The following is a 57,671-nucleotide window of genomic DNA, read 5'->3' on the forward strand; positions in this document are numbered from 1 at the left end:
AAGTTGTACATCGTTTAATAAATGCATCTACCCCATTATGTTCGAATTGTTTCACCCATTTAAGGATTGCTTTATTATCAGTTCCCAAAGATTTAGCTATATCATGGGAACTTCCATTTCCACTTAAGTAACGCTCAACAGCTTGTAATTTATTTTCGGCAGTATATTTGACCATAGAAAAACTGCACCTCCAATTGTTAGATTGTGTCTAACAATTGGGGCGCAGTTCAAACCTTTTACAATGTAAGAGGTTTTTTTATTTGTTATAATTCAGTTTTTTAATAATTACATAAAGGCTTCACATACAGTTATCCTGGTAAAGTGAAAGTTGGGGGGAAAACCAAGAAGATTTGGCGGGTCAATGTATTACTATATTTTCTTTTTGTTACTATTACTCAGAGATTTCTTTTTAACATGAGGCCTGTTCAGTGTAGCTTTCAATTCTCTATAAAGCATTTAAAAAACTAATCCCCAAAAAAATTTTGTCAAATGAATGTAACATTCTTGTTTTAAGATACAAGAAATTAAATCATTTGAAACGAGGTTCAACAATGAAAATAATTAAATTTAAAAAAGCTTCACTAATTCTACTAGCAGTCGTGTTAGGTATACTATCTGTTTTTTGTATGATGAGACTTTTATTAAAAGATAGTAGAGAGGAAATCCATTTTATAGATGACATTGGACCAATAGCTGTGGAAATAAACCAACAAACAGGTGGCATATTTCCTAGTGTAACGATAGCACAGGCTATTTTAGAATCGAATTTTGGCAAAAGTGAATTGGCTGTAAACGCAAATAACCTTTTTGGCATAAAAGGACGGTATCAAGGAAAGTCTGTAAAAATGCCTACGATTGAATATAAGAATAATAAAAGTTATACAATAGAAGCTGAATTTAGAGCTTATCCAGATTGGAAAAATGCGTTAATTGACCATAGTAAATTAATTTTAGAGGGAACGAGTTGGAATGAACAACAATATTATGAGGTACTTGCTGCAACAAATTATCAAGAGGCAGCCTATGCATTGAAAAAAAGCCACTATTCCACAGATCCTTTGTATCCCGAAAAATTAATTGCTATTATCGAACAGTATAATTTAGGGAAATATGACAAGTAGGAGTTAGATAAAATGAATATCCTTATTGCAGATGATGAACTAGACATGTTAAAGATTTTGCAGAGCTATTTTCAAAGGGAAGGATTTACGGTATTTACTGCTACAAATGGAGCAGAGGCCCTTGATATTTTCTATCATGAAAAAATTGATTTGGCCATTTTGGATTGGATGATGCCAGAAAAAGATGGCATTACAGTTTGTCGCGAGATGAAGGAGACACAAAAAATTAAAGTATTAATTCTAACGGCTAGAGACACAGGAGAAGATGAATACCTTGCTCTATCTGATGGTGCAGATGATTATGTAAATAAACCATTTTATCCACAGGTGTTAATTATGAGAGTGAAAAAATTACTGCAAATGGAATCCGTTCAACGACTAAATGATGTTTCATTCGATATCTCAAGCCAACGCGTTTGGCGAGAGGGAAAAGAATTAGATTTAACAAAAACTGAATTCCAACTTTTACGTGTATTTAGTCAAAATAGAAGACAAATATTAACTAGAGATCAACTGCTAGATTTGGTCTGGGGTATGGATTATATGGGTGATCCACGAACGGTAGACACACATATTCGGCGCCTGCGGGAAAAAATTGGAGAGGATATTATCCAAACGCATCGAGGTGTTGGATATAGTACAAGCGAATGAAACATAAAATTGGAACAAAATTGACTATTTATATCACGCTTGTTGTAATCATCACTTTTAGCATTTCTCTTGTGGTGAGCCAGTTTTTTCTACCAAAATTTTATCTCTATCAATTGAACCAAAAAGTAACGAATGCTTTGGTCGCTTATCAGAATTATGATGATGAAAGCTTGGTGGAGCGTCAATTTGATGTAACGATACTTTCAGTATCGCTTGATGATAATATAAATGACCTTAATGAAAACTTAAAACAACAACTGTCAAGAGAACATATTGCCCTTAATAAATTTTGGGTTTCTCATGAAGTATTACAAAAAGTGGCTGAAGATAAAATTGTGGGCAAGCTTTATGATCAAGGGAAACAAAAGTCTAGTTTTATTGTGCATTATGCAAAAGAAGGTAACCAGCTAATGATGATTGGGTCCTCTATGGCTAAATTTACTGACATTGCTTATTTTATTAATCGATTTAACCTAATTCTTTTAGCCATTAGTATATTCGTGATTATGGTAGTTACAGCCATTCTATCTCGAAAACTAACAAGTCCGCTAAATGAACTTAAAAAAGTGGCAAAAGAAATTGGGGAGTTGGATTTTAAGCAGGCTGAAATTCGAACAGGTGATGAAATCGAGGAACTTGCGAGAAGTATCAATAAAATGAGTAAGGCACTTGAATCAGCGCAACAGATATTAACAAAACGCAACATTGATTTAAAGCAATTTATGATAGGTTTAACACATGAGCTTAAAACGCCTCTTGCCCTGATAAAGGTGTATTCGAGTGGAATAAAAGACGGTTTAGATGATGGGACTTATCTAACAGTTATTAATAAGCAAGTTGATAGAATGGAAAAAATAATTACAGATATGCTTTATTTTGCTAAAACGGAAGAAAACGATTCTAAAAAAACCAGTTTTGATTTAATTGAGTTAATACAAGAGATAGTGAATAGTTATCAACCGATACAAGGGGATAAAATAATTCAACTTAAAACGGATGCTACTGAATTCATACTGAAGGCAGAGCAGGAAAAAGTCCATTTTATTTTAGAGAATATGATTAGTAATGCAGTAAAATACACTTCAGGAGATGATATAGATATTTCCCTTGAAGAAAATGGCGTGTTTGAAATTAGTAATGCTACAACTCTTATTGATATTTCTAGAATATGGCTGCCTTTTTATGTCGGAGAAAGTTCTCGTGACAAGCATTTTTCAGGTACTGGGCTTGGACTTGCAACCGTTAAAAGTCTTGCAGAGCAATTAGGCTATTCTGCTGAAGCTACACTCGCAAACGGAAAAATAACTTTTAAAATAGGATTTATCGAATGATATGAGTATTGATTTAACGAGGGTTTTCGTTAATCAGTCTAAGCTCATTTCAGATTGATGACAAAAGGTATTCGAAATAATCACATTGCGAATACCTTTTGAAACAATTTTTGTATCCCTCGTAAGGTTTTTCAACATATACCATGCCTTCTTTGGCACCCGCAAAGACAGGTTCATTCTAGCCATCACCGCAATTATTTATAGACGTACACTAGTTGATTGGAGCGCAGGCGGCGACTTCTGCAAAGAATAGCATGGAATGAAGGCCCCGCAGAAGCGAAGTGACGAGGAGACTGAAGCCATGCCTGCGAAAAGCGTCCGCCATAGTAGAAAGCAACGGGCTCATATAGATGCTTCTATGTTGAAAAGAAAAGAGACTGTAAACATTAAGTATTTTCGAGACCTGATATGCTACTAATGGATAGATAAAATTAAGATCAATAGCAGCTTACAATTTGCGTACGAAATGGTCTTCAGGCACTATTTGGTCCATTGTCAGCACTTCTAATTGTTGTCGTTCATTATTTATATTTCTTCATCCTATCCATCATCTTAATAACCCCCGTATACTTGTTGATTGGAGCGCAGGCGGTGACTTCTGCAAAGAAAAGCATGGTCTGAAGGCCCCGAGGATGTAGATATGTTAAATCGATTTACTAGTTTGTTACATTGAACACACTTTTTGTTTTTGCTATAGTGTTTGAAAACTAGAAAAAGGGGACGTATAGGTCATGAAAGAAATTTTAGACTTAAACCACTTAACCGGTTTATCAAATGAACAGTGTGAAATTATTTTAGTTGCGGCTCAGAACCTGCAGATAATAGCTGACCTTTCTCAAGCAGATATATTTATTAATTGTCTGTTGAAAAAAGACAATGCATCTTTAGTTGTAGCTGAAGCAAAACCTACTACGACGCCTACTTTGTATAAAAAAAGTATGTTAGGGCATATAGCATTTGAAGAAACGGAACCAGGTGTAATATTTAGTTTAAAAACTGGCAAACTAATTTTTAAATCAAGAGGGATAACGGAGGAGCGTGGAATCATGCAACAAGACATTATTCCTATAAAAGACCTGGGTGGGGAGACCATTGCCGTGTTAATTAAAGAAAGGGATATCTCCCAAGAAGTACAGAACGAAAAAAATATGGAGCAACTTATAAATGCGACCAATAGTGAGGAAAAGCAAAGTGTATTTCAAGCCATTGTTGTTCAGGAAATCCATCACCGCGTCAAAAACAATTTGCAAGTTATTTCTAGTTTACTGCGATTACAAATGCAACGGTGTCATTCGGTGGAAGTAACGGAGGTATTTCATGACAGTATATCGCGTATATCCAGTATGGCTTTGGTTCATGATTATTTGGCACAGCGCGGCATTGAGGAAGCAGATATTAAATTTTTAATACAACAAATTTCTACATTGCTAGTCTCTTCATCCATTATTCCAGGTCAAGATATTGCTGTGTCTGTTGAAGGAGAATCGGTATTCTGTTCTCCCGAGAAAGCAACAGCTGTTGCACTGATTGTCAATGAGTTGGTTCAAAATAGCATAAAACATGCTTTTCCTGCGTTGAATCGCGGGAATATTGAAATAATTTTAAGGCAACGAAAACAAATGGCCACTATTATCGTAATGGACGATGGATGTGGGATAGGAGATTCTTTTTCCACAGGCGATATGTCTTCTTTAGGATTACATCTTGTGAATATGTTAGTGGAAGAGAGGTTGCAAGGGGTTCTGTCATTCCCACTGTCCGACAAAGGCACAAAAGTTTCGATAACCTTTCCGATTTAATAGCTATCAACGTTAGTTAATACGATCAGTTAAAATAAATTAGTAGTAGCTACTAGTGAAACTAATTCATTGTAGCGTAGAGAATTCAAAGCAAGTCACCCCAAAGAAATTTAGTTGTACAAGATTTCGAGGAAGCTTTTGTCTTGTCCGTAGCGAGCAATTCGAGCGGAAATGAGCAGAAAAGGATTGAGCTCTAATCTAACAGGTATTTATTTTCGAAAAGAGGAAGCTCTCTTTACAAAATCCTTACGAATAGTGTAAAATGAACCAAAATAATATTTGAGGCAAAGGCGCCTTTCACGCCTGAAGAAAATTTCTTCAGGGAATTGTGAAAGCGCTTTTTTTTTCGTTAATCGCAATCTTTAACATAAAAAGGGGTGTTAAATGATGAAATTGTCCTGTGTTGTAAAAGGAACTCACTATACGTTTTCGTCGGTAAGGGAGGTACTTGCAAAAGCAAGTGAAATGAAATCTGGGGACGTGATGGCGCGTATAGCAGCACAATCATCCCTAGAGCGTATGGCAGCAAAAGTAGTACTTAGTGAGATGCAGCTGAAAGAGATTTATGAGAATCCGGTTATTCCATATGAGTTAGATGAAGTAACACGCTTGATTTATGATGATATTAGCGACACGATCTACAAAGATATTCAAAATTGGACAGTTGGAGAACTGCGAAATTATATCTTGTCATCTGATACAGGTGCGTATCAATTATTAAGGCTTTCGAGGGGATTGACGAGTGAAATGATATCAGCTGTTGCCAAGCTTATGTCAAGCATTGATCTTGTTCTTGCATCCCAGAAAATGAAATATCAAGCACATTGTAATACTACAATAGGGGAGCCTGGCCGCTTGGCATTTCGTTGTCAGCCAAATCATCCAAATGATGTTCCAGAAGGAATTTTGTATTCAATTAAAGAAGGGTTATCCTACGGAGCAGGTGATGCGGTTATTGGTATTAATCCGAATGTAGATACGGTTGAATCCGTGAAAAGTCTTTTGACAATCTCACATGAATTTATTGAGAAATGGCAAATCCCAACGCAAAATTGTGTTTTGGCCCATATCACAACACAAATGGAAGCACTAAAACAGGGGGCACCTATCGCCCTTATGTTTCAAAGTTTAGCAGGCACACAAAAAGGCAACGAAGCATTCGGTATATCGAAAAAAATTCTTGATGAGGGATATGAGATGATGGCTCGTTATGGTACATCAACAGGCCCGAACTTTATGTATTTTGAAACAGGCCAAGGTTCGGAGGTATCTTTAAATGCCGACTATGGTGTAGATATGCAAACGCTTGAATCAAGAAGCTACGGCTATGCACGCCACTGGAAACCTTTCATGGTCAATACTGTTTCCGGCTTTATAGGACCGGAGACACTGTATGATGGTCGCCAATTAATTAGAGCGGATTTGGAAGATGGGTTTATGGGGAAATTGCATGGCTTGCCAATGGGAATTGCGCCCACTTACACAAATCATATGAATGCCGATCAAAATGATCAGGAAGTGGCAGGAATAATAACAGCAGTTGCAGGCGCGAATTTTTATATGGGCGTACCAGGTGGGGATGATGTTATGCTTAATTATCAAGATACAAGCTATCACGATGATGCTAGCTTACGCGAGATTCTAGGACTCCGACCACTTCGAGAATTTGAAAAATGGCTGGAAAAAATGGACCTGATGGAAAATGGCAAGCTAACAAAACGTGCGGGAGACTTATCAATTTTTGATTAAGGGAAGGGGGATACAATGAATATTCAAGAAATTGTTCAAAGAGTAGTAGAAGAAGTACAGAAAAACTTGAATTTGCCAAATGCCAATAGCCATCAAAGAACGGAAGAGATAATAGATTTTCCAGAAAAACGGATAAATGGCGTTGTAGAACCGCATAATGCTGCATCTATTGAGCGAGCACAAAGTATTACACCTGCCCGTATAGGTATTGGTCGAACTGGCACCCGCATGTTGACAACAAGCTATTTACAATTTTTAATTGATCATGCAGCTGCACAGGATGCTGTATCAAGAGGTGTAAGTGATGATTTTCTTCGGGAGATAGGGTTGCATAAGCTGGAGACAAATGCTCGTGATATGCAATCTTACTTAATGGATTTAGATTCTGGTCGAAAGCTGTCAGATGAATCGGTTAAGTTTCTTGATGAAAACGGAGATAAACGAAAAGATGTGCAAATTATTGTTTGTGATGGCTTGAGTTCTTCGGCTGTGGAAGCCAATGTAGGTAATTTATTGCCTGCTTTAATACAAGGGTTAAAATTAAAAAATATCAGCGTCGCTAAGCCATTTTTTATTAAGCGAGGACGTGTATGGGTGCAAGACCAAGTAGCTGCTATTGTTGATTGTGACCTAGTGATTTCATTGATTGGTGAAAGGCCAGGTCTAAATACAGATGAAAGCTTGAGTGCATATATGATATACCGACCTACTGAAAAAACGGTTGAAGCCGATCGGACGGTAATTTCAAATATTCATAAAGATGGACTGACACCACTTGAAGCTGGTGCCTATTTATCTGAGTTGATTGAACAAATGCTTCTTGCTAAGTGTACAGGCGTTTCTTTTGCGCAGCAAAGAAATTTAAACATGTAAGTAATGACAACATGTACCCTATGTTCGATTTATTTACTATAAATCAAGGAGTTAAGAATCAAACTGTTCCTTTTTGATAATGGCAGTAGCGTAACATGAGGTAGGGATTCATGCCGAGCCGTTAAATAGGACTGATTAATTCAAGCAAAACAATGTTGATGACACTAATTATACTATAATCATTTTTCTGTTCAGAAAGGTTGTGGTGTTTTATGAAAAAACGGATACTGATTGCTGAAGACGAACCAATTATCAGACTGGACTTGAAAGTAATGCTTTGGAATCACGGTTATGAGGTAGTCGGAGAAGCAGGAGATGGGGATCGAGCGATTGAACTTGCTTATAAATTAAAACCAGATCTTGTGTTAATGGATATAGACATGCCAAAACTAAATGGTTTAAAAGCAAGTGAGGTTATTGGTCGTCAACTGGATATACCAGTGTTGTTGATTACTGCATATAGTCAAAAACAATTTGTAGAAAAGTCTAAGCAAGATAATGTTATGGGTTATCTAGTGAAACCAGTTTCTGAAGTTAGCTTAATTTCAGCAGTCATCATTGCACTTCAACAAGCTGAGAGGACACAGAAGCTAAAGCTAACTTTACAACTCACACAAGAACAGATTCAAAAGCGAAAAATGATTGAGCGCGCCAAAGGGCAACTTGATGGAAAGTAATCAGCTATCGGGCGACTTGCGGGACCAAAATAGAAACAATGCTGCAATTGAATTTTTTAAATTGCAGCATTGTTTTTTTGCCTCATAGAACCTGCAATCCATTTGTTGGACACTGAAGTGATACCAAATAAAATTAAAGGTTTAAATTTTGAAACGACTTATAGATGAAAATAATAAAGCTAAAGTTGAAGTAATAACTTTGAATCCATATGAAAGTATTGTAGCTGCTGTACTGGTTAACGAAGAAACAAAGATACAAGAATGACAAATATAAAGTTGAAATTCCAATCCGTTGGGATCTTCTTCACTGTAGCCGTTTTGATTTTTCCACATGGAGCAGGCATCTTGATTGTTAACGTTGGGATCAAGATTATCTTAAGAAGTACTTAAGAATTTCAAAATAACTATGAAGATTTATGTATTAACTTAAAAATTTTCAAATTATTTGGTTTAATGGATGTGGAAAGAGGATAGGGGGTATTTATTTTTTAACTGGATAATTACAAAAAATGGATGAATCCAGGGTGTTGCTTTCGGCAAGCCATAAGAAGAAAGTGATTAAATGACAAGTATATTGAAAGCAGTGATATACTTCGATGTTTATGATAATATGTCACGGGAGATGAATAGAAATAATAAGGTCAGCACCTACTTATATTAGAGTGAATTCTTGGTTTAAACTATTTTAAGGAGAACAACATAGTGAGTATAAATATTTTAGTAATTGATGATGAGAAGGAAATTGCCGATTTAATAGAGGTTTACTTAAAAAATGAAAATTACAACGTCTTTAAATTTTATACAGCAAAAGAAGCCCTTCATTGTATTGACACAGTAAAGTTGGATCTTGCCATTCTTGATATCATGATTCCTGGTATTGATGGTTTTACTATTTTGCGAAAAATTAGAGAAAAATTTAATTTTCCGGTGATCATGCTAACTGCGAAGGAAGAGGAAATTGATAAGATAAATGGTTTTTCGTTAGGAGCAGATGATTATATAACAAAACCTTTTCGCCCATTAGAATTAATTGCTCGTGTAAAAGCTCAAATTCGGAGATTTACTAAGTATAATCAGGATACAAAACAAAATGAAGACATTATTGACTTTGCAGGTCTAGTCTTGAATCACAATACACGGCAAGTTTTCTTAAATGAGAGACAATTAGCTCTTACGCCTACAGAGTTTTCTATCCTTTGGTTTTTAAGCTCAAATCGAGGTAGAGTCATTAGCTCAGAAGAATTATTCAAAGAAGTTTGGAAAGAAAAATATTTTAACAGTAATAACACGGTGATGGTTCATATTCGACATTTACGAGAAAAAATGAACGATTCTGCTGAAAAACCAAAATTTATTAAAACCGTGTGGGGGGTGGGCTATACAATTGAAAAATGAGTTTGGAATGTTAAAAAGGAAAATTATTCTACAAATTATCTTCATATTAGTACTGACCATGATTATTGGTTATATTATCAACTACACTTTAATTGATGGTATGTTACAAGCACCTTTTGCGGACTGGTTTATAAGATTTTGTGAGGATGTACTTCAGTTAGACTATTACGCAGCACGAAATGCGTACAGAATATTATTTCAGCAGAATAAACATTTATGGTTAGCTATCGGACTCATTATTTTACTTCTGGTCATTTTTTATGTAGCTCTTTCTCGTTTTACCCGTTATTTTATTTTGATTAGTACAGGTGTAACGATGCTTTCTGATGAATCAGATAAAGAGATACGACTCCCTTCAGAGCTTGAATTCATGGAAAAGAAGCTAAATACTGTGAAAAGTAAATTAGAAAAACGGGCAAAGGATGCGCAAGAAGCTGAACAACGAAAAAATGATCTTGTTGTTTATTTAGCGCATGATATCAAAACACCTCTGACATCCATTATTGGGTACTTGAGTCTGTTGGATGAAGCGAAGGATATGCCTGTCGAGCAAAAAGAAAAATATGCAAAGATTACATTAGATAAATCATATAGACTTGAGCAATTAATCAATGAATTTTTTGAAATTACAAGATTTAACCTGCAGTCCATTATTTTAGATAAGGAAGCCATTAATTTAAACTATATGTTACTGCAATTGGCAGATGAATTTTATCCTTTGTTAGCGCCAAAAGGACAGCAAGCCGTTGTGAATATTCAAGGGGATATTCAGATTTTTGCTGATGCCAATAAGTTAGCAAGGGTATTTAATAATATTTTTAAAAATGCCATAGCATACAGTGATGATAACAGTACCATTGAAATTAGTGCGGAAAATGTAATAGACCAAACAATCATTACATTTACAAATAGGGGAAAGGCAATTCCTCCTCAAAAGTTAGAGATGATTTTTGAAAAATTTTATCGCTTAGATTCTTCCCGATCTACACAGACAGGTGGTGCGGGGCTGGGACTGGCGATTGCCAATGAGATTATTGTCGCCCATGGCGGAAGTATATCTGCAACGAGTAACGATGACAACACAGTGTTTACAGTACAAATTCCACATTCTTAAGAAAACTTAAGATTTCTATAATGGATTATTAAAAAAGGACTCCTTTTTCTATGTTTCAATAGAGACAATGAGAAAAGGAGTTGTTTTTATGTTAAAGAAAAAGAGTATATTTAGTCTCTTGTTAAGCATAGTCATTATTTTAATGTTTATTTTATTTGTAAAAGAAAATTCGAAGAATCCAATGGAAGACATTTTGGACTCGCCTCAGATGGAGATGCCAACGAAAAGTGATGAAAGTTTGGATATTGATTTACACAGTTCAAATGCTGTATTAGTCAATTTGGATGAAAATAAAATCTTACTGGACAAGAATAGTGAAGAAGTCATTTATCCGGCTTCTTTAACAAAAATAATGACTGTACTTGTAGCAATTGAAAATATACCGGAATTAAATGAAAAGGTTTTTCTTCCTCAAAGTATATTTGCAGATTTATATAAAAAAAATGCTTCAATGGCAGGCTTCCTTGCAAATGAAGAGGTAACCGCTAAGGATTTACTTTATGGTTCGATGTTGCCATCTGGAGCAGAAGCATCTATTGGTTTAGCAAATTTTGTAGCAGGGTCAGAGAGAAAATTTGTCAAACTCATGAATGACAAAGCACAACAGTTAGGGATGAAAGACACGCATTTTACGAATGCAACTGGCCTCCATCATCATGACCATTATACAAGTGTTAAAGATATTTCAATACTTCTACAATATGCATTAACAAACAACATATTTCGTGATGTGTACACAGCACAAAGGCACTCTACATCCCCGACCAATCTGCATCCAGAAGGCATAACATTTACAAATCGCATGTTCAAAAATATTAGTTCAAGTGACTTACCTAAAGGAAAGATTATCGGCGGCAAAACAGGCTATACAGAAAAAGCTGGCTTATGTCTAGCAAGTCTAGCTGTCATAAATGAGCAAGAATATATCCTCGTTACAGTAGGAGCTGAGGGTGACCATCATACCGAACAATTTAATATTACGGATGCATTTTCGGTGTATAGTGGCTTGTAAAAGCATTAACTATATTGGATACATGTGAATGTGAATTATGGAAACAAGCATTTGAGAATGACAATGGAGGGTCTCTTTTTTCCCACATTAACGGTCAGTAGGACACCTACCTCAAGCAGAAATAAGCAAGTTTCGAGTCAAAGTGACAATAATGTTAGACTAAACTTTTTATTGTCATCCTAAACGATGGTTCATCGGTATCTTTTTCCTTAACATAGCTGTATAAAGCTTAAAAGGAGAGAGAATCTTGAATATATCGGAAATAAATAATAATTTATTCAGAATGATTAATAGTCTAGGGAAAGAATTTCCATACATCAATTTACCAATGATTATCATTGCTGAATATACAGTTTTTTTCTTAGCTATTTTTGTTATACTGTTGTGGTTTACGAAAAATAAAGAAAATAAAATAATGCTTATTTGCGCAGGTATTGCGTTCATTTTGGCTGAAATTATAGGGAAGTTTGCAGGATTATTGCATTTTAATCACCAACCATTTGCTGTGCTTGCAAATACCAATCAATTAATCGAAAAAGCAATTGATAATTCTTTCCCTAGCGATCATACTATTTTATTTTTTTCATTTTGTATGACATTTTGGTTGTTTAAAAAAGGAAGATGGATTGGCTGGATTTTGTTAGCGATATTAGTTGGCGTTTCACGTATTTGGGTAGGCGTGCATTATCCATTAGATGTTTTTGTAGGTGCTGTTATTGGTATTACTTGTGCAAGCATCATTTACTTTACAGTGCCAAAATTAACATTTATAACAACCGTCATCACTAAATACGAAGCCATTGAAAAAGTAATCATCGCAAACTTCAGCAAGCTAAAAAAATCGAAAGTCTAGATAATATGAACTAAAATTAAAGTTACTATATTAAGAATAATTAATCTGTGCATTAAAAGTCACATCTAATCCACTTTAAAAAGGGGCTACTAAGGCCCCTTTGTCTATTTAAACGATTAACATTTGATGCAAAAAATTTGTTTCGTTTCCTAACCAATTCATTTACACCGCTCCAAATAATTTTAGAATATTAATAATGATAATACCTACTACACCGAAGTCTGAATCGCCAAAAGTTGTTCCTTCATAACCAATATCCCCCATAAATATCAGCAGGATGGCTGGAATAAAGCTAATTATTAAGCCATTGGCAAAGGCACCTGCCATGGAGCCGATTCGCCCCCCCGTTGCATTCCCGAAGACCCCCGCAGCTGCACCAGTGAAGAAGTGGGGTACGAGACCAGGCACAATAACTTTTAACCCAATAAGAGGGAGGGCAAACATAGACAATAGACCAGCCAGGAAGCTAAATAAAAAGCCGATAATCACGGCGTTTGGCGCGAATGGAAAAATCGTTGGGCAATCTAATGCAGGTTTGGTATTCGGAACGAGCTTATCTGCAATCCCTTTAAATGCAGGGATAATTTCTGCAATGAGCATGCGTACACCTGCTAAAATGATGTATACTCCTGCTGCAAAAGTAATGGCTTGAATAATTGCGAAGACGATGAAGTTAGAGCCGCCTGATAATTCTTTTTCAATATAAGATTGACCAGCAAACAATGCCACAATGATGAAAAATATGCTCATTGTTAAGGAAACGGCAACCGATGTATCTCTTAAAAAGCCTAGAGATTTTGGTACTTTAATAGCTTCAGTTGATTTTGCTTTATTTCCAAAGAGTTTACCAATTTTAGCCGATACATAATAGCCAATGCTACCAAAGTGACCGACAGCAAAATCATCGCTGCCTGTAATTTGACGTACAGTTGGTTGTAAAATGGCAGGGAACACCACCATACATATCCCTAATAGTATAGAGCCAACAATAATGAGCGGAGCACCACTCATACCACCAACAGAAAGGGAAGCTGCGATTAAACACGCCATAAATAATGTATGATGCCCAGTTAAAAATATATATTTTAAAGGCGTAAATCGCGCTAACAGTAGGTTCATGATCATACCGAATACCATAATCATTGCAGTGGCAGTACCAAAATTCGTTTGAGCCGCTGCTACAATGGCTTCGTTATTTGGAATAACCCCTTGCACATTGAAGGCAAAATCGAACATTTTACTAAAATGCGTTAAAGAGCCAATTAACACGGCTGCTCCAGCACCAAGGATGACAAAGCCCATAATTGTTTTTAACGTACCTGAAAGAACGGTTGAAGCGGATTTCTTTTGGATTAGTAAGCCGACAAAGGCGAAAAGGCCGACTAGTATTGCTGGTGTACCTAAAATGTCATTCATCATAACATCTAACATACCAACACCTCATTCTATCCAAATATTTTTTAAAATCCCTTACTAACGGATGCCAAGCCACTTACTACAACATGTAATAAATGGAGGCAATGTCATTTTTGAAGTCACAACCCCACAGATTAACGTTGCACTTTATAACAACGGTGCAAGCTTTGATTTAATTTCTGAAATGCTCATCATATTAACGATACGTACAATTTTCCTCATGCCATCATCTAATTGATCCATAATATCTCCTGCGCCAATATACAGATCTGCTTGTTCTGCCGTTGCGGTTGATAAATCTGTATGTGTTACCTCGGCTTCTTTTCCGAGTTCAGTCAGTGCCTTTTTAACAGTTAATGCCATCATGAAGCTACTGCCTAATCCATTTCCACATACGACTAAAATCTTCATTATATTTGCTCCTTTGTAGCGTAGTGTTTTATTTTTTCAACAATGTTTTCTGGATGCTGGCAAGCGATAATGCTGTCGATTTGGGTGGGTTCCTGTAAAACTTGCGTTAAATCGACTAATGCCTGTAAATGAGACGCATCATCTATTGCCGCTAAGACAATGATTAAGTAAACGGGTTGATCTGGTGCGAAATGTACAGGGTTTTGTAAGCTTAATAAGCTCATTGATAATTCATTGACCCCTTCAGTTGGTCGCGCATGGGGAATCGCAACTTTAGGTGTTAGCACTACATAGGGACCATGTTCTTCAATAGCCTGTATCATCGCTTCTAAATAGCGCTGTTCTATTTTCTGTTGCTGCAATAATGGCGATGAAGCTAAGCGAATCGCATCCTTCCAGCTGTCTACCTTGTGAGCAATTTGAATCGTTTCCTTATTCAATAACTCGGAAAGCAAATTGTCATACCTCCTTCCCATTGGTATCCAAAAGACTTCTATCTATGTTATTAATGCAAGTTAGGTAATTATGTCAGGCTGGGGAAATTTTTTAGAGAAATTGTTGAATGCTGGCGGGTGTGGTTTTTACAATGACCAAGATGTGTCAAAGGCTATCAATAGTAGTATGATGTACGCGCAATCCTAACGAGCAAGTGATCTCGCAGTTGCTTGAGCACCTGCGAGTCTTGTGGAACGAGCGTAGAAAGAGGGCATTATGAATGAATGGCATTCATTTTTCTAGCTATATCGTAGATTGATTCTTTTACAAATTCATCGATTTTATTGTCTAATCTTGATTTAGGATAGACGAGCTGAATTTTTCGTGTCAGTGTCATGTCATGCAAATCTTTCTTCATCAATAGGCCAGATTTTAATTCATCCCCAAGAAGAGCAACTGATAGAAAAGCAATGGTTTTTCCAAAGGTAAGCATCTTTTTAATGGTACTGACAGAATCAAGTTCAATCGTATAAAAGGATGGCTGGAAAGGATCCATCCATTTTTCGATAAAATGATTAGTTGAACTGGATGAAGTGTGCAATAATACTTTGTTTTTAAGGACATCTGACTTTGAGATGTCTTTTTTTGTTGCCAGCTCATGATTAGGGCTTAAAGCTAATACGAGCGAATCTTCGCCAATCGTTTCATAGACGAGGGATGGATGTTGTTGTTTTGTTTCCATGATCAAACCATAATCGAGTTCCTGAAGGGCCACCATGTTTTCGATTTCAGGTGCTGTTTTTACTTCTAAGGAAATTCGAATGTCTGGATAAGCCGTGGAAATTTGATGAATAATATCAGGCATAAAAATATGCGCAGGTAGTCCACTTGCACCTAGTCGGATGGAGCCAATATGTCCGGCCAAAAGCTTTTCAAAGAAGCGATCCATGTCATGTTGTAATTGCACGATTTGGCGTGCATAGTGATAGAGCCCTTCACCTGCTTCCGTTAAGCGATAGCCGCCTGCATTCGTACGAAATAAGCGCACGCTGTATTCTTCTTCAATCGAGCGAATATGGAAGGATACAGTGGGGGGTGTAATCCCTAGCTCTTTAGCGACAGGAGCTAGTTTTTTAAAATCTACGAGTAGGCAAAATGCCTGTAATTTTAGATGATTCATTTTAACCTCCTAAAGTAAATTAGATAAAGTATTGCATTTGCTTTAGTTTATTAGAATTTTTTTAACGACATGTTAATAGTAGGTTAATATTTTCTAAATATCTGGAATTTATAGTAGAGATAGATGAGGAGGATACGATGAAAATCTCAATGACAAATATAGAGAAAAAATATGGCCAGTCACAAGCGCTGTGGCCAATTAATGTGGAGTTAGATAGTAAGTTCATCACCATATTGGGACAATCAGGCTGTGGAAAGACAACATTATTAAAAATATTAGCAGGTCTTGAAAGACCAACAAATGGTGAAATCACATTTGATGACACGATTATTTATTCTTCTAAGCTGCGCAAAAATGTGAAGCCAAATAAGCGCAATATCGCCATGGTCTTTCAGGATTTCGCCCTTTGGCCACATATGACCATTTTCCAAAACATTGCATTTGGCTTAAAGGGAATCGTGCCAAAGACAGAAATCCCTGGACGGGTAGCGTATGTGATGCGATTGGTGAACATGGAGGGGTTTGAAAAACGAAAACCGGGAGAATTATCAGGTGGACAGCAACAGCGAGTAGCGCTGGCACGGGCACTGGCCACAAATCCAAAGCTAATTTTATTTGATGAACCATTATCCGCTTTAGACGCAGTGCTAAGAGAAAAAATGCAAGATGAAATTATGCATATTATTCATGAACTAGATTGTCAGGCCATTTTTGTGACCCATGATCAAACAGAGGCAATGACAATGTCAGATCAAATTATTGTGATGGAGTCAGGTAGAATCGCACAGGTTGGTTCACCTGAAGAAATATATCATGCACCTGCAACACCGTATGTAGCGGATTTTATTGGGAAAGTTAATTGGTTGGATAAAGGTATCCGTATTGTGCGACCAGAAGGTGTATCGAGGCATCAACACCCAGGAACTATTGCCAAGCAAGCGATGATTGTGAAAAGTACTTTTGTTGGAGATCGTTATTTGGTGCAGGCGCAAGTAGAAGGCAAGCAATGGAGCTTTTATGAAGCTGTGCCACTTGAACAGGGCAAGCAACTTGAAGTTTTTGTAGATAAAAAACAAATCTATCAATTGGAGGGTTTACAGTGAAGAAACGTTTTAACTTACTAGCAACAGCAGGCGTTCTTTTAGCTTTAACATTGGCAGGTTGCGGAAATAATCAATCTGCGGGAAGTGTCAGTAATGATGCGGCGAAAGCAAAGCCGCAAGAAGTTCAAACATTAACGGTCTATTCCGCTGGTCCAGATGGTTTGGCAACAAATATTCAGCAAGCCTTTGAAGAGAAAACAGGTATGAAAGTAGAAATGTTTCAAGGGACGACGGGGAAAATTTTATCTCGCTTAGAGGCAGAGAAAAATAATCCTGTGGCAGACGTTGTTGTATTAGCTTCCGTTGCATCAATGGACGGATTAAAGGGATCAAATCAGCTACAAAGCTATAAAGAAGCTGAAAATGCAACTAAAATTAATAGCGATTGGTCAGATGCAGACGGTTATTACTTTGGCTATAGTGCATCGGCCTTAGGGATTGCTTACAATACGAAAAATACAAAAGAAGCTCCGACAGAATGGGCAGACTTAGCAAAAACGGAATGGCAAGATAAGATTAATATCCCCGATCCAAGTTTGTCAGGTTCTGCGGTAGATTTCCTGTACGGCTATGTGGAGGCAGAAAAAACTGCTTGGTATACAATCCAATCATGGAAAAAGAATGGACTACAAGTGAATGGGGCAAATAAGGAAGCGCTAGATGCTGTGATTACGGGGGATAAAAATGCAACTATCTCAGGTGTAGACTATATGGCCTACAAAGCCAAAGCTAGTGGTGAGCCAGTAGAAATTGTTTATCCGAAGAGTGGAACAGTTGTATCTCCGCGAGCAGTGGGCATTATGAAAGATGCTAAAAATGTTGAAGGAGCTAAAGCTTACGTGAATTTCTTACTGTCAGATGAAGGACAAAAACTGGTCACAGATGCTTATTTACTACCCGGCAATAACGAAATTCCTGTGAAAGACCGTGCAGCATTGGATGAAATTCCACAGTTAAATGTGAACTGGAAAGGTGCAGAAGCGAAGCAACTTGATATTTTAACTAAATTTAATGATATTTTTCGATAAGAGGCAAATGTAAAGTTCAACAATTTTCATAGAAAAAAGCGCTCATTTTAAGCGGGGGATGGCGAGTCTGCACGATGCAACCACATCTGTGGGATCTTGCCAGTTTGTTGTCCCGCAGGGGGCGTGAATTTTTCACTTACTGCTAATAGGTATAGCTCCACCCATGTTTTCTTAGGAAGGAATGAAGCAACAATGATAATGGAAGGCAGACGCACTTTTGGCTTATTACTGACGATTGTCGCAACGTTTGCTATCGCGCCATTAATAGCTATTGTCTATTATACATTTGTCAATGATGGGCATTTAGATGTTTCGCAGATTAATAGAATGTTTGCTAATGATAGATTATGGCATACGCTGGGCAACTCCTTATTATTAGGTTTGTTAGTAATTTTGGGCACAACGATATTAGCCTTGCCAATGGCATTGATTCGTACAAGAACGAGTTTACATAAATTTGAATGGTTAGATATTATTTTAACTATTCCTTTTATGACACCACCTTATATTGGTTCTATGGGATGGATACTGTTTATGCAGAATAATGGCTTTTTACAGCAATTAATGCCAAGTGCAACATGGCTGTCCAATACCTTTTTCTCCTTATTTGGAATGGTCATGATTATGAGTCTACATCTGTTTCCTTTTCTATACTTAATGTTGAAAAATACATTGTTAAGGATCAATGGTTCATTTTTAGATGCTGCACTAATTTTTGGACGTAGCTCTTGGCGCAATTGGACAAAGGTTGTTTTGCCTTTACTGGTTTCAAGCTATGTTCTAGGCATATTGCTAATTTTCATCAAAACGTTAGCAGAGTTTGGGACGCCTGCAACCTTTGGAAGTCGCATAGGTTTTCAAGTTTTTACGACAGAAATCCACTCTTATCTTTCAAGATGGCCGGTAGATATTAGTATGGCGACATCACTTTCTTTGTTTTTACTATCAGTGTGTCTAGTTATCTGGTATTTCCAAAATCTCATAGGACGTAAATATACATACAGCGTGCTTTCTGGCAAAACCCCTGCTGTTCGCGACATGAAAGATAAGTGGTATATCAAGCTAGGCTCATGGCTATTTGTAGGAATGGTGCTGCTGTTTTCAATTGCTATTCCGTATTTTTCAATTATTGTAACCTCGTTGCAAAAAGTACGAGGAGATGGTTTGAGTGCCGGTAATTTCAGTCTAGCATCTTATCAGGCAGTGTTTACAAGTGGAAGTGCTGGCTTATCGGCATTTCTAAATAGTGTTGTTTTTTCAATACTTACAGCGGTCATTACGGCAATTATTGGATTATTTATTGCACTCTATATTAAAAAAGGCGAAGGGAAAAAGCAGCAAGTGTTAGATTTCTTTAGTCTCATGCCGAATATCATACCAGGAATTGTCTTTGTCGTCGGTTTAATAATGTTTTGGAATGCACCATGGTTGCCAGCGACTATTTATAACACGAAGGCGATGGTAGTTGTGACGTATTGTGTGCTGTTTTTACCCTATTCTGTGCAGTATACAAAATCATCTTTATCGCAGTTGGATCAATCGATTTTTCAATCAGCCGCTATTTTCGGACGTAGTAGTTGGGACATGTATCGTTCTATTTTTATTCCATTATTAATGCAGGGAATTCTTGCTGGCATGATGATGACTTTTATTATTTCAATGCGTGAGCTCGTAGCAGGATTGCTTATTTTGCCACCCTCTGTTGAGACGGGTGCAACATTTATCTACAGCCAATTTGAGCAAGGAAACGTTGGCGTAGGGATGGCTGTTGCAGTTATTACAGTCGCTATGACAGTAATGTTTATGTTCGTATTAGCTTGGCTTCAAAAACGGGGAGGACATGCAAGTGCTTAATGTTGAAATTTTGGGGGGAGTTGGGGAGTATGGTCGTAACTGTTTTTATCTCGAAAATGAAGGGCGGGCCATTCTTCTGGATTGTGGTGTGATGAATAATCATGAGAAAACGCCCCCGGATTTAACCCATGCCCATGTGGCTAAGCTAGATGCTGTGTTTATCTCTCATGCGCATATTGACCATGTAGGTGCACTCCCGTTACTTGATAAATGGGGCTACAACGGACAGATATTTATGAGTAAAATGACAGCGCATCAACTCAAACAAACGTATGAAAATATAACAATATTTCAGCCAGAGTCAAGTGGTAACTGGTTAACTATTAGCGATAGTCTGTCCTTTCAATGGGGCTATAGTGGTCATGTAATTGGCAGTGTATGGTACAAAATTCGCTTTTTAGAGGAGGTGATATTTTTCTCAGGAGATTATGTCGTGGATTCCTATCTATTAAAGGCCACTCTCCCGACAGAGGATGATAGGGGGTATGATTTAGCATTTATCGATAGCGGACATATTGAGAAGTGCATCAAGAATGTCGAAGTGTTGCAGCAAATCACGAACTTTATCAATGCCAATTCAAGTTGCCCGATTATTTTTCCATCTTCTTTTTCAGGAAAAACCGCGGATATTGCGACTTATCTTTTTCAGCATACGGTAAGAGAACTAAGTGTAGACAATGCATTCTTGACCTTTTTTGAAGATTATGTCGATGCGCCAGAAAATCTATTGTTTTCAACGTATAACACAATGTTGAAAGTATTTAACAGTGATTGCTTGCAGACTAAGGTAGTCAGTGAGAACGCCATCTATTTTGTCCCAGAGCGTGACGAGTCGATAATATCGAAACTGCTGACCGATTTTCCAACAGCAATTGTTATGTTTACTGGGTACTGTAAGAAAGCCCGTAATATAAAAAATTTAGCGCAAGATCGAGCGAAGCAGTTTTTTTACAAAACACATCCTGATTATCATGACATCATAGAGCTATCGAAAAAAATAAACGCTCAAGAAATCATCTATTTTCACAGTCAGTTAACAACTAAAGAAACTACATTGTTAAAAATTATAGGAAATGAGGATGACATATATGATGAACCATGTTAAGAAAATGGCCCTGAAGCTAAGTCTAATTGGTCTTGTATTACTAAGTATTGGCGTGATGGGTGTCACACAGGTGAAAGCAGCAATCGAACCTGGTCATGAGATTAAATATAATATTAAATCGGAGCTATTCAATGAAGCTAACATCTTAAGTACTTTTAGTTCCACTAAAAAAGATGAAGTGAAAATTTACTACTTCGATACACCGAGTAAGCACTTTCGAAGTGCAGACTATAACAACCGCTTACGTGTTTATAAAGATAGCAATAAAATCGATATTACGTATAAAAAAAGATTGCTAAATACCCCGCTAAATGAGGCAATTGCCATCACCGAAAGTCATGGTTTCACAGGCTCTGAATCTAACTATAAATTTGAATTGGATATTAAGGGCGGTAATCGTACGTTCACAATAAGTCGAAAAGAGTCATTAAAGGCAACCTCTAAAGTTTCCTACGATACAGTGGATACTAGTGCAGCAAAGAAATTAATTTTAGAAAACGTTCCGAAGAAAATTTTAACTTGGGATTCGGAAGCATGGTATAACAATACATTATCACAGACTATATTTTACGGTCCTGCAAAGGCGACAACGTATAAAGGAAGCTATGCCGGTTATGAAGCAGATATTGAAGTTTGGAACTATCAAGGAGAAATCATAGTAGAACTATCTACGAAAGAAAGCGATGCTGCCAAAGCAGCTATCATTGAAAAATTATGGCATGACCAATTACTAACAGCTGGCTATTTAAGTGCAGATCAGCGTGGCAAAACGGCCTTTGTCATGGACAAATAATGCAAGAAGAGCTTTGTCAATGGGGTGACTGTAAATGCTCTGAACAAAACGATTTTTTATGAATGATAAAAGCTCCTCACTCTGTAGACAAACTTAAAGAAATTTGAGTTTGCCTACAGTTTTTTCTTTTTAGCATAAATAGTAAGAAACCGTTGATTTCCGTTCCAGGCGCTCCCTTTCCGCAGGCACGGCTCAACTAATTTTTTCGGCAGGTCGCCGCAAAAATGGATTTCCCGCACGTGCTGTTCCTGCAGGAGTGTCGCGCCTTTCGCTCCAATCAACTTGTATGGCTTTAAAAATACTTGAGGGGATGTTAAACATGGGACGATAAATCAAGAACTGCTTGCAATGATGCAATTGATCTCAATTTCATTTATCCATTAGTAGAACATCTTTACGCTGCTACTGGGCGACCAAGTATTGACCCTGTTGTGTTATTTAAAATGACGTTTATTCAATATAAATGTGGATCCGTTCGATGCGTTAAAACAATAAAAGAGATTGAAACGAATATGGCGTATCGTACGTAACGGAACACGTGCTTACGAGGAAAAGCTTCAAGAAGAGCTATATTTAGATCGTGAAGAAAACGGAAAAAGCCGTTTCCCCCGGAGAAGAGCACTCTTATACGTGGCATGGTGTATGTGGTGGCATAAAAACACAGAAAAAATAGTTCTAACTTTTTCAATTTAGCTTACACTTACTATAGGACGAACTTAGCATGGAGCAAGGAGGAAATGACATAGCTAAAAAAATGGGAATTGTCGCGCTATTCATATTTGGTGTTTATGTTCTTTGTATGTATTGGTATATTTTTCATGGTGGTGGTGGCACAATACCGAAAGCATTAAAAGGAACAGTTGCGGACCCAGCGATGTTTATGTCTGAACGAGAACTATACTTAAGTGGTGAATATTCAAAAATACGGAATTTCTTATTTTTTGTGGCTACACCTTTTGAATGGCTTGCTTATCTTGTTATATTGCTGATAGGATTATCACGCTATTTTGAAAAAGTTTCGACGGCACAAACAAAATGGAAACTAGCGCAAAATGCAGCCTATTTGTTTTTATTATCGATTGTGCTATATGTAGTACTATATCCAATTGAATATTATCGGTATTATCTAAGTAAAAGCTATGGCATTAGTACACAAGGTTTTTCTTCGTGGATGCGAGATGGTGTCATTGATTTTTGGGTGAACTTTGGTATGACCTTTATCATTGTGTCCGTACTGTATTGGCTCATCAGAAAGAGTGCTAAGAGATGGTGGTTGTACGCATGGCTTTTAACAATCCCATTTACCATTTTTGTGATGTTTATCCAACCAGTTGTTATTGATCCGTTATACAATGATTTTTATCCGCTGAAAAATAAAGAGCTGGAAACAAAAATCTTAGCTGTTGCGCAACAAGCTAATATTCCAGCAGAGCATGTTTATGAAGTCAATATGGCGGAAAAGACCAATGCTTTAAATGCCTATGTGACCGGGGTTGGTAGCAATTCAAGAATTGTGCTGTGGGATACAACTTTAAATCGCCTTTCTGACAATGAAATTTTGTTCATCATGGCACATGAGATGGGGCATTACGTAGAGAAGCATATTTATTTTGGCATCGCAGGCTATCTTCTCATGACATTGATAGGTCTGTGGCTGACATCGAAATGTATGAGCTGGTTGGTTGCACGTTATGGACACATATTAAAAATAAATAAAATCAGCGATATACAGTCGTTACCACTGTTTTTACTCATTACATCTGTTTTATTATTTGCATCGAGTCCTCTTTCTAACTATATTTCGAGATATCAGGAAACAAGAGCAGATCAGTATGCAATTGCGTTAATGGGGGATCAGGAGTCAGCGGTGACCGCATTCCAAAAGCTAACAAAATCGGGCTTAAGTGAAGTCAATCCGCAGCTTCTTGTAAAATGGTTCCGATATACCCATCCACCTATGCTTGAACGTATTTATAAAGTAGCTGAAAAAGAGGGACAGAAAAAGCAAGTGCCGATAAAGGAAGAGCAGAAGAAATAAATGTCCGATGGGCTTGCGATGGTGCGCAAGGATTCGGGTTTTTCAGGCGAAGAAGTTGGGTATCCTAAGGGTAAGATGTATCAAAACTTGTTCGTTTAAGAATAGTGGGGGACTTTTTATGCGCAATATTGTCATTATTACACTTGCATCCATATTAGTAGGCTTTGCTTATAATTTTTTGTTAATTCCCCATGAAATTTTGAGTGGCGGACTAAGCGGGATTGCGATTATGCTTGGTATTGTCACACCATTGAATACAGGGGTATTGAATCTTTTATTAAATTTACCATTGCTAATTATAGGTATTATGAAGTTGGGGAAACGTTTTATAGGGTATACGATTTTGTCAGTCGTCGTATTGTCAGTAAGCCTATATATTATTCCAATCTATAAAGCAACACAAGAGCCAATTCTTGCTTCTTTATTTGGTGGAGTTATTGTGGGCTTTGGCGCTGGCATGATTTTTCGTGCTTCGGGTTCGTCAGGGGGCTTCGATATTGTAGCCATGTTGTTAAGTCGCAAACGAGATTTTCCATTGGGTGTGTTACTTTCGGGGATGAATGCAGTCGTTGTTGCTATCTCGGGATTTGTTTTTAGCTGGGATGCGGCTTTACTTACGCTCGTATCCATATATGCGACAGGGAAGGTTGTAGACACAATTCATACAAGCCATATAAAATTAACACTGATGATTATCACAAGTAAAGGGGAAGAAGTAAGGCAACAGCTCTTAACGAAGCTTCCTCGAGGTGTAACGATTATTGATGCCAAAGGAGCCTACTCAGGCGAGGGGCGTAAAGTATTAATTACTGTGATTACACGCTACCAGCTAGCCGAAGTAAAAAGTATGATTAAAGAAACGGATGACAAAGCATTTGTGAATATTCTACAAACGACCGAAGTCATCGGTATGTTTGATCGCAGCTTCAAATGAGCTACGCAAGCGAAGTTTCAGCTATAGAAGGCATTGGGAATACAAACGCTTACGTAAAGAAGACTTCCAAATTCGAATTACGTCGAACCGCAATTGATTAAACACACGTTACTGGTTATAATGTTGATAACCGAACGTGTGTTTTTGTATTAACAATTATGAAATGGAGATAATCAAATGGACAAGGACATGATACATAGTTATTGTATGAAGCTTACAGGCACCACACATGATTATAAAGAAGAGTGGGGGGCACATCGCTATCAAATTGGTGATAAGCTGTATGCCATGATAGGCGGAAATGCCACAGGAAAGCCCGTTCTAACATTAAAATGCGAACCTAATCGTGCTGAGGAACTAAGAGAAACATATGAGGATATTATCCCTGGCTATTACATGAATAAAACACATTGGAACTCTATTTACATGAATTCCAATATACCGATGGATGTAGTTGGAAATCTCATTCATCATTCATATGGTTTAGTGTTCGACAAGCTGACGAAAAAAGTTCAACAACAAATAACATCACAATAGCAACATTATTTTATAGCAGCAGGATCGAGCTAACTAACTCAGACCCTCAAAAAATTCAGTTTGTCTACAGACTTTTTTCTTTTAAGATAGAAGTATCTATATAACCCCGTTGATTTCCGCTACGGCGGACGCTTTTCACGGGCATGACTTCAGTCTCCTCGTCGCTACGCTTCTGCGGGGCCTTTTCGCTCATGTTATTCTTTGCAGAAGTCGCCGCCTGCGCTCCAGTTAACTAGTGTAGGTCTATAAATGATTGAGATGATGTATTGGTGATAAAATTTCAAAAGGTATTCGCAATGTAATCATTACGAATACCTTTTGTCGTCAGTCTACTAACTTTTATTGCCTTTATAAGGCAATAAAAGTTAGTATGGTTTTCCTTGGTCGATTCATAAGCCTGCTTGTTTGCCATCCGTAGGAATAGTGCGAAATTCTTTTGTAGAATCCCCACCATTTGTGCCTTTACACATTTAGAACCGCTCCAGGTTACTTATTTTTGGGAGAATTATAACCCCGTTCGCCATAGGGCTGTAGTTCGTCGAGCCATTTTTGCTCAAGCTTTTCGAGTTCTTTTTTGGCATCGAAATAGCCCTCTTGTTTTCTCTTTAAATACTCAACTACGTCAATTTCGAAAGTGTCCTTACCGAAAGTATTGTAGTCAGCCTGTAATGCTTTATTGCTGTGTGTATTAGTTTTTAGCATAAACTGGAAACCGTTTAATCGTTTCAAATTATTGAAGCTACTGACAAACACTTTACCATTCTGTTTGTTGGTCATCTTGAAAACACCTGCTTCAATTTCCATTTCTTTATAGTACTCTTTCAACTCTTTTTTATGATCCACATTAAACCCTACTCTCTTATTTTTTTACCCAATAGGCACTGCCATCATCTGTACGATTCATAAAACCATATTCGATTAAATAGCGACGAACTTGCACATAGTCTTCGTAGATGGGGTGGATCATCGCATTTAGTTCTTTTTCTGTATACTGCTTTGACTCATCCAAAAGTTTTGTAATGGCACGAAGTACTACAATTTTATGCTTTTCCCGTTTTGGGAAGCGGACAAGCTCTTGGCCAATACCATTAGGAAAGTATTTTTCAAGTAACTGTTGTTCTTCCGTGAGTGTAATATTATAGCGGTCATCCACCATCGTTGCCGTTTTGTGAATGGGCACAAAAGAATCGACTTTTTGATCTTGGTCTTTTAATAACTCCATCATTGCAAGAAATGTTTTTGCCTGACGTTCTTTTTCCTTTAATGCAAAGCGATGGTGACGAATAGTTGTCGCACTGCCTATCTCCAACTCTTCTTTGATTTCTTGATCCGTCTTACCTTCATAAAATAGGCGCAAAATATGACTTTGATGATCCGTTAAGCCTGTCATTTTTTTATTCAATCCATTGAGGTAATGAAAAACAGATTGATGCGTAGCCATTATATGATGTTGCATATATTTTCCGGCCTCATATAATACATCCTCGTGCGGATAAATAATCCCTTTTTCTATCGTCTCGCCACAAAGCAAGCAAGTGAAGTGTGATCCTTCTTCCGTATAGCCTTGCTTTATATCATCAATTGAAGCTTGCAAAAATAATTGATTTACATCCATTGTAAAACCCCCTAAAAACAAACGTTTATTCATTTTGTTTGTTTATTTATATATAATTTATCAAATTGTTTGCGAGAAATCAATAAAAAACACATCGTTTCTGAAAACGATGTGTCATATTATAGTGAATGCATTCAGAATCAACGGTTCTATCAGCCATTCTTCAAAATGATATTTTAGAAAGTATTACTTATTTTTCTTTTTAAACATAATAACTGATAAGACCGCTAGCACGACTATTGTTGCTAAAATAACGATAAAACTTGTTGTCGGACTAAGTAAATGTCCATTCAGTTCATAAACAACACCGTAATTCACTTTATATGCTTCCACATGTGAAGCTGGTACACCTTCAAACACCTTCGTTATCGAGTTTTCCATAAAGGCATTCCGTAATAATAGTGTTGTATGACTGATTGGAAAGTACATGACAAGGTTTTGCGCGAAGCCTGGTAACACGCCAACAGGTACGTAAACACCGCATAAAAAGCCGAGTGCTGTACCAACAATTGTAGTAAGGGTGGAAAAGGAGTTCTGTGTGTGTACAAAGAGTACGAGAACAACATTAAAAACACTGGCAAGTAACACGGATAATAACAAAATGCCAATTACTTTCATGAAACCACCAATACTAAGTAATTCGCCACCAGTCGCCACAATGAAAATTTCACAGCCGATAAGGGCGATGAAAGCGAAGATACAGCCAATGACAAAAGCATTCAATACATAGCTAAACTGAATTGTTGCTCGAGAAATAGGCGCAGTTAATAAATCTGCCGTTGCCTTCGATTCCGTATCTTTTACAGCAATGCCAAAGGTGGCCAGTGTGGATGTGACAGCAATCATAGATAATAGACCTGCCACCAGCCATTCATTGACCATTGTCACCATTTCAGGTGTCGCTTCCGCCATTTGCTCAATGGCATCTACTTGCATTTTTTGAAGGAATACGGCGTATAGAACGATTACGATAATAACGGAAAGCAGTGAAAAGAAGACTTGTGTTTTATCTCGTCTGAAAACTTTATTGTTTCGCAGTACTAAGCTGGTTAATGCTTCCATTAGGTTACATCTCCTTCCGCCATTATATGAATGAAGACATCATCCATTGTACCTTTGATGACCTCGAATGAAACCAACAGAGGTTCCATGTTTTTAAGTAGGGTAAGTGCATGAAGAGTAGATTCCACTCGCACGGAGAAGATCCCTTGTTTTCCTGTGTAAATGATGTCATTTTCTTGCAGCCATTTTTCGCCTTTAGAAATATCATGAAAAACAAGTGCCATTTGATCGTAGGCATATATTGTCTTCAGTGCATCTGGTGTGCCCTCAGCCACAATGTGACCTTCTTTTAACACAATGACTTGATGAGCGACTGCCGCTTCCTCCATATAATGTGTTGTAAGAAATACCGTCATATTCGTTTCAGCCTGTAGCTGCTTAATGGCTTGCCAAACGAATTGACGTGTTTGTGGGTCGAGTCCTGTTGTGGGTTCATCTAAAAATAAAATTTGTGGTCGATGTATGAGTGCTCGAGCAATGTCAGCGCGTCTCTTTTGACCACCTGACAATGTGCCATATTTTCGTTTTTCAATATCAGCTAAATGTAAATAGGTGGAGACGAAGTGGTAATTTGCGTCAAGCGTAGCTTTTGATAGACCGTACGTTTTACCACGGTGGATGATATTTTCACGAACCGTTAATCGTTCATCGAGTAAGCTTTGCTGGAAGACGACACCGATGGATTTTCGGATTTCGACATTATAATTATTTTCATCGAGTGTAGAGCCGTTAATACGAACGGTACCACTTGATTTTTTTAATAATGTACATAATATTTCGATGGTCGTTGATTTTCCGGCACCATTCGCACCTAAAAAGGCGAAGAGAGAGCCTTGCTCGACAGTAAAAGAAATGCCCTTTACTGCCTCGTGTTCACCATATTGCTTGCGTAAATTATCTACTTGTATCGCAAAGGTCATAACGTTTATTCCTTTCTTTTTTGAATTGCATGATTGATTTCTTTAATATCAATTTTTTGAAGTACATATAAAATACACCAGACGATGAAGTAAATGATTACCTCAGATACAAACACATAGAAAATGCCCGAATGTTCAAACCAACGACCAAAATAGCCTGCTGTGAAAACGCAAAATGTAACAGCACTAAAGTGAAGAGCTAGCTGAATAGTAAATAATAAACGCTCTAATTCAAAAATGAGGGATAGTAGGCCAATGACAATGCCAAGTATGGCGGCGATTATAATTTGCTCTAGCAATTCTGGACCTGTTGCCACAGCATTATTAGAAACGATACTAATCGTTACGAGGACGTAGGAAGAGCTAAGTGAAATGAGTAGACCGATAATCATCATGCTTAAAATTCTCATGTTATGAATCCCTCCCAATACCTAATTGGCGCTTTAATTCTTTTAAATACTTACGGCTGACATGAATGGATACATCATTATCGAGGAGTAATTCTGTTGCGCCAATTTTGCCCATTTGAATGGAGGCAATTTTATTAATATTTACGAGAGTCGATTTACTAACCCGGGCAAAGTCCTTAGCCAGCTGTGTTTCGAGTTCATATAATTTGCGCTTGGATTCGAATTCCTGCTCTTCTGTCTGTAAAAATACTTTCGCACCCTCTGCATAAATTGAATAAATGTCAGTGATTTTTAATAGATGGATTTCCTGCTGTAAATAGCCGTCAAGCATTGTCGTTTGAGCTGCTTGCAATTGTTTCATTAGTTTTTCAATTTGCTCATTGTATTCCTTCGCGTGAATATGAATCTCTGTTTCTTCTAGCACGCTGTTAATCGTTAAATGAATTTTCATAGGAGGCCCCCTTACAATCAATTACATCTAAACGTAACTGTTCCCACATTCTTATCGATGGCGTCCATCTACTGAATTAGGATAATATTAATGTAGCATAGAAATTTTTGGATAGGATAGATTCTTCAATAAGAGGTTGTAATTAATTCATAACAGGTTCATTTATACACATATAGGGACTTGAAATGTAGTGGAGTGATAAATTGACTTCGTTCACTGCATAATTGAATTATTCATAAGTAAGGGGGTGCTTGGTATGTATGAATTTTTAAAGCCAATATTTATGACATTATGTATTGGGTATATAGGGGCGCTGTTATTTCAATTTTTACATATTCCGATGCCATGGTTACTTGGGACCATTACCGCAGTGCTTTGTGTCCAGCTATTTACAAAAGTTCAATTGAAATGGCATAAATATTTTCGCAATTTTGGTTTAGTCGTTGCGGGCTATTCCATTGGCTTTGCTTTTACGCCAGAAGCGGTTCAGGATATTAAGCAGTTTTTAGGCAGTATGATTGTGCTGAATGTGATCTTTATCGTGTTGTTTCTTGCTATAAGCTTTTTAGTAGCAAGACGTACAGATTTAGATTTCCCGACGGCCTTGACATGCTGCGTACCTGGGGGAATGGCACAAGTTGTTGCTTTTGCGGAGGAACAAGGGGATATGGATATTGCCGTTATAACGTTCTATCAGGTTTTGCGTGTGCTGCTGATTGTTGGCTTTGTGCCATTAATGGTGGCAGGCTCTAGTGGGAATGCCATGATTGTAGATGGCGACTGGACATGGGGACTAGCAGGCTTTCTTGTTATTTGTGGTCTAGCAGGGTGGCTAGCACAATTGATGAGAATTCCGACAGGCTATATGCTTGGACCAGTTTTTTTATTGATGGGGTTGAATTTAGTTGGGCTTGATGTGCCAAAAATGCCAGTGTCTCTTCTTCATATTGCGCAACTATTTATTGGTATTTATATTGGGCTTTTATTGAAAAAAGAAGATTTACATTTGTCGAAGAAGCATGTGTTTTATGCATTTGTCTCAGCGGGGATTTTTATCGGTACTGCCTATGGTTTAACTTTTGTCTTGAAGAGATTATACGAACTTGATTTTCAAACAGGTTTTTTAAGTATCGTACCAGGCGGCCTTGACCAAATGGGGATTATTGCCGCTTCCGTTCACGCAAATGTAACCGTAGTCACAGCATTTCAGCTATTCAGGTTACTGATTGTCTCCATTTTACTTGTACCTTTAGTGAAGGTGTTCGTGAAAAAAGTAAAAACCTGAGAAGGCTTGTTGCGTATACATGCTTGAATGAAATGGATCCTAACGACGATGTAGACTTACACGCAAAAAAGATTGCTCATGAGCAGATTACCTGCGTGATGAACAATCTAATGAAGAATTAAATTTAAATGACTGACAGTGAATCGCTGAAAGAACGACCTGAATCGCTGATAAAACCGTAACTTTCGCTGATAGAACGGCGTGAATCGCTGATAAAACTGTATTTATCGCTGAGAAAACCGTAACTTCCGCTGAAAGAACGACGTGTACAGCTGATCGAGCCATTACTTTCGCTGATCGAATGCCGAGTTCACTGGAGTTAGTATTTAAACTGATGAATTAAATTTTGCAGCGTTTCTGCATTTTTTGTGAGCTGTGTTGCTGCATTGTTATATCCTCCATGGTATAGAGGTTGGCCCCAGCAATCTGTGTAACTTCTTTGGACTGCTCACGTGCATCGACTGCAATTTCAGCCATAATTTGTGTCGAGGCATTCGCTTGCTCAATGCGTGCATATAATTCCTCCGCAATGCTGGAAACCTCTTGAATTTTATTTGTGACAAGTGAGACTTTTGTTGTAATATCATCTAATGCAATGCTTGTTGTATCGACAACTTCAACACTCGAAGTGGCTTCCTTTTCACTTTGTTGCATATGTTCGCTCGCTTCTTTTGATAGCTGTTGCATGGTATGGATAGTATCAGTAATTTGAGCAGCAGATGTTTTAGATTGTTCAGCTACTTTACGAACTTCATCTGCTACGACAGCAAAGCCCTTGCCATGCTCACCAGCTCTTGCCGCTTCTATAGAAGCATTGAGTGCAAGTAAGTTTGTTTGGTCCGCTATGGCATGAATGACTTCGACGATTTCCCCTATTTTAATTGCGTGCGTGTCAAGGACTGCCTAGAATTTGCACTTTCTTGGACTGCTGCGGTCATGGCATGCATTTGTGTTTGCATCGCTTGAGCAGTTGCCTCACCGTGCTTTGCCGTATCAAAGGCATCTGAAGCATAGGTGATACGTCACTATTCGTCTCTGTTACAAGCTGAATCCCACCAGCAATGTCCTGCATGGCTTCCACGTTTTCGTTGGCACTATGTTTTTGAGTACTTGCCCCACTTGCTAGTTCCTGCATATTGGCCGTCAATTGTTCAGTTGTTCTCGTTGTGGATCCCGCAGTTGCAGAAAGCTCTGCGGATGAAGCGGATACTTGATTGGCCGTATCATCGACATGGTGTATCATATTTCTGAGTGTATCGAGCATGGCGTTGAAAGACTGTGCAAGTTCCCCAATTTCATCTTTCGTATTGACGACTAGTTGCTGTGTTAAATCACCATGACCGGCTGATATTGTTTCCAGCTGGTTGTTTAAACGTTTTAAAGGCTTTACGATGCCACGCACAAATAGCATGCCGGCGATCACCGCAATGATGGCAGCAATCAAGGCGATAGCCCCCATTTTTACTATCATCTTTTGAGCCACTGCATCAATTTCTCTTACTGCCAATGCACTATTAATTTAACTGAATAATGAAATATTTAAGGAAAACATTTCTATTTCCATCTAGTATATAACTACTAAAAATGTTCGTATATTTCAAAAATGAAAGTTGGTGCAATTTTTTCCGTTTCCAAATTCTAAGGAATATGGTATTATTAATCTAACTAGATGAACGGAGGTGAAAAGGAATGAATCAAAACGCTACGAGAACAGGTGTAAAAGTTGATACAGCTATGTATTTTGCACGTGTACTTACTTTCGATTTTGCTAACAACGGGATAGGTCTGTCCATTTTTAAGCAAAATCAAATACTAAACGTAGCGGATTAACCATTCTTTTTCACAAATAATGAGGAAAAAGACTGCTTGTTAATGGAGCAGTCTTTTTTGTCGTACAGAGATGTTTTCCGCACGTTTCATGGAGGAAAAAACGATGCAAATGAAAGCTGACCATATACAAAAAGTTATGGGTGGTAACGTATTATTTGAAGGACTTCAATTGGAAGTCAATACAGGAGAGCATGTGGCAATTGTTGGTGTGAATGGCTGTGGAAAAACGACATTATTACAGTTGTTAGCAGGTGCAGATACACCAGATGCAGGACGTATTATTAAAAGTAAGGATGCGACAATTGGTTATTTACATCAAATTCCAAGCTATCCTTTACTCACAGCAAAAGAGGTACTTGAAAAGGCATTTGCCAATATCTTTGCTTTAAAAGCAAAAATGACAAAGCTAGAGTTGGAGATGCAAGCTGAGGTTACTGACAAAGTATTGCAGCAATATGGTTATATTCAGGAGTTATATATGCAACAGGGGGGCTATGAGGTTGACGCACAATTAGCGATGATTGCAAATGGACTTGGTATTACGCCATTGCTCACACAGCCCTTTGCGAATTTAAGTGGTGGCGAAAAAACAAAGGTTATGTTAGGGCAAATCTTATTAAGCAATCCCTCCATATTACTATTAGATGAACCGACCAATCACTTAGATATGCAGGCGATTGAATGGCTAGAAAATTATGTGCAAAACTTTGCTGGAATTATTATCGCGGTATCGCATGATCGCCAGTTTATGAATCAAGTAGCGCAGAAAATTATAGAAATTGAAGATGGCGAGGCGTTTACTTATCAGGGAAATTACGACGCTTTTGTTGCACAAAAAGAGGCGAAAATTGAACAGCAATTTGCGGAATTTGAAGAACAACAAAAGAAAATCAAAAAAATGCAGGAAACCATTAAACGTTTAAAACAGTGGGCAAATGAAGCGAACCCTCCTAATGCCTCCTTGCATCGCCGTGCCAAAAGTATGGAAAAGGCACTGGCACGTATAGAACGTGTAAAAAAGCCAATGACAAAAAAGAAAATGAATTTGGCCTTAACAATGGCTGAACGTAGTGGCAAGGAAGTGGTACAGATACAAGAAATAAGCCATGCATTTGAAAAGCCCTTATTGAAGGATAGTAATATGTCCGTTTATTTTGGGGAATGCTTGGCGATTGTAGGGGATAATGGTAGTGGTAAAACAACACTATTAAAAATGATATTAGGAGAGATTGTGCCAAATAAGGGCAATTGTAAGGTCGGGAGCAGTGTGAAAATTGGGTATTTATCGCAGCAATTTGAGCATGACAATCCAGCAGTTCGACTAATCGATGCCTTCCGTGAGCACGTAGCTGTTTCGGAGGCAGAGGCACGCCACCTACTTGCTCAGTTTCTATTTTACGGCTATGACGTGTTCAAAAAAGTAAAGGATTTAAGTGGCGGTGAAAAAATGCGACTGCGTCTAGCACAGCTAATGCACGAGGATATCAATTTACTTGTACTTGATGAACCGACCAACCACTTAGATATCGAAGCACGAGAAGTGTTAGAGGATACGCTTGAAACCTTCGAAGGTACGATTATTGGTGTATCCCATGACCGTTATTTCTTGCAAAAGATCTTTACTAAAATTGCGTGGATTGAACATGAAAATATCAAGGTATATGAGGGTGATTATGAGTGGGCGCGAACGAAACGACTGTCGGCAGTGAACGTACCGATCATCGAAAAAGCACAAGCGAAAGTCCAACATAGTAAAAAAGAAATACCCATCGAAGAGCAAATCGAGAAGCTAGAAATGAAATTAACAGAACCGAAACTTGCCAAAGAACAGCGTCATAAATTAGAGCGACAACTAGAGGCTTTATATGAAAGATGGTTAGAAGGGGGAGCTGAACATGCATAAGCTGGAACAAATAATGCAGCTAGACATTGATTATATAAAAAGTTTTAGTGAGATGGAAAAGTGTTCAGCAGGTGTTTACTTTTATAATCAGGAGATGCCGACATATTATGACGCCAACCATGCGCATATTTGGCAGAAGATTGCGCACGCAGATTCGTTTTTAACGGACCTGAAGAAATTTTATGTTGCAAAAGGTCTTATACCAAGAATGTATCTATACAATGTAGAGGTAAATCAACAATGCATCGAGAAATTATATGCACATGGCTTTCAATATGAGACCTTTACAGATGACGTGCAATGCTGGAATGGGGAATATGTTCAGCTCCCCGCAAATCCAGCGATTCATATTGAGCATGTAACGGATAGTAATGTACAGGAAGCATTAGCAGTAGAAATGAGTATTTCCACATTCGGTGAGCCAGCTTTAATAAAAGAGGCTTTCTATAAAACGTATTATTCACCGCTCTTTACGTACTATTTATTAAGAGTTAACGGGGAGGCCTGTTGCACGGCCAATGTTTTTGTAGCAGGTAAGCAAGGTAGAGTGGAGAGTGTAGCAACTATTGAAAGTTACCGTGGACGTGGATTGATTGGCTATTTGCTGCAGCATATCCAACAACAATCTGTCAAAGCAGGAATAGAGGACCTTTGGATTATGCCTGTTAGTGAGCCTGTGGCAAGGGTCTATGCAAAGGTGAATTTCAAATCATTGGGAACAATAACTTCGATACACGCATTTACAGAAGGAAAAAGCATTGAAGAAATACGACGAGGTGAATAAAGGCAAAAGACTGTCCGGGAACAATGGAAAGCACAAAAAAGAGCATTTTTTTGAGGTTGTCATAAATACGTGATGGTGGAAGGCGTGAAAACCTGGAATGTTGCTCAATATATTGAATTTGGTGCATGCTAGACTACCTCTGAAAAAAAGATTTTGAAATTTTGAAAGTTTTTTACTTGAAAAAAAGCTGTATTCGATTTATTGTCTTTAGAGATACTTGTTAAATGGACTTGGAGGATATGGAATGCACGGAATTTATATACGCTACAATGTCTCAGAAGAAACCCCTAAAGCACAATGGCCCAAAAAATTGGATGCATTTGCATATGTTCAACGAGGTAAACCACAACAAGAAAATGACAACATGCTTTCGTTGGATGAGCTAAGAAATCATGCAATCCGCTATATTAAAAGTTTGAAAGAAAATGCTAGTTCCCATTTAGTGGAACAACGCAATGGTGAAATTGAGCATTTCGATCGACGCTATATGGAATCGTTAAAGTTAAAAGAAAATATCGATGCGCAACTGATTAACCTTGAAGAAATTCGGCTGCTATTGCAATTGATGAATGTACTGAATTTATCGCACGGCTTTGGAGAAAATGCTGGGAAACTACTACGCCAAATTACCCCATATGCAAAAGAGGTGGAGCACCCAACATTCCAAACGACACGAGTGGAGCGTCATTTTTACACGGAATTGATTGAACATATTGAAACAGTGTATACGCGCATTATGCGTCAGCACAATCCGTCTACTAATGAAATGCAGCATTCGGAAAAGCTCTGGACAACAGTTTGTGAGCAGACAATTGAAAAGGTAGAGTCACGCATTGAACGTTTGTCTTCGATAAAATTGAAGCATGAGAAAAATTTGTTAGAATTTAGTCAATTAAAGCAGCAAAATGTCGAGGCGAAGGAACGTTTAGATCACGCTGTAGGTGAACTCGATGTCATATTAGGTGCATTAGAATCTTAGTACCGAACCATCGATGTCGCTCCTTAATGAAAATAAAAGCATGTTGCCGGTTGGGCTCAAGTGTAGAGCTCCAATCGGCAACATGCTTTTTATTATTGTTTTGCTTTTTTATCCGTTTCTTCATTTTTCGACTGGCGATAGACGCGTAATAAATCGAAACCAAGTAACAAAACGATAATATAAAAAATAGGGCTGTTAAAAGATAACCCGAATTGGGACTCGCCCCCAAGTAATGTTAAGACAATCCAAAGACCGACAGTATAGAGGGTTACACCCACATATGCTTTTTTAGAAAGCCTCTTATATGTACCCTTTGCCGTCGTAATTTGAATAATGACGAGGACTATTAATATGACAAGAATAACTTTCTTCGATAATACCTCAGCTAGAGTCGTTGCAGGAAAAAAATCATTGACGAATAGTAGCGTGAAAAATACAAGAATACAAAAATTTAAAATGCTTGAAAGCTTCATGTAATGTCTCCTTTGATGCCAAATGTTCCTTTCTATTGTAACATGGTTCTTCGTGTTAAGAATAAAAAGCCACATTTAAAATGATGAAAATTTATTTGTCTGTGATTCCTCAAATAGAAGGAGAAGCCAAAAAAAGTTCCCTCTACACCATTCGCTATAAAGAACAGTGAGAGGGAAAAGTAAGTTCTATTTTTTATTCATCTGTCGATACAAGACAGTTGCAAATTGCTCTCTAGTAAGTGGCTTTTGTGGATCAAGCCCATTCAGTAGGCCTTGCTTTTTAGACCATTGCCAAGCCGATTCATGAGAATCACTAACAGGCCGTTCTACTAATCCTAACGACTTTTTAATGAATGCTAATTGTTGTTGTATAGTTTGGTATTCCGCTTTTAATTCTTCATATTGTGACACTGTAAAGCCTCCCTTGTTGCCCGTCAGTAGATTCAGTTCCTTCTGTACTCTATGTAAGAATGAAGACCATCTTCCTTCATCAAGAATACGATGGGGGCAGTATTTTCCATTCCAATCCTGGTGCTTTCTCACTCGATCCATTTTCCAACCACGTTCATGCAAAAGCTGCGCTGTAAGTTGAACAGCTAATTCTTCAGCCCTTGCATAGCGTTCACCACCTGATTTAGAGTAGCAAATCTCAATACCAATGGATTTCATGTTCCCGTAGCCTTTACCATCTCCACAATGCCAACCAATGCGATTTAGGGGTAATCCTTGGATAACTTCTTGATCATCCACAGCAAAATGGTAGGATACCTGATTGTGATTACTAATCATATACCGAATTTCGTTTGAGGCTGCTGCATCATTAGCTGTATTATGTATGGTGATAAATTGTGCATCCATAGAATAAGGGCACTTTATACTATATTTTGTGGAGGATACTAAATTTTGTTTAATGTTTATAGTCAATAAAATCATCTCGTTTCGGTTTCACATAAGCCAGAGCTCTTTTTGAATCACTAACATTGGCCGTGGTCGGATCTAAAATTGCGTTATATGTACTGACTGCCATTAAAGCTAATATGTAAGGGTTAGCAAGCGCATTGACAATTAGGGTCCAGACACTTTCCCAGGTAGTCAAATCAGCGCCAGTGATGCCGTAGTAGGCAAATAGGGGGGTAATAATTGATAATCCTAGGGTAACCCAGAATTGTGGGTTGCAAATGCGAACTTTCCAGTTAATTTTCATATGTATCCATTCCTTTCTTTATAAACCTAGCCATTTTAGTATGAGTGCACCTACAACTGTTGCCGGAATGAAAATCCACCAATGTAAATATTGTTTGATTGTGTCACTAATAGAGAGGCTATCTTTAGCGGATTCATATTTTAAATCCTCTTCAATACTATCCACTCGTTTTCCAATACCCTTTACATCATCTTGTAGTTCAACTTGGGACATGTTTAATTTAGTTAGATTAATATTTATATTATTGAAGGTTTTATCCATTCTATTTAACTGTATTTGTTGGTGTTTATTCATCTCCTGTTGTTGTTCCGACACGACTGTTAAGCGATATAATAATTCATGATTACCTTCAAGTTTTGAAATACGGCTATCTTGATTCTTTATTTCCACTTCAACACTAGCTAATCGTTCACCTAGCTTGTCATTTTGCAATTTAATCACCGACTTTATATAAATAATAAAAGGATAGGGAGGACGATAAGGTCCACACCTATCCTGAACTGACTGCTCATTTCACCTAGTTTTCAAGTAATGTAATATCCTCAAAAATTTCACAGAATCTATCATATAGAGTTGCTTTCTTACCCGTGAATTCTAGGTCACAATTTAACACAATCTCCTGTAAAATACGCAGCATGTCAATTTTTTCTGCGGTTTCTTCAATAATAAAATCTTCGTGTAGTAGCGTTAAAATTTGTTGTTGGACTTCTTTTTCAGCTTCTTCACTAAAGAGGGGCATCTCAATTTCTTTTCCATCTACAATTTCTGTAGTATATAAAATCTCTCCATTTTTATCTTTTTCTGCATACTCATCAACTAATTGTTGTCTTTCTTGATTTACTTGATTCAATTGCTGTTCTAACAATTTGATAAAGCGAGTTCTCATTCGTGATTCTTTCCCTTTTAAAATGAGGTTAAAAAGAAAAGCTTGTAATTCACCGATTTCGTAATTTTTTATAATCATCTCTATTTCTCCTTTTGTTATATTGTTTACATAATAAATGCATATCCGGTAACGCCGCCATTTACCACAATTACTGTGTCAATGTTATCAACCATTAGTATACGGGGTTCGATAGTTGTTACAATATCAGAATCATCCCAAGTCGGAATCGTAATTTCAACAAGGATCTTTGGCTTCGATACAGATAAATCAGTGTTGATTTGACTGACTGCTTTACTAGTAATCTCAGTATTAATTTGACTTACTTTACGTGCTATAATTTCAGTGTTTATTTCACTTACGTAGGCTACAAAAATTTCAGCATCCGAATCAGCATCTTCATTTACTCTAGCAGTAACTAAAGCTTCAACAGTAGGCTTAGATACAACGAGTTCGATTGGTATATCACTCTTAATATTCGGTTCAATTTCAACCCAAATATCGCTGCGATATTTTACTTCAATTTCTATGTGAACTTTTGGTTTTGAAACTGCTATTTCAGTATATAAGTTATTATCTTTAATAACCCGTGGAGTAATTTCTATTGGGATAGTTTCCTTGCTCACTATAATCTCAGTGTCAACAATACTTGCATAAATGGTGTTAATATCAATTTCAGTTTTAATATCGCTATCTCTATAAGTTGGAATAGTAATTTCAACATGTGTGCAAGGTTTAGTAACAACTAATTCTGTGTCAAGTTCGTCCTCTTTTCTTCTCGAAGCTGATATCTCAATAGGAATAGTAGGTTTGTTGACGATTATTTCAATCAAAATGCGACTATCTCTTGGATTTCTAACACTAATCTCTGTTGTAATATCGCTATCTTTCGGAATAGCTACTATTAGCTCGGTAGGCACATAAGGCTTATTTGCTGTGATTTCAACACATATATCTTCATCTAAAGGCACTTCTGATCGGTGCACGTAAAGATATGTTTGTTGATCAGAAGATTCAAATGTTGAATCAACAGTTATTTCAGTATTTTTATCTGAATTTAGCCGCTTATATACGAAGATTTCAGTAATATGCTGACTTCTACCAAAACTAAATATCCTGGAGTCATAGTATTCTACTACTAACGCTGGAGGGAGTTTGGATTCCCTGGTTTTAAATGTAACTTGTCCATCCGTTATTTCATTAGACACACGAATGATAAAGCCGTTATTTATTTGAGTAAGTGCTACCCAATTTTTTACAATATCGAATACATTAAATTCAACGTAACCTGCTTGTTTGTTGACAGTAAATTGATTGGTAATTAGCTTAATCGGAGTGGGTCTATTTAAGTGCGTAATACCATATTCAGACCATGAATTATTAGCATTTAAAACCTCTAGAGTAATATTTTGAGGGATACTGTTACTGTAGTACAATCTTAAATTTGCATCCGTAAGTACATAAGATGGATTAATGGAAGACAAGTCAAATTGTACAAATGAACGCCAAATATCCTCGTGACTACGACCAACTACCATAGAAGAATAGCCACCGTAGTTAATTGTTTGATAGTCCATTTTTTCACGCGTGAAAGCGTCTTGAGTAGGGTTGAAAATGTCTGTAATAATGGGCGGTTGTTGAATTTGGTAGAGAGCTGACATCCGATTATGAGGAGGTATTTCTATTTCAGCTTCTAGGTTGTTGTATCCAATCGGTTGAATTTCAGTTAGAATTTCTGAATTACCACGATACATAATGTTTATGTAAATCTCTTTTGAAGTCTCATCATAGGCCCGAGGGATAATATATGTATTAATATCAGCGTTTTCAGCAGGTCTCGCAATAATTTCTGTAATTACGTCATTGTTTCCAACAGCGATTAAAGAATATTTGGCTTTAAAGCTGTTGTGAGGGGGTGAATCAGTGTGTAAGGATGCTATTACTATTTCACCCGTATTCTGTTGTAGCAGGGGATCCGTAACTCCTTCATTAAAATTATTTTCCTCCATAATTTCACTTCCTTATCACATTGTATTGTGATTAGGCTTTGTCTGCTCTCACGATTATGTCAAATGAACCGTTAGCGTCAGGCGTTGCACCTAATTCAGATTTTAGTCGAATGAAGAATGGCATTTCTTCGTTATTTTTTAACACACCACTTAGTCTTAAATCAGGATGTGGTGTAAATGGAGATGAGCTTGTACTGAATTGACATGTCATTCCTGTAGGGAAATTTGCTGTGTTAGCGTATAAATGTACATTCTTAACATCATAGCCATATTGGTTTTTAAGTATTACTTCATGTTCAATTGTAGTTTGACCTGCAATGATAATACCGAAGTCAAGATACTGTAGAACCTCACCAATCTCACTAGAGAAGTATTGACCATACACATCCTTGAACATAAGACCTGAATATGTTCCTATGAACTGAGTTGACCAATAATCAGTAGTTCCAAAGAAATCTTGAAACTCTACTTTTAGAGTGTTCCAATCATCAATTCTAATATCTTTACTACCGATTACTAACTCAATGTTCTGAGGTGAGTCACCTAGCTTAGTGAAGCTTCCATCAGAAGGGTAGAAGTGACCGTTGTTTAACAACACACGATATTGAACACGAGTTAAATCATCATCACTTAAAACACCTTTAAGAACATTACCATCAACATCAAACGAAATATCAATCTTTGCAGTAGTGTTTAAGATATATAAACTTGTGTCTTTAATTGTTGTAGTGTGTCGAGGAAGATAATCTTCATAAGAAATGTTTTCAGCAATTGAAGTAATCGTATCACGAGGGTTGTCTTTCAAGAACACACCAATGTTCAAGTATTTTTCTTTCCATGTACGCCACTGAGTATCAGCGATGTTGTTTAAGTCTGTATGTTTCATACCGTTAGCTGATATTGCTTGCTCCGTAGAAGCATCAGAGACAACAAACTTTTCTAGTTTTTTATCCCACACATACCATTTATCAGGTGTTTCTCCACCAACAAAGTAACGAGCTTCATCACGATATGATTGAGATATATCATTGACGAACACATCATCTAAAGAGCCATATAAGCGTTTAGGATTGACCAATTTGATGAACTGAGGTTGTGGTATAGCTTTCATATCAAGAACCCTCTGAGCAGTATCAGAACCTTCCTCAGTCCATGTTACAACCTCAAAGTCACCTTCAAGTTCGTCAATAGGCGACCAATTAGCTTCAAGAATTAAATCAGCTTCATTTACAGCTTCATCATCTGTGTAATAAAGAACCTCAACACTGTCGCCAAATTCATCATAAATATCAAATGGCTCAGTAGTTGTTGATACGATAATATCGTCTGTTGTTTCTGTGTACACTAGAACCTCAGGAAGTTCACCAATGTAATCATAGACACTATAAGGTTCAACACCTGTTTCAAATGACACTAGCGAAGTGTCTGAATCAGTGTAATAAACTGCTTGAGCTGTATCACCTAAGAGGTCTTGAGCTTTGAAATCCTCTTTGTTTAACACTACAGAAGCAAATTGCTTGTCTTCAAAATCAGACCACATAATCACTGACTTATTCCCTGTTAGCTCTTTCCATTGAGCTTCTGTGATATGGTCTAGATTGTTCATACCATGTTTAATGAAGTTTTCTTCTGAGTTTGTTGTTGTTTGCCAAGAAGTGCCATCATGGTATTTGTATTGTGAGTTGTGTTGAACAAGGTATTTATCAGTGATAGGGGAGATTACTCTATCGTAGATTTCTATTGAATCTAGTTCTCCATTGAAGAACTGACCTGTTTGTAAGTCTGGGTAGTTGCCTAATATAAAATTACGTGTGCTTGCTGTAACTTCTAAGCCTGTTGATGTATTTTTATTAGCAGGCTTTGTCATATCATCTATATAGAGCTTTGCCCCATCAACAGATGTATCTCCTGTCCAAGTAAATAAAATATCATGCCATTTATTATCATTTGGTATCGTTGCTCCGAAGTTAATTAGAGTTCCTGTATTTTGAGATACACTAAATCCTATTGCTCCATTATTTCTCAATAAGACATTGAATGAGTTCTGTCCATTATATCCATTCGCCATAACCCAAGAGTAATTTGTTGGTAATGCTCCTAGTTTTATTTTGAAGCGTATGCTTTTTTTTCCTAATGGTACGAAAGAAGGTGGGAAAGAAGCTGTTTGATTAGTACCATTAAAGCTCATAGCATAACCTTTACCATTCCAACCTGTTACACGAGTAGGGGTGTTATATATAGTGCCTGTATAACCACCAATAGAATCCATAGCATTACCACTAGGTTCATCAAAACCGATAAAGGCTTTACCATATTTACTTAAATTATCTTTTGTATTAGCCATTGTATTGACCTCCAATATTTTTCCATATTAAAAGGACAACCAAATTAATAGTTGTCCTCAATCATTGCTGTTTTAAAATCATCACTAATAGGAATAGTAAACATTCTACCTTTTCCTAATGGGGTTCTGTTATTAGTCACAAACTCATATTCAGTTGTAGGCTTAGTGAAATCAATTGGTTGTCTATCAACTGCTGAATCAATCTCTTTTATTACGCCACCTTGAGCTAACATCCTATATTCTACTGTGCTAGGAATCTCTTTTACACGATTTGAAGTAGGGGATAAAACAAGGTTTTTATTGTCTGTTGTTTTGACTACTAAGCGCTTTTGTTCGAAGTCAGAAGGGGTGAGAGCTTTACTGTAGATTTGTAAATCATCTAATTGACCTAAATACCATTCTTGATACCCACTAACATTTAAGTATCCCAGTCTCAGTGGGTTCTTAGGAGTGATAATATTTGCAATAGACCGATATATTCCAATAAAGGTTTCATCAATATATAATTGAATCACATTACTTTTTTGAGTCAATATTAGCTCATGCCATTTATTATCCCTATAATCATAATTTAGAATTTGATTTGTAATTATTGCACTTGTACTGTTAAGCCAATATAAGACTCTTAAATTACCGTCTGTTTTATTGATAATTACTCCAAAACCATTGATGTTTAATGCCGAAGAATCTAATTGACGCCCTGCTGTAAATAAATATCCTCCACCATTTGTTGGACATTTAAACTTTATCTTTATTGTAAATTCTTCCAAAGTAGATGGAGTGTAGTCTGTTACGACATATTGACTACTTCCATTAAAATTTAACGATGAGTCTTTACCATCCCAACCCATAGCTCTCGTTGCACCTGTAACAGTACCAACATATCCCCTACCTAATTTATCATAAATATTTCCACTTATTTCATCAAAACCGAACCATGCGAAACCATATTGTGCCATTAATTGCTCTATTGTTGCCATATTATTTCACCTCTCTCTTATATCCAAATCTCATCTCTCTTATTCCTGTCCAAGTAGCTCCACTATTTTCAATGATAAATATTCTATAATATCTATATTTTTGAGTGTTTTTAAAATCAACTGTCTTTATTGTCTCTGTATCCCACGTTTCATTGACAGCTACCAAGTCTGTGAAGTCAGTATTGTCATTGGAACCCTGTATTTTAAACTCTTTAGGATGATAAGTAATTTTTTTAGTTGTCATAGGAAAAATATTGACAGCGTTAAATGTCTGTGGGCTATTAAAGTCTAATGTAAGCCAACAATTAGATTTTCCAGATGCTGTTGTACACCAATAATTATCTGTTGTAGAATCTCCATCAAACGCTTTCCAAGCAGTATATGTGGTATCAAACTCACTACTAGCACTAGCTATTAAAGGAGTAGGAGTGTTGTGAGATGTCATCTTAGTTTCATACCAAGTATAAAGAGGTTTAAAATTATCATCTTTTGCTTCTTTAATATTTAATGAATTTACTCTATTGATAGTCTGTGTAAATAATTTTCCATTAGGAGAAGGAGTATTATTTACGTAGATTATCTTGGTGAAGGGTACATCTAATTGAATATACTTACCTTGCTCAATCCCATTCTCAATAATGCTTTCAGTTGTGTTGTCAGGAAGATGAATTAGAGTATTATCTAACAGAGAATAGTGTTTATTTGTTGTTGGGTTTTTTGTAATTAACTTCTTATAAGGCAATCTCAACTCTCCATTGTCATTAATATCAACTGCATCAAGTCCAAATGATGCATATGTCGATGTTATCCCTGTGTTCAGTGTGAAATTTTTAATTACAACCTTGTGTATTTTATCTTCTAAATCCACCTTCTCAAAAGATAATACAGTGTAGTCATTGCCAAAATTACATCGTCCATTAAACTCTACATCATCAATATATACACTGAATTGTGAAGTTCTAATCGTAGGATGGTTTGGTGATAAAATCCTCAATGAAGTACCTTTAAAATAAAAATGGATTTCTCCAGCAGTGGATATTTTAGGGTTAAAAGAGGTGGTGCTGTTATACGCACCAGAAACATTCTCGTGAGTGAAAGCTCCTATATATTCAATTGCGCTGTCTATGTCGTCGTATCTTCTCCAACCATTCTCAGGTTGTAGTAGTTGTTGACCAATTATTTCCATTAGTTACCATTCCTTTTGCCTAATTTATTTTCCAAGCAAAAACTCAGCACTAATTAAAACCAATGCTGAGTGGTTTTCTATTTAGTTTTTTCTCCCAAAGACCTGATTCATTCTCTGATACAGCGTCTTGAAGAATATAGTTTTTAGTTGCCATCGGTTGATTCGTATTTAAAAATGACGGACTACCGTAATTCATGAAGTTTTGTTTAGAAAGAGAGGGTATTTCATAGGCTACTATACCATTGCCACTATATCCTACTCTAACTTCGCTAATCCCTATATATGGAGCACCATTATTAATCTCTACGAAAATTCTAACATACCGATATGTTCTAAGTGAAAAAGAGAATATTTTTATTTCTTCTACTGTCCAAGATAAGTTAGTAGCAACATATAAGTCATTCCAAACAGTATTATCATTAGAACCTTGAAGTCTCATATTTTTTGGATTAGCTGTAATTGCATAAGAACTAGTAATAGCAGATGATATTCCTTGGATACTAATAGAATCAATTCGTTTCTTTTCTCCTAAGTCTATAGCAAGCCATTCATTTGCGTTGCCTAGTGAGAGCCAAGATGTCGTGAGGTTATTGTCGAATGCTTTCCAAGCGGGGTAGGTAGTATTGTAAATTCTACTTGCGCTAACAACCAATGGAGCAGGAGATGTATTAGATGTCATTTTAGTTGCATACCACATATCATTGAATTCTAGCGAATGATAGCTATTGTTCTTTTTAAATAGTGTCTTATATGCTGGTTTTTGCACCGTATATACTAAGGTTCCAAAATAACATCTCTTTCCAGAGAACCAAGAACTCAAAGAGTCAAATCTGTAATATTTATATATAGTATCATTGTTAACTGTAATATTTATGGGGTTTCTGTCATTAGCCTTAGAACCTGTGTATATAACATTGAATGATACATTATCATGAGAGCCAGATATTTTATAGTCTCGCAATCCAGAAGCTAATCCTGATATATAGTCTATACCACCAATCTCAAAACTTTTTAGTATAGCAGGGATTTTCAACTCTGCTGTAACATAGACATTACCTTGTGCATCTACTCCAGAAGCGTTCCATCTATTGTTATTATTGCCATCGAACACTACTTCTCCACTATTGCCACTTGTAAAGGTTTGGGAAAAGTCTTCCATATATAATTTTTTAGTGTTACTATCCATTTATTTCACCTCAATGCTTTTAATATCAAAATATTTTTTTAAGTTTATAGATGCACTAAAAATCTTGCCATAGCCCTCTATAGTATCACTTACATCTGTCATGGGTAAAGGTTTAATTTTCACTGTCTTACGATTCAATATTTCTAAGTTGTCCATGCCTTCATCTGCGAATTGCTGTTGTACTGGAAGTGTATTAGACACTGTATTCCATCCTGATTCCGTAGCTTCTTTTTCTACTCCAAAGAACTCTATCTCACCAATAGCTACATACAAACCCCCACTAATTTCTGCAACATTCAGGCGGTATGCTTTATAGCTGTTTGCATTATCAAAGTAGAACTTTTGCTTGACACTTTGCACAAACACTGTAGGAATAGTTCTATCATATATCGTAACCCATTTAGTGCCATCATAACCCTGAACTTGCCACAACCGAGGCATTTCACCCATGCTATTGGTAGGCTGTCTACTTATCATAGATATACCTACAACCCTCTTAGGCTCTGTGAATTCATATGAAATCCATCCAGTTTTAGTTTGTTCAGGTGTAATCCACCCTACATTATTATTCCCATCGAAAGCTCTAAAAGCCTGATAACTGGTATTAAATACACTACTAGCTTTAGCTTCTCCAGACGGAGCAGTATTGGAAGTCATGATTGGAACTATTGTCCCAACTGTTGGAACCAGTGGTTTTTCCTGAATTAATATTTTATAATTACCATCGTGATAAATCATTGTTCTATTATCTGGCACGTGCTTGAACATTGCTAGTTCTCCTACTGTAACAAAGTTTCCAGATATAGTTTCTGTAATATTTAAACGATACATTAAGTACTCATCTGCATTAGTAAAGGTAAACTCTTTGATATTATCTTGAGCTAAAATCCAGTCTGATATATTCTTCCTAGTATCTAATATTGTCCAATTATTGCCATCCATACTTCCTTCAAACGTCCAACTTTTGATACAATGATATACATATGATGCATAATATTTTACTGAATACTTGTTTACTACTGTAGTAGATGGAAATTCATAGCTGAGAGTAGCTTTCCCTCCAACGTCAACAGCAGTAATCCATCTAGTATCTGCTCTATCGAATGCTAAGTGTGGAGAGTTGCCTTGACTAGAAGCTGAGCATTTTCCACTTGGAGATGTTGGAGATGTCATAGTAGGTATTAAATTCTCTGTATAATTTTTAAACATGCAATGTCTCCTTTCTTAAACTTTTATTTAACATTAATATTATCAATTCTAACCCATTCATCACGAGTAATTTTCTTTCTGTGTAAACTTCCTGTATCAGACCAAGTTGAATCAAGTGTAATATTATGTTGATATTCACGTTTAAGTTGTAATGACGTTGTTCCATCTACATAGAAATCTAGTTCTCCAATTCCTGTGTATGAATGACCATTATTGTCAGAAAAATTGATTCTGTAAGCATGAAACCTAGTTTTGTTTGATAATGCATATATTTTATCGGTATTTAATGTAGTCCAAGTTTGATTAGTTTGAGTATCTAAAACTTCCCATGTTCCATTAATACCATCTGTAGTATCATTGCTTCCTTGTAGAACCCAATTCTTAGGCATAGAATTTAAGTATGAACCTGCCATGCTTCTCACTTTATATTTCGTTACTGTTATTTTATTTTTGAAACAAAATCCTAAAAACCCTGTTTTTGTTCCACCAATTGCAACATAGCCCTCACTTGTATCTACTTTATCAAAAGCTTTCCAAGCAGGATAGTTGGTGCTAAATTGACTTGAAGCAAAAGCAAAACCTTCTTGCGAAGAAGTATTAGATGTTAATGTAGGAACAATGTAACGTCCTTGCTTGAGTTCTTTTTCTTCAACAAATTCATTGACTTCAAAGTCTGAGTTAGAGATGATAAAAACATCTGTAACAAACCCTGCAAATAAATCAATTCTGACTTGAATGTACTGCTTAGTGTCAGACTGAATTGTTCCATCTTCCGCAATTGCAGTCCAATCAGACCATTCTCTACCATTGTTTGACACTCTTGTTAATATAGCGAATGAGCTTGCTCCGTTGTTTGTATTAGTTGTGAATATTTTTTCGAAGTCTTGAAAAATATCTCCTAAATCAATAACATCAGAAGTCCAAGAACCTTCTTCTGCATAAATAGGGTTTCCGCTACCATCAACATCAACCTGAGCTAGCCTTAGATAGCCTGTTGATTTATCGATCTCTGTGTTTTCGTAAGTCCCAGAAACACCGATTTGTAAGCCTATTTCTTTTTTCTCTAAATTACCGCCTACAATAGTCATAAGAGCATGTTCCTTTCTTAATTATTCATAAATTGATTAAATATAAATTACACTACTGTCTTTCCTGTCTCCCGTGTCGATAGATTCTATCCCACCTAAAAAAGTTATTAAGTTACCATTTGCGTTAGTAAATGAATCTTTTAAAAATAGAACAATAAATGTTGCTTTTTTATCAGCTTTAAGCTCACCAATTCTAGCGGTTATGCCTTCGCTAATTAATATACTTACAAGTTTTTCTAGTGTGTATTTTCCTGGGGCCAGTGTGTAGCTAGTTTCTGTCGATGATTCGTATAGTGATAATTTATTATTAGAAGTGTTTATTTCAAACTCGTTTTTATCAGGGGTCTGTAGCCAAAATCTTTTCATGAAATACTTCCTTTCTTATAAAGTTATTTAATAGTCCAATTAATTAGCCCGGTTATGTTTGCATCTAAAGGAGCTTCAAAGCGTTCTACCTCGATTCCACTCGACTTAAAGATTAAGTGACCATTCAGGGACTTATTAGAAGTGAGCTTGACTTCAATAAATGCACTAGCATTGAAGGGGAGAGATACTACAGGTTGAAAGAAGAGTTGAACATCATTTTTTTGATAAACTGTTTTGTAACCAAAATTAATTGATTTAATATTCGAGCGTTGTATTCCTTGCGTATTACTATAATCGGTGTACGCTTCTTTATATGTGATAAGGTCTTTGTTTTCAAAGTTTGTTGTAAGATGATAAACTTCGCCGTTTTCATCTTCATAGGCAATGTCGATTCTGCGGCCATGAAGGTTAAATGAACCATCTGCGTTTTCATAGAAGAATTTCATCCCTTGACCAAACAAACCAAAACGAACAACCTGATTTTTCTGAATTAAATAAAAATCATTTTTTTTATGCGTAAGTAGGTCATACTCAGCGTAATTTTTTCCATTTGCATAATCAGCATTCCAGTTAAAAGGGATGTCGATTGCTTGTAAATTACCTGAACTTGAAAATAACATTACTGTTCACCTCATTGTATTGAGTTATTTTTTCATAAAAAGAGGGTAGGGGACAGCCCCCATACCCTGTTAAAAGATTGTTTTATTACATGTCTATAATCTTACACGTAACGGTAAGAAACACGTTGCACTAATAGGTTTTTACCTGCGCTTGCTGTAATTGGTACATCTGCATAGACAGTAACTTTTACAAAGTTACCGCCTGCAAAATCGGCATTGCTTCCATCATCTAATGTGTCATGTGCCAACCCTAATATTTCCTTAGCAGCAGGTGTTTTATCAATTTTAATTGCCATATACTCAATGTCATTGTCAGGTACTAAATTGCCTTCCACTTTTACCCATGAGGGTTCTGTTATATCTGTTGTACCAGCTTTAACTACTTTATAGATAAAACCATTTGCTACTGTAGGTTGTACATAAGTATCTAAAACTAAAATCGTGTTTTTTGACCACACAGAAGCATTTTTAGCGTTTTTGTTAGTTGTAGTACCATTTGTACCTAAATCTTTAGTACCTAATGGATTTTCAGTCCCACCTTTACCTACAGGCGTAAATTTAGTTTCATTTAAAGTGTCAACTCGTACATGGAACCAGTTATCACGTACAGCTTCAACAACTTTACCAACTGAATCCCCTGGACCACCTTCTCGGTCGCGAGTTGTAAATGTCACTTCCTCCATTTTTGAACAATCAGATTTACCCTCTCTATTATTCCAAATATAGAATGTTTTATGTGGGGATTCTGAATCTGCGTCAACAGTACCATAGTTTACTGTGTTGTTTACTTTGCTTGTCAGTTCGTTTGTTCCTTCATACCATGATACGATTGGTTCGTTTGTCATTATAAAATTCCTTCTTTCTAGTTAAATTAATTTTTTATAATAAAAAACTCTCCGAATCAATGAAGATTTAGAGAGTCGTTTAACACTATTTTTACATTGACCGATAAGTTTTGTGCATCGACAGAAAAAGAGGGGATAGTTAATCTGAAAATATCTCCTTTTTTCACTTTACGTTCTGTTAAAGCGTGTGCTTTATCATCAAGATAGTGGTTTTCGCCAATCACAACTGGGTTATCCGTGATATCGAGCCAATCCGTAAAATTAGCAGATTTTTGAATTTTAACGGGAGTTGGTTGAGCGCCTTTTGATGAGACAGAGGCTTTTACTTCTACAATTTCACCTTCGTAATCAAAGATAACATGAGGGTCTTGAACGCCTTCTAAGATATCTTTTGGAATGATGAATACAATTGTTTTCTCATTAACAAATTCAGTAATACCTTTAAGTTTTATATAATGCTCTTTGCTCATCAATCCGTTTAAAATTTCACTTGCTAGAGGAATGTTGCCCCCCAATGCATCGATAGGAATCCAGTCTTTTCCGTTCCATCTATAGCGGATGCCTGTATCAAAAACTTGCGTAGTCCATCCAACTTCAGGGTAAGGGAACTTTTTCGCAATATCGTTATATGTATTGACAAAAGGCTGATAAATTAGAACGGTTGTTTCATACGCGTCTTTTACTAATTCTGTAGCAACCTTTGCTTGCTGTGTTGCAATTAAAGCTTGGTCTGTGGCGTTATTGGAATTGTTAATAGCGATGACAAGACGTTTTAAGTACTCTTCATAAGTGTCTGTTCGATCTATTAATTCTTGTACTTGCGCTTTACTTTTTTCAATGATTTCATGCAATGATTCAGTGGCAGTTGTTCCATCATAATGAATGATACGAGTAGAAGGGTAGAGGATAAGGCCTCTTCCTTTATATATAATGGAAAGGGTCTCCGCTTCTTTTGACTCATGGACATAAACAAAGCCGTTCGTATAGTCAACATAAAATTCATTTTTATCGAGGTTGTGTTTTATAAAGGCCTCGTAGTTTATCTCAAACATGCCTGCAATACGTACTTTAAACATCTCGTCAGGAATTTCTAATAAGAATACTCGTTGATTTACTACTCGTGCAATATCAAGTCTATCGATAAAAGGATCGTTGGGCGTACCTTTTCTCCAAACGATATGGATAGGATTATTAAATTCTAAATAGTTAATAGGTAATGACAATTACTCACCTTCTTTCTTCATTTTTTTTCAACCTGAGAATACGTTGCTGGAACCTTCACTTATTGTAGGTGTAGAGCCTCCATGAGTAGTCACTTTGTCGCTTTTTCTGGCTAGTGGCTTGCCATTAACGAACACAGTCGAACTTCCTCCAGTAACAGAACCAGTGGCATCTGTATGAGAACCACTGTCATAAGACCAACCACTCGGAACTGAGTAGGTGTCTTTTTCTGACGTCTTTGCTCCTGAATATACTACTTCTTTTTCATTAACGAACACAGTCGAACTTCCTTCGTTTATTTCTCCTTCAATCGTTGCACTAATGTAATCGTATGAGTGAGAGGATGAAGGGGGAGTTAGAACACCGTAACACACGCCACCTGACCAAAATCCTGAATAATACTCACCGTTCATATAACCTGCTTCACAAGTATATTCATTCGGTTTTTTTACCTTGATATGACCCGTTGCATTGCTATATTGAATTTTATTTCCTTTCACTGAAACTTCAGGCATGTTACTTCCTCCTTAATTGAGGTCGATTCGAGACCCATTTACCTTAACTCCCGAAGTGCTGATGACAATTTTATTTTCTCCTACCGCTAAAGTAATGGCATTGGAAGCTTTGAAATTAATATTTTTGCCATCGAAGTTCATGGAGTGAGGTGTTTTCATTAGAATGGATTCATCGCCATTTTTAAGAGCAATTTCTCGTTTTTGGCCATCCGTGCCCACATAGTCAAAATAGAAGCCATCACTTTTTTTGTATTGGTATCCGACATTGTTTCCTGCGCCCGCATCTCCGCCTGCCCCCCACGTCATGTGAGGGTAAGCAGCATCTCCAGTTTCTTTCACTGTGATCGTGAGCTTATCTTTTTCAGAACCGCCATAATTTGTTTTAATTTTAAAGAAATTATCCTTAATATGAATAAAGTCTTGTGGTTGGTTGGAATTCAGTGTCTTTAATTTATTGACCGTTAAATCGGAAATATAACTTCCATCCACATCTTTTATCATTTCATCACTATCATTACCCATTATAAGAAGTTTTTTAGCGTAGATAAGGCCATCTTTACCAATCCAAATGCGCTTTTCACCTTTAACATCAATGGCGATGCCTTCATTGGCATTTAAGCGTATTTCTTCGCCGTTATTGCCGTTAATCGTAATACCTTTATTGTGGTCGAAAGTTATTTTCTCTCCTAAAAAACCGTCAACAATTTTTAAATTATGGGTCGTAATATCTTTGGCATAAAGCCTACCATCTGTGTCAACGTAGAATTTTCTATTGCCGTTAACATAAATTGAAATGGCTTCGTTTGCGTTTAGCCTTATCTCTTCGCCATTTCTACCAAAGATAGTGATGCCACGTTCCCAATTAAGAATAATGGCGTCGCCTAAGTTGCCATCTACAATGCGTAAGTTTTTTGTGACTAAATCTTCAGCATACAGTGTGCCATCTTCCCATTTGTCGTCATTTAATGTAGCAAATAATTTACTGACCCATTTATCATTCTCCCACTTTTGCAGAGCAAGACCATTAGTAGCATTCAGAAAAGCTCGGTATTTTCCATCACTGCGCACAGCTATAAAACCAAACTCATTCATAATTAAATTATTATTATACGCACCCATGTGAATACCTGAATAGAACAAGGAGTCTTCAATAGCTTGTCGAAGGCGAGTAGCTTCATCATAGTAATTTTTAAATTTTTGCACAAAAATACCACGATTCTCAATCGGACTCGTGGATTCAGTCAGTGGGTCAGTCATATCAATATTTAAATTTTGTGCATCTAAAAAGCCATTATTAAGAATCCTAATATAGCTTGAAATATAATTCATGAGTGCTAAATAAGCATCTTTTAAAGCACTTGTAGAGTACCTATCAGTTATAGAATAGACAGTACGGAACGTTTGAGTATCTGTATAAAATTTGCCATCAACATCTGTTTTATTATCTCGTTCACTTCTAATATACTTTTGCGCTTGTTGGAGAAGCAGCTTGTAGTCTGAATGTATTTTATATAATTCTTTAATAAGCTCTAATTTTTCAAGCGTAGTCAATTTTCCGTCTGCCACAATTTTGTCAAATAAGCCAATATCAAAGTAATTATTTTCTGCATCTAAAATTACTTGGTCTAGGTTATTTACGATTTTAATATTTTCGGCCACCATATTTCGAGAATACAACGTACCATCTGTATTAGCCCATAGTACTTTTTTCCAATCATCGCCGTCTTTTTTGCTGACTGAAAAACCTTCACAAGTTGTCAACGCTACTTTTGTTATCGTATTCCATGAAACAAGACCAAAACATTCAGCTTCTTGAGGAATTAAATTTCCTTCCTTATCTTTTTCATTGTCTGATACAAGCCCTAACCGCATGACTTCATCACCATTACGATTATAAATAGTGGTCCGTGAGCCTTGTGTCAGCCAAACACCTGATTCGTCTTCAATGATTAAATTCACACCCGAAATTATTTTACCGAAAATTCTCTCGCCAAAAATACCATCCTTCGAAATGGCGTGCTTCCATGAGTTGCCGTTATCGTTTGTGATAGCTAAAAATCCATTTTGTATCACTAGCCAACTTAAAGGGTCGGTTAAATCTTTTACTGTAATGCCGCGCTCATTGATTTCAATTTGCTGATTATAACCAGCCATTACGGCATTTTTTAAAGAGTCCCATTTATTGTTAATGATGTCGTTAATGGCCCCATTGTTTTTTTCGGAAAGATTCCATTTCCATTTTTCCATTTGGACGAGAGTAGAGGTATTGCCAGCCTTACTAAGCTGCTCTAACCAGGTGTTTTTTTCATCAATTTCGTTGGTGATAATAACTGAAATACTTTCTCGTTCAAAATCATAGGTAATTTCCGTTATTTTAGCTTTAATATCTACCTGCAATCTGTCATAACGAACGCTGACAATATCACCTAAATTGAGTTTGTCCCAATCATTTTGACATTCCACGACTGCTAAAAAATCAATCATATTCATATCTAATTTAATTTTTGGTTGTAAGTATTGTTTGAAAATTTCTTGTGCTTCTTCTAACAAATCTTGATCATCGACAATCGAGTCATTTGTATATTCTTTATCGATTTCGAAATTGGATAATTCAGCCAACTGCTCTTTTGAGAAATTATTTTCTCGTAGTAATTTACTTCTTAATCGTTCTAACTCATCTTGATAATTGCTTAATTGATAGTTTAAGTCTCGAATAAAGGCTTCTTGATTGGCAATCTCAGCTCTTTTTGCTTCTAGTCGGTTAATGATATCCAGGTGAGAAGGGGAGTTCGATTGAAAGTTAGCATTGGATAAATCTAATTCATCTTCTATGATAATTCTTTGTGTTTGTAGACTGCTAAGACGCTGTTCTTCAGTTTGAATAATGGAATTCTGCGTAGTGATAGAACTCGTTAAGTGAGTGAATTTTTCTGCTAATGACTCTACTAATGCATGATAATTTTCTAATGCAATACATAAGTCATCACTTAAGTACTCCGAATGGCTAATGACGACCCCATTTTCACGTTTAAAGGGGTAGAGGTAGAATCTAAAATCTTCTAAATAAGCCTGACCTGTGGGGTTTAACCGATGTATTGTCAGTCCATCTTGACCATAAACCTTTAATCGAGTGATTGTATCAATCGTGTTAGTAGACAAATTAAAGCTTTCTAAATATTTGCCATCACGGATATAAAACCCTTTATTGTTGCCAATATTATCAGGTCTATAGTAGTTTATTTCACATTTAAGTGTGTCCCAAACAATTAGAGCATTCCATAGGTTTGCTAAATCATAAATAATTTCTAGAATATTATTTGAGGATACTTCATAGCTGCGATAGGTTTCGAAAAAGCTATCGACATAACCAATTTTCCAATTAGTATTTGCTGAGGATAATATTTCGTTTGTAATTTGTGCGAGCGTTTTACTGACTACTTCAAAATCTCTAATATTTTTGTCGCTCAGTTGTACACCCAGCGATAGGGCGGAATACTGAATATACTCATCATCGCTATACGATTTGGTGGATTCATTCAATAAGAAGTATTCCGTTACAGGACCGAACTTCAGTTTAAATAAATATCGATTTTTAATCGTTTGGATATTCGGATTGTCCGTGGGAACACCATCTTGCAAAATAACTGTCGGTATTTTGAAAGATAATTCATTTAATACATTTAACTTCGTATTATAGCTAATATCATAAGCTTCACTAAGAAGTGCGATTGTTTTTTTATCGGGTCTACAGAGGAAAATTCTCGGTTGTGCAGCTTTTAAATCATAATTAATGTCACCTAATTTCACTTTATCACCCCCTTTCGCTGAAATTTATTGTTGAATAAATACATGTTGGTATCTAACATGCATATCGAAATCTCCATCTGCTTGAATGTAGTTTTTCCCAATCGTTAGTTCCAAAAATTCGTCATTGTGGTCATCATAGCGATAGACGCCTAAATATTGTCGATCTGATACTATTTCTTCTTTCTGACAATGAATAAAAACTTCTTCGTTATCAATTAAATTATGTAATTGCATCTTTTGATTTGTCATAGTATTCGTTATTTCTACGTTTCCATTGCCGTTCTTTTTTCTAATCCATACTTTAGGTTTTACCGTAAAATCACCTAAGTTTTCTAAAACAGCACATGGATCAAAACTAATAGAGAATGTTTGGATATAAGGTTTTTCATGCTCTTTAGTAGCACTCATGACGATTTTATATCTAAAGGACATTCCTTTGAGGCTGTATTGATCTAAAAGACCAGTATCATTGAAATTTATTGGCTGCCATGCTGTCCACTTAAGCGTATCGTAGGATACTGAATAATAAAATTCGACTTGCTTAGCATATACATTTACGGTAGTAGCGGCAATCGATGTCAAATATTTTTGTGCATGAGTAGAAATAGAATGTATGTTGGAGATATACGAGCCTTTTACCGTTGAAATGGAACCCCAATTTGTCATGTAAGCACCTCTATTCTATTTTACCAAATGGCCTAAATTCACAGCTGTTTCCAATACGTTTCCATTTAATGGTCTTCGCTTTTCGCCAAACGACAGAGCCATCAATGGAGGCAGTGTCATTTTGAATAGAAGACCATACGGGTTCATTTACTGAAGATAATCCTGCTGTTTCACAAATGTAGTAGTATTGTTTGCTACCATTAGTAGGATAAACAATATCCCCGACTTCATAGTTATAGTCCTTGCGCCAATTACTACCATTAACATCATAAAACTCTTGATGTAACCCTGTAAGGAAGGTAGGGGAGCTAGTTGAACTTTTGCCATCCACAACACACTCATATAAACCAACATTATCAGGCACAGCCTTTATTAAATCTCCTACGACATAATTCTTGTTAGGTTTCCAGGTTTTAGCATG

The 57,671-nt window shown here is 36.8% G+C and carries 56 protein-coding genes and 2 pseudogenes (1 of these 58 running past the window's edge); 25 read left to right on the forward strand and 33 right to left on the reverse strand.

Translation table 11 applies throughout. From position 1 onward, the window contains the following. On the reverse strand, positions 1 to 175 hold a 175-nt coding region (locus H131_RS26090; RefSeq protein WP_010858702.1), incomplete at its 3' end, for an IS3 family transposase. Positions 176 to 551: 376 nt separating this feature from the next. Between H131_RS26090 and H131_RS08545 the strand changes: the two genes are divergently transcribed. The 11 genes from H131_RS08545 (at position 552) to H131_RS08595 (ending at position 12,575) form a co-directional block, all read left to right on the forward strand. After that, entirely contained in the window at positions 552 to 1,121 is a 570-nt protein-coding gene (locus tag H131_RS08545) for a glycoside hydrolase family 73 protein (protein ID WP_010858703.1), read from the forward strand. A 12-nt stretch (positions 1,122 to 1,133) separates the two neighbouring features. Next, positions 1,134 to 1,772 carry a response regulator transcription factor gene (locus tag H131_RS08550; RefSeq protein WP_010858704.1) on the forward strand — a complete coding sequence of 213 codons (639 nt, stop codon included), beginning with the start codon at positions 1,134 to 1,136 and terminating at the stop codon, positions 1,770 to 1,772. After that, the gene (locus H131_RS08555; RefSeq protein ID WP_010858705.1) at positions 1,769 to 3,103 is read left to right on the forward strand and encodes a sensor histidine kinase; all 1,335 of its coding nucleotides are present in this window, start codon (positions 1,769 to 1,771) and stop codon (positions 3,101 to 3,103) included. Before H131_RS08550 ends, H131_RS08555 begins: the two co-directional genes overlap by 4 nt. Before the next feature lie 731 nt (positions 3,104 to 3,834). Continuing rightward, a complete protein-coding gene (locus tag H131_RS08560) occupies positions 3,835 to 4,902 on the forward strand; it encodes a sensor histidine kinase (protein WP_010858706.1) in 1,068 nt (355 codons plus the stop codon). 387 nt (positions 4,903 to 5,289) lie between these two features. After that, positions 5,290 to 6,651: an ethanolamine ammonia-lyase subunit EutB gene (locus H131_RS08565; RefSeq protein WP_010858707.1), complete on the forward strand. Its 1,362-nt coding sequence runs from the start codon at positions 5,290 to 5,292 to the stop codon at positions 6,649 to 6,651. Between the two features lie 15 nt (positions 6,652 to 6,666). Continuing rightward, positions 6,667 to 7,524, forward strand: coding sequence for an ethanolamine ammonia-lyase subunit EutC (eutC, locus tag H131_RS08570; RefSeq protein ID WP_010858708.1), 858 nt, complete (start codon positions 6,667 to 6,669; stop codon positions 7,522 to 7,524). Positions 7,525 to 7,736: 212 nt separating this feature from the next. Beyond that, a complete protein-coding gene (locus H131_RS08575) occupies positions 7,737 to 8,201 on the forward strand; it encodes an ANTAR domain-containing response regulator (RefSeq protein WP_010858709.1) in 465 nt (154 codons plus the stop codon). A 702-nt stretch (positions 8,202 to 8,903) separates the two neighbouring features. Continuing rightward, complete coding sequence (gene vanR / locus H131_RS08580) at positions 8,904 to 9,596, forward strand: VanR-ABDEGLN family response regulator transcription factor (protein WP_010858710.1); 693 nt, start codon at positions 8,904 to 8,906, stop codon at positions 9,594 to 9,596. Between the two features lie 7 nt (positions 9,597 to 9,603). Beyond that, positions 9,604 to 10,710, forward strand: coding sequence for a sensor histidine kinase (locus H131_RS08585; RefSeq protein ID WP_230491887.1), 1,107 nt, complete (start codon positions 9,604 to 9,606; stop codon positions 10,708 to 10,710). Between the two features lie 88 nt (positions 10,711 to 10,798). Further along, complete coding sequence (locus H131_RS08590) at positions 10,799 to 11,722, forward strand: D-alanyl-D-alanine carboxypeptidase family protein (protein ID WP_010858712.1); 924 nt, start codon at positions 10,799 to 10,801, stop codon at positions 11,720 to 11,722. A gap of 247 nt (positions 11,723 to 11,969) precedes the next feature. Next, positions 11,970 to 12,575 carry an undecaprenyl-diphosphatase gene (locus H131_RS08595; RefSeq protein ID WP_010858713.1) on the forward strand — a complete coding sequence of 202 codons (606 nt, stop codon included), beginning with the start codon at positions 11,970 to 11,972 and terminating at the stop codon, positions 12,573 to 12,575. A 162-nt stretch (positions 12,576 to 12,737) separates the two neighbouring features. On the opposite strand, the gene H131_RS08600 is transcribed toward H131_RS08595, so the two are convergent. The 4 genes from H131_RS08600 to H131_RS08615 all read right to left on the reverse strand — a co-directional run bounded on the left by H131_RS08600 (position 12,738) and on the right by H131_RS08615 (position 16,017). After that, on the reverse strand, positions 12,738 to 14,006 hold the full coding sequence (locus tag H131_RS08600; protein WP_010858714.1) for a PTS ascorbate transporter subunit IIC: 1,269 nt from the start codon (positions 14,004 to 14,006) through the stop codon (positions 12,738 to 12,740). Positions 14,007 to 14,138: 132 nt separating this feature from the next. Beyond that, positions 14,139 to 14,402: a PTS sugar transporter subunit IIB gene (locus H131_RS08605; protein ID WP_010858715.1), complete on the reverse strand. Its 264-nt coding sequence runs from the start codon at positions 14,400 to 14,402 to the stop codon at positions 14,139 to 14,141. Next, positions 14,402 to 14,857: a PTS sugar transporter subunit IIA gene (locus H131_RS08610; RefSeq protein WP_010858716.1), complete on the reverse strand. Its 456-nt coding sequence runs from the start codon at positions 14,855 to 14,857 to the stop codon at positions 14,402 to 14,404. The genes H131_RS08605 and H131_RS08610 overlap by 1 nt, the downstream gene beginning before the upstream one ends. 254 nt (positions 14,858 to 15,111) lie before the next feature. After that, a complete protein-coding gene (locus H131_RS08615; protein ID WP_010858717.1) occupies positions 15,112 to 16,017 on the reverse strand; it encodes a LysR family transcriptional regulator in 906 nt (301 codons plus the stop codon). A gap of 137 nt (positions 16,018 to 16,154) precedes the next feature. Here H131_RS08615 and H131_RS08620 point away from each other — a divergent pair, with 137 nt between their 5' ends. The 9 genes and pseudogenes from H131_RS08620 to H131_RS08655 all read left to right on the forward strand — a co-directional run bounded on the left by H131_RS08620 (position 16,155) and on the right by H131_RS08655 (position 25,409). Then, positions 16,155 to 17,120, forward strand: coding sequence for an ABC transporter ATP-binding protein (locus tag H131_RS08620; RefSeq protein ID WP_010858718.1), 966 nt, complete (start codon positions 16,155 to 16,157; stop codon positions 17,118 to 17,120). Next, entirely contained in the window at positions 17,117 to 18,148 is a 1,032-nt protein-coding gene (locus H131_RS08625) for an ABC transporter substrate-binding protein (RefSeq protein ID WP_010858719.1), read from the forward strand. Before H131_RS08620 ends, H131_RS08625 begins: the two co-directional genes overlap by 4 nt. 192 nt (positions 18,149 to 18,340) lie before the next feature. Further along, on the forward strand, positions 18,341 to 20,002 hold the full coding sequence (locus H131_RS08630) for an ABC transporter permease (protein WP_010858720.1): 1,662 nt from the start codon (positions 18,341 to 18,343) through the stop codon (positions 20,000 to 20,002). Next, complete coding sequence (locus H131_RS08635; protein ID WP_010858721.1) at positions 19,995 to 21,107, forward strand: MBL fold metallo-hydrolase; 1,113 nt, start codon at positions 19,995 to 19,997, stop codon at positions 21,105 to 21,107. The genes H131_RS08630 and H131_RS08635 overlap by 8 nt, the downstream gene beginning before the upstream one ends. Continuing rightward, positions 21,091 to 21,900 (forward strand): CYTH domain-containing protein, encoded by an 810-nt coding sequence (locus H131_RS08640; protein ID WP_230491833.1) that lies wholly within the window; start codon positions 21,091 to 21,093, stop codon positions 21,898 to 21,900. The genes H131_RS08635 and H131_RS08640 overlap by 17 nt, the downstream gene beginning before the upstream one ends. 353 nt (positions 21,901 to 22,253) lie before the next feature. Further along, a pseudogene (locus H131_RS26095) lies at positions 22,254 to 22,424 on the forward strand (transposase); the annotation flags it as partial. Positions 22,425 to 22,642: 218 nt separating this feature from the next. After that, entirely contained in the window at positions 22,643 to 23,938 is a 1,296-nt protein-coding gene (locus H131_RS08645; RefSeq protein ID WP_036131232.1) for a M48 family metallopeptidase, read from the forward strand. Positions 23,939 to 24,056: 118 nt separating this feature from the next. Next, complete coding sequence (locus H131_RS08650; protein ID WP_010858724.1) at positions 24,057 to 24,872, forward strand: YitT family protein; 816 nt, start codon at positions 24,057 to 24,059, stop codon at positions 24,870 to 24,872. Positions 24,873 to 25,049: 177 nt separating this feature from the next. Continuing rightward, positions 25,050 to 25,409: an MmcQ/YjbR family DNA-binding protein gene (locus tag H131_RS08655; RefSeq protein WP_010858725.1), complete on the forward strand. Its 360-nt coding sequence runs from the start codon at positions 25,050 to 25,052 to the stop codon at positions 25,407 to 25,409. Positions 25,410 to 25,895: 486 nt separating this feature from the next. Here H131_RS08655 and H131_RS08660 read toward each other — a convergent pair whose 3' ends face one another. The 6 genes from H131_RS08660 to H131_RS08685 form a co-directional block, all read right to left on the reverse strand. Further along, positions 25,896 to 26,252, reverse strand: a complete 357-nt coding sequence (locus tag H131_RS08660; protein ID WP_010858726.1) for a GIY-YIG nuclease family protein — start codon at positions 26,250 to 26,252, stop codon at positions 25,896 to 25,898. Between the two features lie 16 nt (positions 26,253 to 26,268). Continuing rightward, complete coding sequence (locus H131_RS08665; RefSeq protein WP_010858727.1) at positions 26,269 to 27,024, reverse strand: DUF2087 domain-containing protein; 756 nt, start codon at positions 27,022 to 27,024, stop codon at positions 26,269 to 26,271. Between the two features lie 186 nt (positions 27,025 to 27,210). After that, on the reverse strand, positions 27,211 to 28,086 hold the full coding sequence (locus tag H131_RS08670; RefSeq protein WP_010858728.1) for an ABC transporter permease: 876 nt from the start codon (positions 28,084 to 28,086) through the stop codon (positions 27,211 to 27,213). After that, the gene (locus H131_RS08675; protein ID WP_010858729.1) at positions 28,086 to 29,006 is read right to left on the reverse strand and encodes an ABC transporter ATP-binding protein; all 921 of its coding nucleotides are present in this window, start codon (positions 29,004 to 29,006) and stop codon (positions 28,086 to 28,088) included. The genes H131_RS08670 and H131_RS08675 overlap by 1 nt, the downstream gene beginning before the upstream one ends. A 5-nt stretch (positions 29,007 to 29,011) precedes the next feature. Further along, positions 29,012 to 29,416 carry a DUF3021 domain-containing protein gene (locus tag H131_RS08680; RefSeq protein WP_010858730.1) on the reverse strand — a complete coding sequence of 135 codons (405 nt, stop codon included), beginning with the start codon at positions 29,414 to 29,416 and terminating at the stop codon, positions 29,012 to 29,014. Between the two features lies 1 nt (position 29,417). Continuing rightward, positions 29,418 to 29,867, reverse strand: coding sequence for a LytTR family DNA-binding domain-containing protein (locus H131_RS08685; protein ID WP_010858731.1), 450 nt, complete (start codon positions 29,865 to 29,867; stop codon positions 29,418 to 29,420). A gap of 256 nt (positions 29,868 to 30,123) precedes the next feature. On the opposite strand from H131_RS08685, the gene H131_RS08690 reads away from it, so the two are divergent. Further along, the gene (locus H131_RS08690) at positions 30,124 to 31,152 is read left to right on the forward strand and encodes an AbrB family transcriptional regulator (protein ID WP_010858732.1); all 1,029 of its coding nucleotides are present in this window, start codon (positions 30,124 to 30,126) and stop codon (positions 31,150 to 31,152) included. A gap of 339 nt (positions 31,153 to 31,491) precedes the next feature. On the opposite strand, the gene H131_RS23550 is transcribed toward H131_RS08690, so the two are convergent. Together H131_RS23550 and H131_RS08700 are read right to left on the reverse strand one after the other, a co-directional pair. Beyond that, entirely contained in the window at positions 31,492 to 32,034 is a 543-nt protein-coding gene (locus H131_RS23550) for a methyl-accepting chemotaxis protein (RefSeq protein ID WP_080647642.1), read from the reverse strand. Positions 32,035 to 32,086: 52 nt separating this feature from the next. Next, on the reverse strand, positions 32,087 to 32,563 hold the full coding sequence (locus H131_RS08700) for a HAMP domain-containing protein (RefSeq protein WP_196228875.1): 477 nt from the start codon (positions 32,561 to 32,563) through the stop codon (positions 32,087 to 32,089). A gap of 278 nt (positions 32,564 to 32,841) precedes the next feature. On the opposite strand from H131_RS08700, the gene H131_RS24935 reads away from it, so the two are divergent. The 4 genes from H131_RS24935 to H131_RS08715 all read left to right on the forward strand — a co-directional run bounded on the left by H131_RS24935 (position 32,842) and on the right by H131_RS08715 (position 36,648). Further along, a complete protein-coding gene (locus H131_RS24935; protein ID WP_010858735.1) occupies positions 32,842 to 32,982 on the forward strand; it encodes an RAxF-45 family protein in 141 nt (46 codons plus the stop codon). A 103-nt stretch (positions 32,983 to 33,085) separates the two neighbouring features. After that, on the forward strand, positions 33,086 to 34,885 hold the full coding sequence (abc-f, locus tag H131_RS08705; RefSeq protein ID WP_010858736.1) for a ribosomal protection-like ABC-F family protein: 1,800 nt from the start codon (positions 33,086 to 33,088) through the stop codon (positions 34,883 to 34,885). Continuing rightward, the gene (locus tag H131_RS08710) at positions 34,878 to 35,669 is read left to right on the forward strand and encodes a GNAT family N-acetyltransferase (RefSeq protein ID WP_010858737.1); all 792 of its coding nucleotides are present in this window, start codon (positions 34,878 to 34,880) and stop codon (positions 35,667 to 35,669) included. The genes abc-f and H131_RS08710 overlap by 8 nt, the downstream gene beginning before the upstream one ends. A 244-nt stretch (positions 35,670 to 35,913) precedes the next feature. After that, positions 35,914 to 36,648 (forward strand): hypothetical protein, encoded by a 735-nt coding sequence (locus H131_RS08715; RefSeq protein WP_010858738.1) that lies wholly within the window; start codon positions 35,914 to 35,916, stop codon positions 36,646 to 36,648. Between the two features lie 92 nt (positions 36,649 to 36,740). Here H131_RS08715 and H131_RS08720 read toward each other — a convergent pair whose 3' ends face one another. From H131_RS08720 to H131_RS08815, 20 genes and pseudogenes are all read right to left on the reverse strand, one after another. Continuing rightward, complete coding sequence (locus H131_RS08720) at positions 36,741 to 37,121, reverse strand: hypothetical protein (RefSeq protein WP_010858739.1); 381 nt, start codon at positions 37,119 to 37,121, stop codon at positions 36,741 to 36,743. 429 nt (positions 37,122 to 37,550) lie between these two features. Further along, a pseudogene (locus H131_RS25295) lies at positions 37,551 to 38,045 on the reverse strand (peptidoglycan recognition protein family protein); the annotation flags it as partial. Then, complete coding sequence (locus H131_RS08730) at positions 38,029 to 38,325, reverse strand: phage holin (protein WP_010858741.1); 297 nt, start codon at positions 38,323 to 38,325, stop codon at positions 38,029 to 38,031. The gene H131_RS08730 and the pseudogene H131_RS25295, both read right to left, overlap by 17 nt. Before the next feature lie 18 nt (positions 38,326 to 38,343). Further along, positions 38,344 to 38,757: a hypothetical protein gene (locus H131_RS08735; RefSeq protein WP_010858742.1), complete on the reverse strand. Its 414-nt coding sequence runs from the start codon at positions 38,755 to 38,757 to the stop codon at positions 38,344 to 38,346. Between the two features lie 85 nt (positions 38,758 to 38,842). Next, positions 38,843 to 39,289, reverse strand: a complete 447-nt coding sequence (locus H131_RS08740) for a hypothetical protein (RefSeq protein WP_010858743.1) — start codon at positions 39,287 to 39,289, stop codon at positions 38,843 to 38,845. 26 nt (positions 39,290 to 39,315) lie between these two features. Beyond that, the gene (locus tag H131_RS08745; protein WP_010858744.1) at positions 39,316 to 41,217 is read right to left on the reverse strand and encodes a DNRLRE domain-containing protein; all 1,902 of its coding nucleotides are present in this window, start codon (positions 41,215 to 41,217) and stop codon (positions 39,316 to 39,318) included. Between the two features lie 31 nt (positions 41,218 to 41,248). Next, positions 41,249 to 43,561, reverse strand: a complete 2,313-nt coding sequence (locus tag H131_RS08750) for a LamG domain-containing protein (protein ID WP_010858745.1) — start codon at positions 43,559 to 43,561, stop codon at positions 41,249 to 41,251. 44 nt (positions 43,562 to 43,605) lie between these two features. After that, positions 43,606 to 44,541 (reverse strand): LamG domain-containing protein, encoded by a 936-nt coding sequence (locus H131_RS08755; protein ID WP_010858746.1) that lies wholly within the window; start codon positions 44,539 to 44,541, stop codon positions 43,606 to 43,608. Position 44,542: 1 nt separating this feature from the next. After that, positions 44,543 to 45,727, reverse strand: coding sequence for a discoidin domain-containing protein (locus tag H131_RS23045; RefSeq protein ID WP_010858747.1), 1,185 nt, complete (start codon positions 45,725 to 45,727; stop codon positions 44,543 to 44,545). Between the two features lie 49 nt (positions 45,728 to 45,776). Continuing rightward, positions 45,777 to 46,913, reverse strand: coding sequence for a discoidin domain-containing protein (locus tag H131_RS08765; protein ID WP_010858748.1), 1,137 nt, complete (start codon positions 46,911 to 46,913; stop codon positions 45,777 to 45,779). Beyond that, positions 46,914 to 48,122 (reverse strand): discoidin domain-containing protein, encoded by a 1,209-nt coding sequence (locus tag H131_RS23050; protein WP_010858749.1) that lies wholly within the window; start codon positions 48,120 to 48,122, stop codon positions 46,914 to 46,916. A 23-nt stretch (positions 48,123 to 48,145) separates the two neighbouring features. After that, positions 48,146 to 49,210, reverse strand: a complete 1,065-nt coding sequence (locus H131_RS08775) for a discoidin/SUN/FTP domain-containing protein (RefSeq protein WP_010858750.1) — start codon at positions 49,208 to 49,210, stop codon at positions 48,146 to 48,148. 36 nt (positions 49,211 to 49,246) lie between these two features. Then, positions 49,247 to 49,576, reverse strand: a complete 330-nt coding sequence (locus H131_RS08780; protein ID WP_010858751.1) for a hypothetical protein — start codon at positions 49,574 to 49,576, stop codon at positions 49,247 to 49,249. A 23-nt stretch (positions 49,577 to 49,599) separates the two neighbouring features. After that, the gene (locus tag H131_RS08785; protein WP_010858752.1) at positions 49,600 to 50,196 is read right to left on the reverse strand and encodes a hypothetical protein; all 597 of its coding nucleotides are present in this window, start codon (positions 50,194 to 50,196) and stop codon (positions 49,600 to 49,602) included. 101 nt (positions 50,197 to 50,297) lie between these two features. Further along, positions 50,298 to 51,041, reverse strand: coding sequence for a hypothetical protein (locus H131_RS23055; RefSeq protein WP_010858753.1), 744 nt, complete (start codon positions 51,039 to 51,041; stop codon positions 50,298 to 50,300). A 56-nt stretch (positions 51,042 to 51,097) separates the two neighbouring features. Continuing rightward, entirely contained in the window at positions 51,098 to 52,264 is a 1,167-nt protein-coding gene (locus H131_RS08795; protein ID WP_010858754.1) for a hypothetical protein, read from the reverse strand. 27 nt (positions 52,265 to 52,291) lie between these two features. Next, on the reverse strand, positions 52,292 to 52,777 hold the full coding sequence (locus H131_RS08800; RefSeq protein WP_010858755.1) for a PAAR domain-containing protein: 486 nt from the start codon (positions 52,775 to 52,777) through the stop codon (positions 52,292 to 52,294). Positions 52,778 to 52,789: 12 nt separating this feature from the next. Further along, positions 52,790 to 56,584 carry a phage tail spike protein gene (locus tag H131_RS08805; protein ID WP_010858756.1) on the reverse strand — a complete coding sequence of 1,265 codons (3,795 nt, stop codon included), beginning with the start codon at positions 56,582 to 56,584 and terminating at the stop codon, positions 52,790 to 52,792. A gap of 24 nt (positions 56,585 to 56,608) precedes the next feature. Further along, on the reverse strand, positions 56,609 to 57,250 hold the full coding sequence (locus tag H131_RS08810) for a phage tail domain-containing protein (protein ID WP_010858757.1): 642 nt from the start codon (positions 57,248 to 57,250) through the stop codon (positions 56,609 to 56,611). Positions 57,251 to 57,260: 10 nt separating this feature from the next. After that, a protein-coding gene (locus H131_RS08815; protein WP_155242385.1) for a hypothetical protein crosses the window boundary here: on the reverse strand, positions 57,261 to 57,671 show its 3' portion. It continues 279 nt past the right edge of the window; only the last 411 of its 690 coding nucleotides appear in the window; its start codon lies off the right edge, out of view — the gene reads right to left on this strand; the stop codon is at positions 57,261 to 57,263.

It is taken from the genome of Lysinibacillus sphaericus OT4b.31 (genome assembly GCF_000392615.1).
Lineage (GTDB): Bacteria > Bacillota > Bacilli > Bacillales_A > Planococcaceae > Lysinibacillus > Lysinibacillus sphaericus_B.

Coding starts and splice junctions, on each gene's coding strand:
- H131_RS08545 (WP_010858703.1), top strand. CDS start 552: ATGAAAATAATTAAATTTAAAAAAGCTTCACTAATTCTACTAGCAGTC.
- H131_RS08550 (WP_010858704.1), top strand. CDS start 1,134: ATGAATATCCTTATTGCAGATGATGAACTAGACATGTTAAAGATTTTG.
- H131_RS08555 (WP_010858705.1), top strand. CDS start 1,769: ATGAAACATAAAATTGGAACAAAATTGACTATTTATATCACGCTTGTT.
- H131_RS08560 (WP_010858706.1), top strand. CDS start 3,835: ATGAAAGAAATTTTAGACTTAAACCACTTAACCGGTTTATCAAATGAA.
- H131_RS08565 (WP_010858707.1), top strand. CDS start 5,290: ATGAAATTGTCCTGTGTTGTAAAAGGAACTCACTATACGTTTTCGTCG.
- eutC (WP_010858708.1), top strand. CDS start 6,667: ATGAATATTCAAGAAATTGTTCAAAGAGTAGTAGAAGAAGTACAGAAA.
- H131_RS08575 (WP_010858709.1), top strand. CDS start 7,737: ATGAAAAAACGGATACTGATTGCTGAAGACGAACCAATTATCAGACTG.
- H131_RS08585 (WP_230491887.1), top strand. CDS start 9,604: ATGTTAAAAAGGAAAATTATTCTACAAATTATCTTCATATTAGTACTG.
- H131_RS08590 (WP_010858712.1), top strand. CDS start 10,799: ATGTTAAAGAAAAAGAGTATATTTAGTCTCTTGTTAAGCATAGTCATT.
- H131_RS08600 (WP_010858714.1), bottom strand. CDS start 14,006: ATGTTAGATGTTATGATGAATGACATTTTAGGTACACCAGCAATACTA.
- H131_RS08605 (WP_010858715.1), bottom strand. CDS start 14,402: ATGAAGATTTTAGTCGTATGTGGAAATGGATTAGGCAGTAGCTTCATG.
- H131_RS08615 (WP_010858717.1), bottom strand. CDS start 16,017: ATGAATCATCTAAAATTACAGGCATTTTGCCTACTCGTAGATTTTAAA.
- H131_RS08620 (WP_010858718.1), top strand. CDS start 16,155: ATGAAAATCTCAATGACAAATATAGAGAAAAAATATGGCCAGTCACAA.
- H131_RS08630 (WP_010858720.1), top strand. CDS start 18,341: ATGATAATGGAAGGCAGACGCACTTTTGGCTTATTACTGACGATTGTC.
- H131_RS08640 (WP_230491833.1), top strand. CDS start 21,091: ATGATGAACCATGTTAAGAAAATGGCCCTGAAGCTAAGTCTAATTGGT.
- H131_RS08650 (WP_010858724.1), top strand. CDS start 24,057: ATGCGCAATATTGTCATTATTACACTTGCATCCATATTAGTAGGCTTT.
- H131_RS08655 (WP_010858725.1), top strand. CDS start 25,050: ATGGACAAGGACATGATACATAGTTATTGTATGAAGCTTACAGGCACC.
- H131_RS08665 (WP_010858727.1), bottom strand. CDS start 27,024: ATGGATGTAAATCAATTATTTTTGCAAGCTTCAATTGATGATATAAAG.
- H131_RS08670 (WP_010858728.1), bottom strand. CDS start 28,086: ATGGAAGCATTAACCAGCTTAGTACTGCGAAACAATAAAGTTTTCAGA.
- H131_RS08675 (WP_010858729.1), bottom strand. CDS start 29,006: ATGACCTTTGCGATACAAGTAGATAATTTACGCAAGCAATATGGTGAA.
- H131_RS08680 (WP_010858730.1), bottom strand. CDS start 29,416: ATGAGAATTTTAAGCATGATGATTATCGGTCTACTCATTTCACTTAGC.
- H131_RS08685 (WP_010858731.1), bottom strand. CDS start 29,867: ATGAAAATTCATTTAACGATTAACAGCGTGCTAGAAGAAACAGAGATT.
- H131_RS08690 (WP_010858732.1), top strand. CDS start 30,124: ATGTATGAATTTTTAAAGCCAATATTTATGACATTATGTATTGGGTAT.
- H131_RS08700 (WP_196228875.1), bottom strand. CDS start 32,563: ATGCTATTTGTGCGTGGCATCGTAAAGCCTTTAAAACGTTTAAACAAC.
- H131_RS24935 (WP_010858735.1), top strand. CDS start 32,842: ATGAATCAAAACGCTACGAGAACAGGTGTAAAAGTTGATACAGCTATG.
- abc-f (WP_010858736.1), top strand. CDS start 33,086: ATGCAAATGAAAGCTGACCATATACAAAAAGTTATGGGTGGTAACGTA.
- H131_RS08710 (WP_010858737.1), top strand. CDS start 34,878: ATGCATAAGCTGGAACAAATAATGCAGCTAGACATTGATTATATAAAA.
- H131_RS08715 (WP_010858738.1), top strand. CDS start 35,914: ATGCACGGAATTTATATACGCTACAATGTCTCAGAAGAAACCCCTAAA.
- H131_RS08720 (WP_010858739.1), bottom strand. CDS start 37,121: ATGAAGCTTTCAAGCATTTTAAATTTTTGTATTCTTGTATTTTTCACG.
- H131_RS08730 (WP_010858741.1), bottom strand. CDS start 38,325: ATGAAAATTAACTGGAAAGTTCGCATTTGCAACCCACAATTCTGGGTT.
- H131_RS08740 (WP_010858743.1), bottom strand. CDS start 39,289: ATGATTATAAAAAATTACGAAATCGGTGAATTACAAGCTTTTCTTTTT.
- H131_RS08745 (WP_010858744.1), bottom strand. CDS start 41,217: ATGGAGGAAAATAATTTTAATGAAGGAGTTACGGATCCCCTGCTACAA.
- H131_RS08750 (WP_010858745.1), bottom strand. CDS start 43,561: ATGGCTAATACAAAAGATAATTTAAGTAAATATGGTAAAGCCTTTATC.
- H131_RS08755 (WP_010858746.1), bottom strand. CDS start 44,541: ATGGCAACAATAGAGCAATTAATGGCACAATATGGTTTCGCATGGTTC.
- H131_RS23045 (WP_010858747.1), bottom strand. CDS start 45,727: ATGGAAATAATTGGTCAACAACTACTACAACCTGAGAATGGTTGGAGA.
- H131_RS08765 (WP_010858748.1), bottom strand. CDS start 46,913: ATGGATAGTAACACTAAAAAATTATATATGGAAGACTTTTCCCAAACC.
- H131_RS23050 (WP_010858749.1), bottom strand. CDS start 48,122: ATGTTTAAAAATTATACAGAGAATTTAATACCTACTATGACATCTCCA.
- H131_RS08775 (WP_010858750.1), bottom strand. CDS start 49,210: ATGACTATTGTAGGCGGTAATTTAGAGAAAAAAGAAATAGGCTTACAA.
- H131_RS08780 (WP_010858751.1), bottom strand. CDS start 49,576: ATGAAAAGATTTTGGCTACAGACCCCTGATAAAAACGAGTTTGAAATA.
- H131_RS08785 (WP_010858752.1), bottom strand. CDS start 50,196: ATGTTATTTTCAAGTTCAGGTAATTTACAAGCAATCGACATCCCTTTT.
- H131_RS23055 (WP_010858753.1), bottom strand. CDS start 51,041: ATGACAAACGAACCAATCGTATCATGGTATGAAGGAACAAACGAACTG.
- H131_RS08800 (WP_010858755.1), bottom strand. CDS start 52,777: ATGCCTGAAGTTTCAGTGAAAGGAAATAAAATTCAATATAGCAATGCA.
- H131_RS08810 (WP_010858757.1), bottom strand. CDS start 57,250: ATGACAAATTGGGGTTCCATTTCAACGGTAAAAGGCTCGTATATCTCC.